General features: G+C 50.2%; 55 protein-coding genes, 2 tRNA genes and 1 pseudogene (1 of these 58 cut by a window edge). 35 read left to right on the forward strand and 23 right to left on the reverse strand.

Annotation, left to right across the window (positions count from 1 at the left end; translation table 11 throughout):
• On the reverse strand, positions 1–436 hold a 436-nt coding region (locus P8H26_RS14880; RefSeq protein WP_289633943.1), incomplete at its 3' end, for a hypothetical protein.
• 276 nt (positions 437–712) lie between these two features.
• Between P8H26_RS14880 and gatC the strand changes: the two genes are divergently transcribed.
• The 4 genes from gatC (at position 713) to P8H26_RS14900 (ending at position 4,405) form a co-directional block, all read left to right on the forward strand.
• Positions 713–1,000: an Asp-tRNA(Asn)/Glu-tRNA(Gln) amidotransferase subunit GatC gene (gene gatC, locus P8H26_RS14885; RefSeq protein ID WP_289633944.1), complete on the forward strand. Its 288-nt coding sequence runs from the start codon at positions 713–715 to the stop codon at positions 998–1,000.
• 120 nt (positions 1,001–1,120) lie between these two features.
• Complete coding sequence (gene gatA / locus P8H26_RS14890; RefSeq protein ID WP_289633946.1) at positions 1,121–2,602, forward strand: Asp-tRNA(Asn)/Glu-tRNA(Gln) amidotransferase subunit GatA; 1,482 nt, start codon at positions 1,121–1,123, stop codon at positions 2,600–2,602.
• Positions 2,603–2,608: 6 nt separating this feature from the next.
• Positions 2,609–3,082, forward strand: a complete 474-nt coding sequence (locus P8H26_RS14895) for a GNAT family N-acetyltransferase (RefSeq protein ID WP_289633948.1) — start codon at positions 2,609–2,611, stop codon at positions 3,080–3,082.
• Between the two features lie 63 nt (positions 3,083–3,145).
• Positions 3,146–4,405, forward strand: coding sequence for a type VI secretion protein ImpB (locus P8H26_RS14900; protein ID WP_289633950.1), 1,260 nt, complete (start codon positions 3,146–3,148; stop codon positions 4,403–4,405).
• Positions 4,406–5,043: 638 nt separating this feature from the next.
• Here P8H26_RS14900 and parE read toward each other — a convergent pair.
• Entirely contained in the window at positions 5,044–7,221 is a 2,178-nt protein-coding gene (gene parE, locus P8H26_RS14905) for a DNA topoisomerase IV subunit B (RefSeq protein ID WP_289633951.1), read from the reverse strand.
• Between the two features lie 476 nt (positions 7,222–7,697).
• Between parE and P8H26_RS14910 the strand changes: the two genes are divergently transcribed.
• Entirely contained in the window at positions 7,698–8,630 is a 933-nt protein-coding gene (locus P8H26_RS14910) for a DMT family transporter (protein ID WP_289633953.1), read from the forward strand.
• Between the two features lie 69 nt (positions 8,631–8,699).
• On the opposite strand, the gene lipB is transcribed toward P8H26_RS14910, so the two are convergent.
• From lipB to P8H26_RS18175, 4 genes and pseudogenes are all read right to left on the reverse strand, one after another.
• The gene (gene lipB / locus P8H26_RS14915) at positions 8,700–9,443 is read right to left on the reverse strand and encodes a lipoyl(octanoyl) transferase LipB (protein WP_289633955.1); all 744 of its coding nucleotides are present in this window, start codon (positions 9,441–9,443) and stop codon (positions 8,700–8,702) included.
• 177 nt (positions 9,444–9,620) lie between these two features.
• The gene (locus tag P8H26_RS14920; protein WP_289633956.1) at positions 9,621–9,836 is read right to left on the reverse strand and encodes a hypothetical protein; all 216 of its coding nucleotides are present in this window, start codon (positions 9,834–9,836) and stop codon (positions 9,621–9,623) included.
• Positions 9,837–10,460: 624 nt separating this feature from the next.
• A tRNA-Leu gene (locus tag P8H26_RS14925) sits at positions 10,461–10,545 on the reverse strand.
• A gap of 562 nt (positions 10,546–11,107) precedes the next feature.
• Positions 11,108–11,678 (reverse strand): annotated as a pseudogene (locus P8H26_RS18175) (patatin-like phospholipase family protein); the annotation flags it as partial.
• 428 nt (positions 11,679–12,106) lie between these two features.
• On the opposite strand from P8H26_RS18175, the gene P8H26_RS14935 reads away from it, so the two are divergent.
• Complete coding sequence (locus P8H26_RS14935; RefSeq protein ID WP_289633958.1) at positions 12,107–12,781, forward strand: outer membrane protein; 675 nt, start codon at positions 12,107–12,109, stop codon at positions 12,779–12,781.
• A gap of 173 nt (positions 12,782–12,954) precedes the next feature.
• On the opposite strand, the gene hisI is transcribed toward P8H26_RS14935, so the two are convergent.
• Entirely contained in the window at positions 12,955–13,365 is a 411-nt protein-coding gene (gene hisI, locus P8H26_RS14940; RefSeq protein WP_289633959.1) for a phosphoribosyl-AMP cyclohydrolase, read from the reverse strand.
• Positions 13,362–13,976 (reverse strand): GTP cyclohydrolase I FolE, encoded by a 615-nt coding sequence (gene folE / locus P8H26_RS14945; protein ID WP_289633960.1) that lies wholly within the window; start codon positions 13,974–13,976, stop codon positions 13,362–13,364. The genes hisI and folE overlap by 4 nt, the downstream gene beginning before the upstream one ends.
• 403 nt (positions 13,977–14,379) lie before the next feature.
• Here folE and P8H26_RS14950 point away from each other — a divergent pair, with 403 nt between their 5' ends.
• The 3 genes from P8H26_RS14950 (at position 14,380) to thrS (ending at position 17,403) form a co-directional block, all read left to right on the forward strand.
• Complete coding sequence (locus P8H26_RS14950; RefSeq protein WP_289633961.1) at positions 14,380–14,817, forward strand: iron-sulfur cluster assembly scaffold protein; 438 nt, start codon at positions 14,380–14,382, stop codon at positions 14,815–14,817.
• A gap of 5 nt (positions 14,818–14,822) precedes the next feature.
• A complete protein-coding gene (gene yidD, locus P8H26_RS14955) occupies positions 14,823–15,185 on the forward strand; it encodes a membrane protein insertion efficiency factor YidD (RefSeq protein WP_289633962.1) in 363 nt (120 codons plus the stop codon).
• A gap of 250 nt (positions 15,186–15,435) precedes the next feature.
• Positions 15,436–17,403, forward strand: a complete 1,968-nt coding sequence (thrS, locus tag P8H26_RS14960) for a threonine--tRNA ligase (protein ID WP_289633963.1) — start codon at positions 15,436–15,438, stop codon at positions 17,401–17,403.
• A 79-nt stretch (positions 17,404–17,482) separates the two neighbouring features.
• On the opposite strand, the gene hspQ is transcribed toward thrS, so the two are convergent.
• Together hspQ and P8H26_RS14970 are read right to left on the reverse strand one after the other, a co-directional pair.
• Positions 17,483–17,821, reverse strand: a complete 339-nt coding sequence (gene hspQ / locus P8H26_RS14965) for a heat shock protein HspQ (protein WP_289633965.1) — start codon at positions 17,819–17,821, stop codon at positions 17,483–17,485.
• On the reverse strand, positions 17,818–19,089 hold the full coding sequence (locus P8H26_RS14970) for a UbiH/UbiF family hydroxylase (RefSeq protein ID WP_289633966.1): 1,272 nt from the start codon (positions 19,087–19,089) through the stop codon (positions 17,818–17,820). The genes hspQ and P8H26_RS14970 overlap by 4 nt, the downstream gene beginning before the upstream one ends.
• Positions 19,090–19,389: 300 nt before the next feature.
• On the opposite strand from P8H26_RS14970, the gene pcsA reads away from it, so the two are divergent.
• The 6 genes from pcsA (at position 19,390) to P8H26_RS15000 (ending at position 26,023) form a co-directional block, all read left to right on the forward strand.
• Complete coding sequence (gene pcsA, locus P8H26_RS14975) at positions 19,390–20,142, forward strand: phosphatidylcholine synthase (protein WP_289633967.1); 753 nt, start codon at positions 19,390–19,392, stop codon at positions 20,140–20,142.
• 15 nt (positions 20,143–20,157) lie between these two features.
• Positions 20,158–21,132 carry a quinone oxidoreductase gene (locus P8H26_RS14980; RefSeq protein ID WP_289633968.1) on the forward strand — a complete coding sequence of 325 codons (975 nt, stop codon included), beginning with the start codon at positions 20,158–20,160 and terminating at the stop codon, positions 21,130–21,132.
• Positions 21,133–21,307: 175 nt separating this feature from the next.
• Complete coding sequence (locus P8H26_RS14985; protein WP_289633970.1) at positions 21,308–22,849, forward strand: ABC transporter ATP-binding protein; 1,542 nt, start codon at positions 21,308–21,310, stop codon at positions 22,847–22,849.
• Positions 22,849–23,940 carry an ABC transporter permease gene (locus P8H26_RS14990; protein WP_289633971.1) on the forward strand — a complete coding sequence of 364 codons (1,092 nt, stop codon included), beginning with the start codon at positions 22,849–22,851 and terminating at the stop codon, positions 23,938–23,940. The genes P8H26_RS14985 and P8H26_RS14990 overlap by 1 nt, the downstream gene beginning before the upstream one ends.
• A gap of 3 nt (positions 23,941–23,943) precedes the next feature.
• Positions 23,944–24,864 (forward strand): ABC transporter permease, encoded by a 921-nt coding sequence (locus P8H26_RS14995; protein ID WP_289633972.1) that lies wholly within the window; start codon positions 23,944–23,946, stop codon positions 24,862–24,864.
• A gap of 91 nt (positions 24,865–24,955) precedes the next feature.
• A complete protein-coding gene (locus tag P8H26_RS15000) occupies positions 24,956–26,023 on the forward strand; it encodes a BMP family ABC transporter substrate-binding protein (RefSeq protein ID WP_289633973.1) in 1,068 nt (355 codons plus the stop codon).
• Positions 26,024–26,084: 61 nt separating this feature from the next.
• On the opposite strand, the gene P8H26_RS15005 is transcribed toward P8H26_RS15000, so the two are convergent.
• The 4 genes from P8H26_RS15005 to P8H26_RS15020 form a co-directional block, all read right to left on the reverse strand.
• Positions 26,085–26,549 carry a DUF1203 domain-containing protein gene (locus tag P8H26_RS15005; RefSeq protein ID WP_289633974.1) on the reverse strand — a complete coding sequence of 155 codons (465 nt, stop codon included), beginning with the start codon at positions 26,547–26,549 and terminating at the stop codon, positions 26,085–26,087.
• A 164-nt stretch (positions 26,550–26,713) separates the two neighbouring features.
• Positions 26,714–27,199 (reverse strand): bacterioferritin, encoded by a 486-nt coding sequence (gene bfr / locus P8H26_RS15010; RefSeq protein ID WP_289633975.1) that lies wholly within the window; start codon positions 27,197–27,199, stop codon positions 26,714–26,716.
• Entirely contained in the window at positions 27,165–27,476 is a 312-nt protein-coding gene (locus P8H26_RS15015; RefSeq protein ID WP_289633976.1) for a (2Fe-2S)-binding protein, read from the reverse strand. Before P8H26_RS15015 ends, bfr begins: the two co-directional genes overlap by 35 nt.
• A 492-nt stretch (positions 27,477–27,968) precedes the next feature.
• Positions 27,969–30,080, reverse strand: a complete 2,112-nt coding sequence (locus P8H26_RS15020; protein WP_289633977.1) for a TonB-dependent receptor domain-containing protein — start codon at positions 30,078–30,080, stop codon at positions 27,969–27,971.
• 454 nt (positions 30,081–30,534) lie between these two features.
• On the opposite strand from P8H26_RS15020, the gene P8H26_RS15025 reads away from it, so the two are divergent.
• The 4 genes from P8H26_RS15025 (at position 30,535) to P8H26_RS15040 (ending at position 34,777) form a co-directional block, all read left to right on the forward strand.
• The gene (locus P8H26_RS15025) at positions 30,535–31,602 is read left to right on the forward strand and encodes a hemin-degrading factor (protein WP_289633978.1); all 1,068 of its coding nucleotides are present in this window, start codon (positions 30,535–30,537) and stop codon (positions 31,600–31,602) included.
• A gap of 143 nt (positions 31,603–31,745) precedes the next feature.
• The gene (locus tag P8H26_RS15030; RefSeq protein WP_374708310.1) at positions 31,746–32,690 is read left to right on the forward strand and encodes a hemin ABC transporter substrate-binding protein; all 945 of its coding nucleotides are present in this window, start codon (positions 31,746–31,748) and stop codon (positions 32,688–32,690) included.
• 129 nt (positions 32,691–32,819) lie between these two features.
• Entirely contained in the window at positions 32,820–33,986 is a 1,167-nt protein-coding gene (locus tag P8H26_RS15035; RefSeq protein ID WP_289633982.1) for an iron ABC transporter permease, read from the forward strand.
• A gap of 2 nt (positions 33,987–33,988) precedes the next feature.
• Positions 33,989–34,777 carry a heme ABC transporter ATP-binding protein gene (locus P8H26_RS15040; protein ID WP_289633983.1) on the forward strand — a complete coding sequence of 263 codons (789 nt, stop codon included), beginning with the start codon at positions 33,989–33,991 and terminating at the stop codon, positions 34,775–34,777.
• Between the two features lie 92 nt (positions 34,778–34,869).
• Here P8H26_RS15040 and rirA read toward each other — a convergent pair whose 3' ends face one another.
• Both rirA and P8H26_RS15050 read right to left on the reverse strand, forming a co-directional pair.
• Complete coding sequence (gene rirA / locus P8H26_RS15045) at positions 34,870–35,334, reverse strand: iron-responsive transcriptional regulator RirA (RefSeq protein ID WP_289633984.1); 465 nt, start codon at positions 35,332–35,334, stop codon at positions 34,870–34,872.
• Between the two features lie 243 nt (positions 35,335–35,577).
• Positions 35,578–36,036, reverse strand: a complete 459-nt coding sequence (locus P8H26_RS15050; RefSeq protein ID WP_289633985.1) for a YbaK/EbsC family protein — start codon at positions 36,034–36,036, stop codon at positions 35,578–35,580.
• Between the two features lie 219 nt (positions 36,037–36,255).
• On the opposite strand from P8H26_RS15050, the gene P8H26_RS15055 reads away from it, so the two are divergent.
• Positions 36,256–36,345: transfer RNA gene (locus P8H26_RS15055), tRNA-Ser, on the forward strand.
• A 68-nt stretch (positions 36,346–36,413) separates the two neighbouring features.
• On the opposite strand, the gene P8H26_RS15060 is transcribed toward P8H26_RS15055, so the two are convergent.
• A complete protein-coding gene (locus P8H26_RS15060; protein WP_289633986.1) occupies positions 36,414–37,010 on the reverse strand; it encodes a hypothetical protein in 597 nt (198 codons plus the stop codon).
• Positions 37,011–37,591: 581 nt separating this feature from the next.
• Between P8H26_RS15060 and P8H26_RS15065 the strand changes: the two genes are divergently transcribed.
• Both P8H26_RS15065 and P8H26_RS15070 read left to right on the forward strand, forming a co-directional pair.
• Complete coding sequence (locus P8H26_RS15065; RefSeq protein ID WP_289633987.1) at positions 37,592–39,079, forward strand: SLC13 family permease; 1,488 nt, start codon at positions 37,592–37,594, stop codon at positions 39,077–39,079.
• 148 nt (positions 39,080–39,227) lie between these two features.
• Positions 39,228–40,412: a glycerate kinase gene (locus P8H26_RS15070; RefSeq protein WP_289633988.1), complete on the forward strand. Its 1,185-nt coding sequence runs from the start codon at positions 39,228–39,230 to the stop codon at positions 40,410–40,412.
• Between the two features lie 59 nt (positions 40,413–40,471).
• On the opposite strand, the gene P8H26_RS15075 is transcribed toward P8H26_RS15070, so the two are convergent.
• Positions 40,472–41,902, reverse strand: coding sequence for a S8 family serine peptidase (locus P8H26_RS15075; protein WP_289633989.1), 1,431 nt, complete (start codon positions 41,900–41,902; stop codon positions 40,472–40,474).
• A gap of 101 nt (positions 41,903–42,003) precedes the next feature.
• On the opposite strand from P8H26_RS15075, the gene P8H26_RS15080 reads away from it, so the two are divergent.
• From P8H26_RS15080 to P8H26_RS15090, 3 genes are all read left to right on the forward strand, one after another.
• On the forward strand, positions 42,004–42,546 hold the full coding sequence (locus P8H26_RS15080) for an RNA polymerase sigma factor (RefSeq protein WP_289633990.1): 543 nt from the start codon (positions 42,004–42,006) through the stop codon (positions 42,544–42,546).
• A complete protein-coding gene (locus P8H26_RS15085; RefSeq protein ID WP_289633991.1) occupies positions 42,543–43,364 on the forward strand; it encodes an anti-sigma factor in 822 nt (273 codons plus the stop codon). The genes P8H26_RS15080 and P8H26_RS15085 overlap by 4 nt, the downstream gene beginning before the upstream one ends.
• Before the next feature lie 94 nt (positions 43,365–43,458).
• Positions 43,459–43,929, forward strand: a complete 471-nt coding sequence (locus P8H26_RS15090) for a PliI family lysozyme inhibitor of I-type lysozyme (protein WP_289633992.1) — start codon at positions 43,459–43,461, stop codon at positions 43,927–43,929.
• Between the two features lie 13 nt (positions 43,930–43,942).
• Here P8H26_RS15090 and P8H26_RS15095 read toward each other — a convergent pair whose 3' ends face one another.
• Positions 43,943–44,905 (reverse strand): LysR substrate-binding domain-containing protein, encoded by a 963-nt coding sequence (locus tag P8H26_RS15095; RefSeq protein ID WP_289633994.1) that lies wholly within the window; start codon positions 44,903–44,905, stop codon positions 43,943–43,945.
• A gap of 207 nt (positions 44,906–45,112) precedes the next feature.
• Between P8H26_RS15095 and P8H26_RS15100 the strand changes: the two genes are divergently transcribed.
• Together P8H26_RS15100 and P8H26_RS15105 are read left to right on the forward strand one after the other, a co-directional pair.
• Positions 45,113–45,754, forward strand: a complete 642-nt coding sequence (locus P8H26_RS15100; protein WP_289633995.1) for a hydrolase — start codon at positions 45,113–45,115, stop codon at positions 45,752–45,754.
• Positions 45,755–45,826: 72 nt separating this feature from the next.
• Complete coding sequence (locus P8H26_RS15105; RefSeq protein WP_289633996.1) at positions 45,827–46,123, forward strand: putative quinol monooxygenase; 297 nt, start codon at positions 45,827–45,829, stop codon at positions 46,121–46,123.
• A 90-nt stretch (positions 46,124–46,213) separates the two neighbouring features.
• Here the strand turns inward: P8H26_RS15105 and P8H26_RS15110 are convergent, their stop codons facing one another.
• Entirely contained in the window at positions 46,214–46,972 is a 759-nt protein-coding gene (locus P8H26_RS15110) for an SIMPL domain-containing protein (protein ID WP_374708311.1), read from the reverse strand.
• An 86-nt stretch (positions 46,973–47,058) separates the two neighbouring features.
• The gene (locus tag P8H26_RS15115) at positions 47,059–47,499 is read right to left on the reverse strand and encodes an NUDIX domain-containing protein (RefSeq protein ID WP_289633998.1); all 441 of its coding nucleotides are present in this window, start codon (positions 47,497–47,499) and stop codon (positions 47,059–47,061) included.
• A 470-nt stretch (positions 47,500–47,969) separates the two neighbouring features.
• Here P8H26_RS15115 and P8H26_RS15120 point away from each other — a divergent pair, with 470 nt between their 5' ends.
• From P8H26_RS15120 to P8H26_RS15130, 3 genes are all read left to right on the forward strand, one after another.
• Positions 47,970–48,761, forward strand: a complete 792-nt coding sequence (locus tag P8H26_RS15120) for an amino acid ABC transporter substrate-binding protein (RefSeq protein WP_289634000.1) — start codon at positions 47,970–47,972, stop codon at positions 48,759–48,761.
• A 328-nt stretch (positions 48,762–49,089) separates the two neighbouring features.
• Positions 49,090–49,770, forward strand: coding sequence for an amino acid ABC transporter permease (locus P8H26_RS15125; RefSeq protein ID WP_289634001.1), 681 nt, complete (start codon positions 49,090–49,092; stop codon positions 49,768–49,770).
• Positions 49,770–50,546 carry an amino acid ABC transporter ATP-binding protein gene (locus tag P8H26_RS15130; RefSeq protein ID WP_289634009.1) on the forward strand — a complete coding sequence of 259 codons (777 nt, stop codon included), beginning with the start codon at positions 49,770–49,772 and terminating at the stop codon, positions 50,544–50,546. The genes P8H26_RS15125 and P8H26_RS15130 overlap by 1 nt, the downstream gene beginning before the upstream one ends.
• 80 nt (positions 50,547–50,626) lie before the next feature.
• Here P8H26_RS15130 and P8H26_RS15135 read toward each other — a convergent pair whose 3' ends face one another.
• Entirely contained in the window at positions 50,627–51,664 is a 1,038-nt protein-coding gene (locus tag P8H26_RS15135) for a hypothetical protein (RefSeq protein ID WP_289634002.1), read from the reverse strand.
• Between the two features lie 312 nt (positions 51,665–51,976).
• Between P8H26_RS15135 and P8H26_RS15140 the strand changes: the two genes are divergently transcribed.
• A complete protein-coding gene (locus P8H26_RS15140; protein ID WP_289634003.1) occupies positions 51,977–52,570 on the forward strand; it encodes a nitroreductase in 594 nt (197 codons plus the stop codon).
• 51 nt (positions 52,571–52,621) lie between these two features.
• Positions 52,622–53,227 (forward strand): flavin reductase family protein, encoded by a 606-nt coding sequence (locus tag P8H26_RS15145; RefSeq protein ID WP_289634004.1) that lies wholly within the window; start codon positions 52,622–52,624, stop codon positions 53,225–53,227.
• Between the two features lie 77 nt (positions 53,228–53,304).
• Here the strand turns inward: P8H26_RS15145 and mazG are convergent, their stop codons facing one another.
• Positions 53,305–54,129, reverse strand: a complete 825-nt coding sequence (gene mazG / locus P8H26_RS15150) for a nucleoside triphosphate pyrophosphohydrolase (RefSeq protein ID WP_289634005.1) — start codon at positions 54,127–54,129, stop codon at positions 53,305–53,307.
• Between the two features lie 122 nt (positions 54,130–54,251).
• On the opposite strand from mazG, the gene galE reads away from it, so the two are divergent.
• The 3 genes from galE to P8H26_RS15165 form a co-directional block, all read left to right on the forward strand.
• The gene (galE, locus tag P8H26_RS15155) at positions 54,252–55,262 is read left to right on the forward strand and encodes a UDP-glucose 4-epimerase GalE (RefSeq protein WP_289634006.1); all 1,011 of its coding nucleotides are present in this window, start codon (positions 54,252–54,254) and stop codon (positions 55,260–55,262) included.
• Between the two features lie 114 nt (positions 55,263–55,376).
• Positions 55,377–56,366 carry a bile acid:sodium symporter family protein gene (locus tag P8H26_RS15160; RefSeq protein ID WP_289634007.1) on the forward strand — a complete coding sequence of 330 codons (990 nt, stop codon included), beginning with the start codon at positions 55,377–55,379 and terminating at the stop codon, positions 56,364–56,366.
• Positions 56,367–56,514: 148 nt separating this feature from the next.
• A protein-coding gene (locus tag P8H26_RS15165; RefSeq protein WP_289634008.1) for a methyltransferase crosses the window boundary here: on the forward strand, positions 56,515–56,806 show its 5' end (the start). The gene runs 533 nt beyond the window's last position; only the first 292 of its 825 coding nucleotides appear in the window; it begins with the start codon at positions 56,515–56,517; its stop codon lies off the right edge, out of view.

The raw sequence follows: 56,806 nt of genomic DNA on the forward strand, positions 1-56,806 counted from the left end.
GATAAGTATTATTGTGCTTTAAAAGATAAGTTTCATTATTTAAAATGTTTAAATATAAGTAGTATTTTATTTTTTCTTTTATTGTATGTATCGTATAATAATTACCAGTTGCTTTTGTGGTGTGAAATTGCGGAGCTTCTTGTGGATTAACTGCGCGGCTGATAATTGCCGGTGCGCTGTCGCTATCATTTCCAAAAGCAAGAAACCCGTTGCTATCCGCCTGATAAAATAAGGAAGCATCAAAGCTCTCCGGAGCGGGATGATCGCTTCGCGGACGATGTGCAGAATGGCTGAATAAAGTATGACTGCTAAGTATTTCGGATGAACTTGGTTTCGGAATTAATATGAGTGAAAATACATTGTCATTCTCAATTGTTGCTTGTGCCTTTATATAAAAATCTTCTGCATTTTTAGGGCTCAGAGTGAATAAAAACATACGGCTTCCTCGGGAAGAATTTATTTTCAATGATATTAAGTTACATTTTCAGATGTATCGCCTGATTTATTTGACAGGTCTTATCTCTCTTTTTTGAGGTGAGCTAAGCTTGCGCAAGGGGGTAAATTCGCATCATGATGTGTGCTTTAATTGATCGCCAATATTGCACTTGAGCGGGTGCAGGGTTATAGCCGGTTAAGAGAAATTTCTTGCGGGCTGCATTCATGCCGGACGACCGGCGGCGATCACCGCATTTCGCATTTATCGGAGAACGACATGTCCGTCGATTTAACTACAGTCAAGCGCGTTGCGCATCTTGCCCGTATTGCGGTCAGCGAAGAGCAGGCCGAGAAAATGACCGGTGAACTCAATGTCATTCTGGGCTTCGTACAATCGCTTGATGCCGTAAATGTTGATGGTGTGGAGCCGATGACCTCGGTTATTCCAACCGCGATGCGCCTGCGTGAAGATCAGGTATCTGATGGCAATATCGCTTCGGAGATCGTGTCCAATGCGCCGATTACAGAAGAAAACTTCTTCATGGTGCCTAAAGTTATCGAGTAGTCCCGAGCGTTAAAATCGCTAATATCCTTCTGCCGTTCCGCATTCAATTTGAGATTTTGCTCCCGTTTCCGGTATTTGAATAAGCGCGCGGCACAACCGAGCCTGAACAGGATTAAAAGAATGACCGATTTAACCGCACTCACCATTGCCGAGGCGCGCGATAAGCTAAAAGCAAAAGAGTTTACAGCGACAGAGCTGACGCAGGCTTATCTTGATGTGATCGATGCGGCCAATGGTGCGCTGAATGCCTATGTCAGCGTTACGCATGACAAGGCGCGTTCGATGGCCAAGGCGTCTGATGAGCGTTTGGCAAAAGGCGAGGCCGGTGCGCTGGAAGGTATTCCGCTCGGCGTGAAAGACCTTTTCGCGACCAAAGGTGATCATACGCAGGCTTGCTCGCATATTCTCGATGGCTTCAAGCCTGATTATGAATCAACCGTCACAGCCAATCTCTGGGCAGACGGCGCGGTCATGCTTGGTAAGTTGAACATGGATGAGTTCGCGATGGGCTCCTCCAATGAAACATCCTACTACGGTCCTGTTGTCAGCCCTTGGCGTGCAAACGGCTCGGAAGATAAGATTGTGCCGGGCGGATCTTCTGGTGGTTCTGCTGCTGCTGTTGCTGCACGTTTGTGCGCTGGCGCTACGGCAACCGATACCGGCGGTTCTATTCGCCAGCCTGCGGCTTTCACCGGCACTGTCGGTATCAAGCCGACCTATGGCCGTGTATCGCGTTGGGGAACAGTTGCATTTGCCTCTTCACTCGATCAGGCCGGCCCGATTGCCCGCGATGTGCGCGACAGTGCAATCCTGCTGAAATCTATGGCTTCGGTTGATCTGAAAGATACAACCTCTGTGGATCTGCCTGTGCCGGATTATGAAGCAGTGCTTGGTAAATCCGTCAAAGGCATGAAAATCGGTATCCCGCGTGAATATCGCGTTGAAGGTATGCCGGCAGAAATCGAAAAGCTCTGGGCGCAGGGCGTTCAGTGGCTGAAAGATGCCGGTGCGGAAGTTGTTGATATTTCGCTGCCGCATACAGATCAGGCGCTGGCCGTTTACTACATCGTGGCTCCGGCTGAAGCCTCATCCAATCTGGCGCGTTATGACGGCGTGCGCTATGGCCTGCGCGTTCCGGGTAAAGACATTGTTGAAATGTACGAAAATACCCGTGCGCAAGGTTTCGGCAAGGAAGTTAAGCGCCGTATCATGATCGGTACTTATGTGCTTTCCGCCGGTTATTATGATGCCTATTATGTGAAGGCGCAGAAAATCCGCACGCTGATCAAGAAAGACTTTGAAGATGTGTTTGCGGCCGGTGTGGATGCAATTCTGACACCTGCAACACCATCAGCAGCTTTTAAGCTTGGTGATAAGGAGTTGGCTGCTGATCCGGTGAAAATGTATCTCAATGATATTTTCACAGTCACAGTGAACATGGCTGGTCTGCCGGGTATTTCGGTTCCTGCCGGTTTGTCTGAGAATGGTCTGCCGCTCGGTCTTCAGCTAATTGGTCGTCCGTTTGAAGAAGAAGCATTGTTTCAGGCAGCTCATGTGATTGAGCAGGCCGCAGGTCAGTTCACACCTAAGCGTTGGTGGTAACAACGCATGCAGTTTCGGCAGGCAACCACCGCTGATCTGGCGATGATTGCCCGCATCGGAGCAAATGCATGGGCTTCTCATATATTTAGTTATGAAACAGAAAAGCCGGATCAGCGTGCACGTGCTGAACTGGCTTTTTTGCATTTTGCGCAAGACTATTGGCCGCAAATTCTGGTTGTTGAGCACGAGGGCATTCTCTGCGGATGGGGCGCGCGCGATACAAACGCGAATTATATTTCTGACGTTTGGGTTGATCCGGCACATCACGGGCAAGGCATTGGTACAATGCTCGTTGACGGTCTGCTGGCGCAAATTGTTTTGCTTGGCTTTCATGCAGCCGAAATCGGTACGCATGCACGCAATCTGCCAGCCATAAGACTGTATGAAAAATGCGGTTTCCGGATTGTTGAGCGGTTTGACGAATGGTCAGACAGTCTGGAGCGCATTGTGGAAAAGGTAAAAATGCAGGCTGATTTGTAATATCGCTTGCTAAAAATGCACAATGTTCCTATTTTGTTCTGCAAATAATGCGGAAAAATCAACATGCGTAAACCTGATCTGCCGGAACGGCTATATCTCGATTTTGATAGTTTTTTTGCCAGTGCCGAGCAGCAGATGAACCCTGCATTGCAGGGCAGGCCGGTTGGCGTTGTGCCCCATGCCAGTGAGTTTACCGGTCTGATTGCAGCCAGTAAGGAGGCCAAAAAACTCGGCCTGAAAACCGGTACATCTGTGCGCGAAGCACGGGCAATCTGTCCTGATATTGCAATTATCGAGGCGCGGCCGGATGAATATGTCAAGCTGCACCACAAGATACTGGATATCATTGATACGGTACTGCCGATAGGTGATGTGCGTTCGATTGATGAGCTTGTCTGCCGTTTGCTGCCGTCCGAGTCCCGTCAGGCAGAAGCTCTGGGACTGGCAATCAAAGCAGCATTGCGTGAGAAACTTGGTTCTGCACTGACCTGTTCCATCGGTGTCGCACCCAACGAGTTGCTGGCCAAAATCGCCGCTGAAATCGACAAGCCGGACGGGCTGGTGATTGTGCAGCCTGAGGATATTCCGCGTCGTTTTTTGAAACTGCAACTGCGTGATTTGCCGGGCATTGCTGCCGGTGTGGAAGCACGTTTGCTGCGCTCTGGTATTACAACGGTTGAAGAACTCTGGAAGATCAGCCCAAAACAAGGGCGGGCGATCTGGAATAGCGTAGAGGGCGAGCGTTTTATCGCCGGATTACATGGTTATGCGGTTGAGAAACAGGAGACGCAGCGCCGCATGTTCGGTCATGGTCGCGTGCTGCCTCGGGATTGGCGCCAGCCGGATAAAATTCTGCAATGCGCACGCCTGCTTTGTATGAGTGCATCACGCCGTTTGCGTAAAGAACATTACCGCGCCGGTGCTTTGGTCTATGGCTGGCGTATCAAAGGACATGACTCTGTTTCCGTGGAAGGCGTGTTCCCGCCGTCACGCGATGATCATTGTTTTCTCACCTGTCTGTCGCAGCTACACCGACGATTGCTGATGCATCCGGCGTTTCGCGGGGCTGATTTCCGGCAGGTCAAGAATGTACATATTTACCTGCATCATCTGTCCGGCGAGGTGGTGGATAGCCATGATTTGTTTGACGAGCCGCAGCAAAAACAACATCAGCAACGCTGGGAGCAGATTTCCGATACGCTGGATCGCGTGCGCAAACAATTCGGCTCTGATGCCTTGAGCCTCGGGCCATCCATTGCCCCCGGCTCTTATATAGGCGGCAAAATCGCCTTCGGACGTATTCCTGATCTGGATGATTATTGATCTGCTTTAATGCAGAGTGTTTAATCGCTGTCAGATGGAGCAGATTCCGGCTGGAACAAAATATCGGCTTGATCTGCGAAGGCTGCAAAATACGGCATAGTATATGCCTGTTTTCCCGTTCCATGCGCGATCATAACTATAGTGCCGGTTTACTCTCAATGATTGTCTGACGGCCCGCATGGCTGTGAGAAGAGAAGCGATCACAGCTCAGATGCGCAATATTGAAACCGGATATCGCTGTAAGCTGCACATATAAAGTGGTCTTTCCGGCTTCTGCTAATCCGCATATTCCGGCAATTAAAATACTTTTATTGGCTGCTTCAGATTCAAGACGCTGTTGGAGCCCATCAATTGTCCGGATTATGGCTTTTGCTGCACAGATCAGCGGCTCCGGTTGAATGGTCAGTGCAATTCAGATCAGAATATAGTGTCAGGTTGGAGCGCATTCCGAAAAGTGTGAAGCACCTATGCAGGGAAACCAGTTCGCCGGACTGATTTCTTGGCCTGCTTCGATCGGGACGAGAAGCGCGTAAAGTTAAATTAATAGAGCGGTTCTGAAGTTTCAATATGAACCGGAACCGCTCTGGAATGACGTTTGACAGTATCACCAATGCAAAAGGCAAAGCCTTGGGGAAGTCTTAAATATCCAGTTCCTGAACGAATTCAGCATTTTCCTGAATAAAGCGGAAGCGGGCTTCCGGCTTTGTGCCCATCAGGTCATCGACTGTGTTTTTGGTCGAACCATGCTCGTCTTCAGCCAGATCCACACGCAGCAAAGTGCGGTTTTTCGGATCCATTGTGGTTTCTTTCAGCTGATCCGCACGCATTTCACCCAGACCCTTAAACCGACCGAGTTCAACCTTGCCTTTGCCGGTAAACATGGTGCGCATCAACTCGTCCTTATGCGCATCATCGCGGGCATAAGCCACTTTACCGCCCTGACTGAGACGATAAAGCGGTGGCACTGCGAGATAAAGATGCCCGCCGGTAATCAGCTGCGGCATTTCCTGATAGAAGAAAGTGATAAGCAGCGATGCAATATGCGCACCATCCACGTCAGCATCGGTCATGATGATGATGCGGTCATAGCGCAGATCATCTTCACGGTAGTTTTTGCGCGTACCGCAACCCAGAGCTTGCACCAGATCACCGATCTGCTGGTTTGCTGTCAGCTTGTCACGTCCGGCACTGGCAACATTGAGAATTTTACCACGCAGCGGCAAAATAGCCTGATTGGTACGGTTGCGCGCTTGCTTGGCAGAGCCACCAGCCGAGTCACCCTCAACAATAAACAATTCCGCACCGGCAGCTGAGTTCTGCGAGCAGTCAGCCAGCTTGCCCGGCAGACGTAATTTGCGCGTTGCAGTCTTACGGGTTGTTTCTTTTTCCTGACGACGGCGCAAACGCTCTTCAGCGCGATCAACCACCCAGTCAAGCAGTTTCGAGGCTTCCTGCGGCGAGGCTGCAAGCCAATGGTCGAACGGATCGCGGATTGCATTTTCAACGATACGCTGCGCCTCAACCGTCGCCAGCTTATCTTTGGTCTGGCCAACGAATTCCGGCTCACGAATGAAAACCGACATCATACCGGCGGCAGAAATCATCACGTCATCGGTGGTGATAACTGAGGCACGTTTATTATTGGTCAGTTCCGCATAGGCTTTGAGACCGCGTGTCAGAGCAAGGCGCAAACCTGCTTCATGCGTGCCGCCTTCACCGGTCGGAATAGTATTACAATAGGAGTGGACAAAACTGTCACCGCCATACCATGCAATCGCCCATTCAACCGCGCCGTGCCCGCCTTGTTTTTCAGTCTTACCGGAGAAAATCTCTCTGGTGACCATGAACTCTTTGCCAAGTGATGCGGCGAGGAAGTCCTTCAGACCACCCGGAAAATGGAAAACAGCTTTTTCCGGAATGCCTTTTTTAGGGTCAAGCAAGGACGGGTCACAGGACCAGCGAATTTCAACGCCGCCGAACAAATAGGCCTTTGATCGCGCCATACGATACAGGCGCTCAGGATCAAATTTGGCATTCTTACCGAAAATATCCGGATCAGGATGGAAGCGCACGCGCGTACCGCGGCGGTTATGCACTTCGCCCAGTTCTTCCAGATCGCCTAACGGCAGACCACGCGAAAAGCGCAGGCGATAGAGGCGGCGGGCGCGTGCAACTTCCACTTCCAGCAGATCGGACAGCGCATTGACCACAGAAACACCAACACCGTGCAGACCACCGGAGGTCTCATAGGCTTTGCCGTCGAACTTACCACCGGCATGAAGCTTAGTCATAATCACTTCAAGCGTTGATTTTCCCGGCACCTGCGGGTGATTTTCAACCGGAATACCGCGGCCGTTATCGCTGACTGTCAGAAAACCTTCTGCATCAAGATGAACGTCAATAAAATTGGCATGGCCAGCAACGGCTTCATCCATCGCATTGTCGATAACTTCGGCAAACAGATGGTGCAGTGCCTTTTCATCAGTGCCGCCAATATACATGCCCGGACGCAAGCGAACCGGTTCCAGCCCCTCAAGCACGCGGATCGCCGAAGCATTATAATCGCTGCCATCCGAGCTTGCAGGTGCAGGGCGCAGATCTGCGGAAAGCGTCGGGGATGGAGTGGCGGGTTTGGCAGGAGAGGGAGGAACGACAATAGCAGGCGCAGCTTTGCTCACGGAGACAGCAGCCTCTGCCGGTTCAGACAAAGAAGACGAAACAGCTTCGGCAATGTTTTCAACCGGCTCGGGCTGTAGTGCCTGACGCCCGCGCGCATTGCTGAGAATATTCGAAAATAGATCGTCGCTATTATCCATGTGAAATGGCCGGCCTGTTCGTTCAAATAGATACGGAGCATTTTGCAGCTGAGTGAGGTTTTTCAGTGCTGCAACAATGCGGGAATAATAAGGGTAGGGAGCGGGCTTTCTTTTCAGAAAATGAAAACCGCTCCGGAATTGCGAATAATCGAATCATGGCAAGTTTGGCATGTTCAAACCAATAAAGCGATAAAGGTTCGCTTTACGTTCTTGTTTAAAAGCCGGAAATCCTGACTTTTCCGCAGATTTATTTGTTTGAACAATTACGGCGCAATTGTCAAACAGCTGCTGCCCGCACCAAAAGCTGTTAAGCGGGCTCTGTGACCTTAAAGTGACGGCATTGCACAATAAAACCACCGGCTGGAGAGATAAGTTGCGTAAACCCATGAGCCGTGATGAGAAGTGTGCATTGAAATGAAGCAAGACTGTCGCGTGACAGTGTGAAATGAAGGCGGTTTTACCGCGGGGGAATGACTATGCAGGACCGGTTACAGCCGCATGTGCGCGGAATGATCACTATGATCTGCGCTATGCTTATTGTGCCGCTGATGGATGCAACAGGCAAATGGCTGGCGATGGAAGAACATATTCCGCCTGCCACAATCAGCTTTATGCGTTTCTTTGTGCAGGGTCTTATCAGCCTCGGTGCAATATTGATTTTCAGCCGCGGGCTGGGGATGAAAACACAGCATTTGTGGGGAAATTTGTTTCGCGGTTGCCTGCTGGCGCTTGGCAGCCTGTGCTTTTTCACGGCTGTTAAATATATGCCGCTTGCCGATGCGCTGGCGGTCTTCTTCGTAGAACCGCTTATTCTGACCGTTCTTTCGATGATTTTCCTCAATGAGAAGGTGGGCTGGCGCCGTCTCAGCGCTGTGCTTGTAGGCCTGCTCGGAACAGTGATCGTTATTCAGCCAAGCTGGAGTGTTTTTGGCTGGTTGTCTGTATTACCGATGATCTCAGCACTGCTTTTTGCAATTTATCTGGTTTTGAACCGCAAATTCGGTATGAATGAACGCCCTGTTGTGATGCAGCTTTACGCCGGTATTGGCGGCAGTCTGATGGGGGCTGCGGTTATGATTTTCGGTGAGGCAACCGCAATCGCTGATCTGCAATTCGCCCTGCCGCATACGCTCTTTCCGTGGTTTATGCTGATTATGATCGGTGTCTTTGCTGCAAGCGGGCACTTGCTGGTGGTTCAGGCGTTTCAGTTGGCACCGGCCTCCATTCTGGCTCCATTTCAATATGTCGAGATTGTTATGGCAGTCACCGTCGGTCTGATCTTTTTTGGCGATTTTCCAAGCCTGTCAAAATGGTTTGGTATCGCGATTATCATAGGCTCAGGAATTTATGTTTTTATCAGAGAGCAAAAACGAAGCGCTGAGACGGAAAAAGCAATCCTGACTGCGTAATGAACAATAATAAAGGCGGCATAAAAGCCGCCTTTATTATTTAAAACAACATATTAAAAATGTTTCTTGTTATTTTACATCACCGAAAACATCGCGAAAACTTTGTTTCAAAGCCTGATCAAGATCGTCCATTGAAACCGGTAAACCCAGATCAACCAGACTGGTCACGCCATATTCTGCAATGCCGCATGGAACAATACCACCGAAGTTTTCCAGCTGCGGCTCCACATTAATCGAGATGCCGTGAAAACTGACCCAGCGGCGCAGGCGAATGCCGATAGCAGCAATCTTGTCCTCAGCCATTGAGCCGTCAGCAAGCCGTGGCTTTTCCGGCCGCATAACCCATACGCCTACACGGTCTTCCCGCCGCTCGCCTTTGACATTGAAGCTGTCCAGTGTGCGGATGATCCATTCTTCGAGCGCGGCTACAAAAGCACGGATATCTTCACGGCGTCGTTTCAGATCAAGCATCACATAGGCAACACGTTGGCCAGGGCCGTGATAGGTGAATTCACCGCCGCGTCCCGTTTTGTATACCGGAAAACGGTCGGGTGTGAGCAAATCTTCCTGTCTGGCACTGGTACCTGCTGTATAGAGCGGCGGGTGTTCAACCAGCCAGACCAGTTCATTTTCTGTGCCTTCACGGATCGCGGCAACGCGCGCTTCCATAAATGCTTCAGCATCAGGATAGGAGGTCAGGCCATCGGCAATAAGCCACTCAACCGGCGCGAAACCATCGGCGGCAGGAAACTGAGCGGATAAATTATTACGATCGGTTACAGGGCGATTCTGGGTAGGGGCAATTTCTGTCATAATAATATTCAGGTAGAGATTGCTGCGTGTAAAATCCAGATGGCAAATTGACCGCTATCTTTTGAAGACTGTGGTTTCTCAGCAGGCTGAGAGGAGTGAAAGCCAATACGTTTTTACCCTAGTCGTACGGGGCATATAAACAAGAGCATAACCGCCTGAAGAATGAGTATGTCAGCCCTATGAAAAGTTGGTGTTCTTTGAAATCTGCCATTCACCCTCAGCATTAAGTTCCACACGCTTGTTTCCACGGTAGAAAATAGGGTTTCCGGTTTTCTTATCCAGAGAGAAGCGGCTAGGTGCCAATCTGTCTTCTTCATAGCCATTCGTTGCTAGGCTGAGCGCTTCCTTGAACTTACCGTCTTTGCATAAGCTTTTGAAAAGAGTCAGGTTCATTATTATAACTTTCATTAATCGGCATGGCTTGAATGTAGGCTTGTAGGGGCTTCTTGCGCATTAAGCCACAGTGACTATGCCGATTAAAGAACTTTCCGTGATCGAAAAGGGGGCTATAGGGAGGAATTCAAGCACCCAAAAACCAAATCTGAGTATCGTCAGTCACTGACAATCACAACCAGAAGTCACGCATGACAACCGGCCTCACACGTAACTCCTCAGCATCACAGCAATTTATATGACGCAACCTTCTGCACTATTCCGGTGTCAGGACGATTAATGCAGTTTTCGTGGTGCTCATCAAAACCAACAAAAAATAATGGAGTAACTTATGGCTGGAATAGCTAAGGAAGTCACCCGTCTGCCGCAGGTCGCTACCGTATCGGCTCAAGGCTATTCTTTTATCGGGTGGATTGGTGGCTAGTTGTGACGCGGTGAGGTGAAATTACGATTCTTTGAATGAGATAAGCGCAATAATTACTTAATGAAGGTGAGGGATTTGCTTCAAGTTTGCGAATAAAACCAATGGGTGTTTTGGGAGTTAGGTGAGGGATTTTTTTTATATATAAACATAAATAACGTAATGTTATTATTAGCTTATTCTTCCTGAATGCAGGGAAAGAATGGTGCGGTCGAGAAGACTCGAACTTCCACGGGTTGCCCCACAGCGACCTCAACGCTGCGCGTCTACCAATTCCGCCACGACCGCACTGTGTGGTAGAAACCGAATTGCTTCGGTGACCGCGATGTAGCAAATCACTATTGGGGTGACAAGCCAAATTATTCGTTTCATTGCATTTTTTTTAAAGTAATTCACAGAAGGCGGTTTTTTCCCGCGAAACGTGGCTTTTACAATATGCGCAATAAAGGCAACGACCTGATTTTATAGGCAGAAAAGTGCGCAGCTGCTGTTTCACAGGTGAATTTGCACGGGAAAACCAACTGAGATTCGTATTTCAGGAGATTCTTTTTTCAAAAAACCACGCGCTGCAGCCTTTCAATATTCTCCAGCTGTTTGCGTGTTTCCTGATAGCCGATGTCTATTGTCTCGGCGGCGCGATGAAACTCCGTCAGGCCGATATGTCCGATAGTGGGCATTAATACGATATCAGGCGGATCGCCTGCCATGCGTGCCCGTGAAATTCTGTCCTGTATGATGTTGAATGCGTCCATCATAACGCCAGTAATGCCTAGGCGTGATTCATGGCTTATTACTCCCGCCTGTGCGGGACTGATGGTATCTTCATTTCCGGCGCGTGCAGGGCTGGTATATTTGACAACAGCTGCACGGCCGAACTGATCATAATTGAGGTTCACAGCCAGTACCAGTTGCTGCTCGTAAGCGCGGCACACGGAAACCGGCACCGGATTGACCAGAGCCCCATCCACCAACAGGCGGTGATCGTAGCGAATAGGCTCAAAAACACCAGGCAGAGCATAAGAAGCACGCATGGCTAATATGAGAGAGCCAGTTGAAAGCCAGATTTCGTGTCCGGTGCGTAATTCAGTGGCAACCGCAACATAAGGACAGGGCAGATCATCAATATTGAGGCCCTCAAGATGCTGGTGCAGCTTGCGGTCGAGTTTCATTCCGCCAAATAACCCGCTGCCGCGCAATGTGATGTCCATCAGGCTGAACATGCGTCTGCGTGTCAATGAGCGTGCGAACTCTTCCAGTTCGTCCAGTTTGCCTGCCAGATAGCAGCCGCCAACCAGAGCGCCTATAGAGGTGCCTGCAATCATGGAAATTTTGATATTCGCTTCAGTAAGTGCCCGTAAGACACCAATATGCGCCCAGCCGCGTGCCGATCCGCCGCCTAAAGCAAGCGCAATTGGCTGAGGTGCTTTTAAAACTGCAGGGCTGGATATTTCTGCGGAAGCTGGTGGCGTAACATTGAGAGATGTCCGGCGGCGCGGTACCCATGACAGCATGCAAGATCTCCTGAATATTCTGATTTTTAAAACCAGATTACAGGAACTGTTACATTGAGACTATGGCTTTCATGCGGAATAATTTGAATTGAGGTGAGCATCATTCAGATAGTCTTATTTGTATGGAATTTTATGGTTTTGATGAAATTAATGCAATGTTAATAAATATTAATGATTTTATATTGTTGTAATTGTGTATATGTTTTATTTTTACTTGTTAATTTTAATTAATAAATTAGTAACCATGAATTCTTGTAAGTATTCGTGTTGCAATATTGTTACAGCAATTTTGACTGGTTGGTGTAAAACAAGATCAAGAAAGATTTTGAGGTTCTCCCATGTTTAATAAAGTTATCCTCGCTGCTTCAGCAGCTGTTCTGTTTTCCGGCACTGCAATGGCTGCTGATGCCATCGTGTACAACGAACCTGCGCCAGCTGTTGAAGTGAATACTTTCAGCTGGGAAGGCGGTTATGTTGGTGCGAATGCCGGTTATGGCTTCGGCAAAATGAAAGAAGACGGCGTTAGCATTAAGCCACGCGGTTTCGTTGGTGGTGTACAGGCTGGTTACAACTGGCAGTTCGACCAGATCGTTGCTGGTATCGAAGCTGACTTCCAGGGCTCGACCATGAAGAAGTCCGTCGATTTCTACGATGCAGGCGTTTATGAAGGCACTGTAAAGGGTAAAGTCCAGTGGTTCGGTACTGTTCGCGGTCGTCTGGGTGCAGACATTGCTGAGCGCACCATGCTCTACGGTACAGCCGGTCTTGCTTATGGTAAAGTGAAGATCGAAGGCTATGATGCTGATCTGGATCTGCATGAAAGCGCTTCCAAGACCCGCGCTGGCTGGACTGCCGGTGCCGGCGTTGAGCATGCTTTCACTGACAATGTAACGCTGAAAACTGAATATCTTTACACCGATCTGGGTAAAGTTAAGTTCCGTGATGAAGCTGACGTTTCTAAAGTTAAAACCAACTTCCACACTGTGCGCGTTGGCGTAAACTACAAGTTCTAATGATCTGACGCGAGGTGAAGGACGCCTCTTGTGTCTTGAAAATTTCTTTCGCCGGATTGTAATTCTGGCGAAAGAGCCGTCCTCCAGACAAAAAGCCCTGCGTAATCAATATTACGCAGGGCTTTTATTGTCTGGTGATCTATTAAATCAAAAAATCACAGCAATTATTTGATTTATTTATGTAAAATAACTTTGTTATTTTCAATATCGACTGTGCGGTAGAAGCAGGAATGGCGTTCAGTGTGGCAAGTGGGGCCATTGCCAGCCACTTGAACTTTCAGCCACAGGGCATCCTGATCGCAATCTGTTCGCATCTCGATAACAGTTTGCAAATTGCCTGAGGTTTCACCTTTTTTCCAAAGCGACTTGCGCGAGCGCGACCAGTAATGGGCAATGCCGGTTTCCAGTGTCAGACGCAGAGCTTCGCTGTTCATATGTGCAACCATCAGCAAATCGCCGTCATCAGCACTTGTGACCACGGCGGTAATCAGCCCGGCGCTGTCAAAGCGGGGCGCAAAGACAGCACCTTCTTCGGTGCTGTGCTTGTCGGTCTGCGCAGGAAAATCAGCTGGCAGCTCTGTCATTTACCGCTCCGTAGCATTGTCATAAACCGCACCTGATGGGCGACATCGCTCTCGAAAGCGCCGGTAAAGGTAGTGGTCAGAGTGGTTGACCCCTGTTTGCGGATGCCTCGCATAGCCATACACATATGTTCCGCTTCAATCAGAACAGCAACGCCGAGCGGATTGAGGATATTCTGAATGCTGTGCGCAACCTGTGCTGTCATGCTTTCCTGCGTTTGCAGGCGATGGGCAAACATATCAACAACGCGGGCAATTTTTGAAAGGCCGACAACAGAACCGTTCGGCAGATAGCCGACATGCGCCTTGCCGATAATCGGTACCATGTGATGCTCACAATGGGAGTAAAAGTTGATATCTTTTACCAGAACCATATCCTTGTAGCCGGCAACTTCTTCAAAAACCGTGCCGAGCTCTTCTTCGGGCGACTGCTGATAGCCTGAGAAAAGTTCTTTATAGGCTTTCGCAACACGTTTTGGTGTCTCAATAAGCCCTTCACGGGAAGGGTCTTCGCCCATCCATAGCAGCAATGTATTCACGGCAGCTTCTGCTTCAGCCTGTGTGGGGCGCTGAGCGGTGCTGTTGGTTTTAGTATCAGAAGTGTGCTTGTTCATATCGAGCTCCCGTAGTCTCTCTCTGTGGAGAGACGAGTTAAACGGACACTGTTACGAAGCTTGCTCAGCCTGTGAAAACTTCTCCCACTGTATAAATATCAGGAGAAACAATGCATCAAAGCTGAAGGCTTGGCAGTTATGTCTTGGCAATTATATCCGGCATCTGCAGAATAAAGCCAAAGGCTCGATCTGCCAGTTCCCATTTGTCTCCCTGAATAGCGCTGGGAAACAAATGCCTGTTCTATATAAAGTAAGTAAAGGATATTAAAAGGGCAAACACAGCCGTTTTATGTCGTATTACGGTTCCGTTGTGTTCTATAGCCGCTTGAATTGAAATATTTATATCACCATTTATGAAACCATGCCTGAAAGTGAATTTTTCGCATGATGAAGGAGAGTCCGGATGATCAATGATATGTATAATGCCCGGATTCTCGAATTTGCAGGAAATATTCCGCATATTGGCCGTCTGGAAGCGCCTGACGCGACTGCCAAAGCCCATTCCAAACTCTGTGGCTCAACAGTGCTGGTTGATCTCAAAGTCAAAGACGGCGTGGTTGTAGATTTTGCCCATGAGGTAAAGGCTTGCGCATTGGGGCAGGCGACATCCTCTGTCATGGCGCGTCACATTATCGGCTCCACCGAAGCTGAATTGCGCACCTTGCAGGCGCAGATGACAGCTATGCTGAAAGACAATGGCGCACCGCCTGAAGGCCGGTTTGAAGATTTGCGGTTTTTCGAGCCGGTGCGTGATTATAAAGCACGCCATGCATCTACTTTGCTGATATTTGATGCAGTTGTTGATTGTCTCGACAAGATCGCCGCAAAAGCTGCCGTGTAAGCAATATGTGTCCGCAACCTGAAACCAAATCCCGTAAAAAATACAGTCGTAATTATCAGGGCGCATGGCGCAAAACACCGGATCGTTTGCTGGGTACAGGTGTTGTGCGGTTCTATCAGCTGACGTTATCGGGCTTTATCGGTAACTCCTGCCGCCATATGCCGACCTGTTCCGAATATGCCTATGAGGCCATTGCCCGTTATGGCTTATGGACGGGTGGCTGGATGGGGCTGTTTCGCGTTATGCGCTGCGGGCCGTTTGGCACCTGCGGGATTGATCGTGTGCCGGAAGTGCTGGAACCGCGCTATAAATGGTATTTTCCGTGGCGTTATTGGCACATTTCGGCTGCAAAACCGGATATTAGCTAAGCTTTTCTTCCCTCAAGGTTTATTTCCCCCTTTAGATTGATTATAGAAACATTGCCGGTCGCATCTGCACTTCGTTTTGCAGGAGCTGGTAAGCATGAAGCGTATCCCGAAAAGTGGGAACCGGTTTTCGGATAAGATACGCGAAAACAAGAAATAGAGCATTTCCTGTGTTTCAAATTGGATTGGAAATGCTCGAAGTTTACTTTAAACAACCACCCGCAATCGTTGGCGGGACTGGATGGGGATGACAATGTCTGATCTTATTACTCTCGAATTTCCCGACGGCACACAGCGCGAATATGATCCGGCCATGACCGGTCTGGCGCTTGCCGAATCCATCTCCAAATCACTGGCTAAGAAGTCTGTCGCCTATGCGGTCGACGGCACCGTGCGTGATTTGTCCGAGCCTCTGGGCGCATCAGGCAAAGTCGAGATTCTCACCCGTGAAGATCCGCGCGCGCTGGAACTGATCCGCCACGACTGCGCCCACGTATTGGCTGAAGCTGTGCAGGAACTTTTCCCTGGCACGCAGGTCACAATTGGACCGGTTATTGAAAACGGCTTCTATTATGACTTCGCCCGCAATGAGCCTTTTACGCCCGATGACCTGCCAGTCATCGAAAAGAAAATGCGTGAAATCATTGCCCGCAACAAGTCGTTTACACGCGAAGTCTGGACACGCGAAAAAGCTAAGCAGGTTTTCTCCGATAAGGGTGAATCCTATAAGGTTGAGCTGATTGACGCGATCCCTGAAGGTCAGGATCTGAAGATCTATTATCAGGGCGACTGGTTTGATCTTTGCCGTGGCCCGCATATGGCGTCCACAGGCCAGATCGGCAATGCGTTCAAGCTGATGAAAGTTGCCGGTGCTTATTGGCGCGGTGACAGCAATAATCCGATGCTGACGCGTATTTACGGTACAGCTTTCGCGAATGATGCTGATCTGCAGCAATATCTGACCATGCTGGAAGAAGCTGAAAAGCGCGATCATCGCCGTCTCGGCCGTGAAATGGATCTGTTCCATTTTCAGGAAGAAGGTCCGGGCGTGGTGTTCTGGCATTCCAAGGGCTGGCGCATGTTCCAGAGCCTTGTCAGCTATATGCGCCGTCGTCTCGACGATCATGGCTATCAGGAAGTCAATGCACCGCAGGTGCTGGATAAATCCCTTTGGGAAACATCCGGTCACTGGGGCTGGTATAAAGACAACATGTTCAAGGTCACCACTGCCGGTGATGACACTGAAGATGACCGCGTTTTCGCGCTGAAGCCGATGAACTGCCCGGGTCACGTGCAGATTTTCAAACATGGTTTGAAATCCTACCGCGATCTGCCGATCAAAATGGCGGAATTCGGTAATGTGCACCGCTATGAGCCGTCCGGCGCACTGCATGGCCTGATGCGCGTTCGCGGCTTTACGCAAGATGATGCGCATATCTTCTGTACAGACGAGCAGATGGCCGATGAGTGCCTGCGCATTAACGACCTGATCCTCTCGACCTATGCCGATTTCGGCTTTGATCAGATCACCGTTAAGCTCTCTACACGTCCTGAAAAGCGCGTGGGTGATGATGCGCTGTGGGATCGTGCGGAAAGTGTTATGGGCGAAGTGCTCAAGACAATCGAAGCCAATTCCGGCGGTCGCATCAAAACCGGCATTCTGCCAGGTGAGGGTGCGTTCTACGGACCTAAGTTCGAATATACGCTGAAAGATGCGATCGGTCGTGAATGGCAGTGCGGTACAACACAGGTTGACTTCAACCTGCCGGAACGCTTCGGTGCATTCTATATCGACAACAATTCCGAGAAGCAGCAGCCGGTTATGATCCACCGCGCTATCTGTGGTTCGATGGAGCGTTTCCTCGGTATTCTGATCGAGAATTTTGCCGGTCATATGCCGCTGTGGTTCGCACCAATTCAGGTTGTCGTCGCAACGATTACATCTGAAGCGGATGAATATGGTCAGGAAGTTGCTAGCTTGTTTAAAAAGGCTGGTCTTCAGGTCACAACCGACTTCCGCAACGAGAAGATCAACTACAAGGTGCGCGAGCACTCACTGCAGAAAGTGCCGGTTATTCTGGTGCTTGGTAAGCGTGAAGCTGAAGAGCGTACAGTCAATGTGCGTCGTCTCGGCTCCCGTGACCAGACACCAATGACGCTGGATGAAGCGCTGAGCTCATTGCGTGAAGAGGCAACGCCGCCAGATCTTCGTCGTGCATAATTGAAATGAGAAAAGGCCGGAGTAATCCGGCTTTTTTGTTTATTTTCAGTGTGTTGCAATAAAAATATAATGCGTGAATTTAATTCAATGGCGCAGCTTTAAAGCGATATTCGCCGTCACTGTCGATATCGAAATAATCGCCGAGCTGCGGATGGCGCAGCGGTTCACCGCTTTCATCTTCTTCCAGATTTTGCTCTGAAACATAGGCCACGTAATCCGTTTCCTCATTCTCTGCCAGTACATGATAGAACGGTTGCTCACGTTTCGGGCGTGAGGCTTCAGGAATGGACATGTACCATTCTTCCGTATTGGCGAATTCCGGATCCACATCAAAAATAATGCCACGAAACGGTAACAGGCGGTGCTTTACCACCTGTCCGATCTGAAAGCGTGCATATTTTACTTCAAAAGCACTCATTGTGATCCGTCTTGGTGTGGCGTTGCGGCAGGCAGTGTCGTCTTCTTATTTGTCGACGAGAAAGATGGCAGCAGCGCTTTAAAACCACCACCGGGACGCAGACCCTCACGCATGAAGAAAGCACGCAATGGCGGTACAACCCGTAGGATTTCCAGCCCTGTGCCACGAATGATCTGCGCAGGCAGAAAGTCGGACAGCAAAGTGCGGTTCAGCACATCAACCGAGCCGGTACGCGCCAGAATATCAGGGCGACGACCGCTGTCATAGGCGCGGATAACACGGTCAGAACCGGCATCATCCTTGTCTTTGGTAATTGCGCTGATCAGCGTTTCCACATCGCGCGTACCGAGATTGAGACCCTGTGCACCGATTGGCGGGAAAACATGCGCTGCTTCACCAATCAGAATGGTGCGCTTGGCTGCAAAATTCAGCGGCACCAGACCGGAGAGCGGCCATGCCTGCTGCTTGGTATCAACCGTAATTGCCCCAAGCATGGATTGCATTTTGCTTTCAATCTCACGGGCAAGCTGCTCACTGTCGAGCGTCATCAGTTTTTCTGCATGGCGCGGATTGGCAACCCAGACAAGGCTGGAGCGATTGCCGGGCAGTGGCACCTGTGTGAAAGGACCATCCTCCGTGTGAAACTCGGTAGATGTATACTGGTGCGGGATTTTATGGCTGAAGGAACAGACGACCGCTGTTTGCGGATAATGCCAGCGGCGGGTTTTAATGCCGGCAGCATCCCGCGCTAAGCTGTTGCGGCCATCGGCAGCTACCACCAGCGGCGTGGTGACGATCTGTCCGTCACTGAAAGTGACACTGATACTGTCAGTATTGTGCTGATAGGCTGTGGCATTATTGAAGTTGCGGGCAATGCGCGGATGAGCGCTGACAGCTTCATGCAAGGCACGGTTCAGCACTAGATTGGGAATATTATAGCCGAATGCTTCTGTGCCGATTTCCGAGGCGCGGAATGTCACCGCAGGGCTGCGGATCAGCCTGCGTGTGCCGTCAACAATACGCATGGAGGCAAGCGCAGCCGTATCCGGCCGGATTGTCTGCCATATACCGAGACTGTCGAGATATTCAATGGCGGGCATCATCAGTGCTGTGGTGCGTCGGTCGTCCTGATCACTCACAGGGCCTGCGAGCAAAACATCATATCCTGCCTGCGCCATCGCTAATGCCGCAATCATTCCCGCAGGGCCGCTGCCACTGACAAGAATTCTGTCTGAAATGAACTCAGAATGATGACCGGAACCAGACATGATGTACCTCTCATTTCCCGAAGGTGATAACTTGAATATCAAGCCGCCGGAATTAGCCTGCTAATTCTAGAAAGCCATAAGCAAATTAGCCTGCCAAATCTATTAGGCCATAAGTAGCCGTTACGACACAAAAAACATATGTTTAAACTGGAGATAGTGTCTCGCAGCAGGTAACTTCTTTGGATGAGCGACATTTTGTCTGTTTTTCGCCACTCCCTTTGTTGCACTTTCAGCGTTTTTCGACAAAAGCTGTCGGGACTGGTAATTCATTAATTTTTTGTAACAGAATCGGCAAAGACCTTGAAAGCGAAACTGACTGACAAACTTAAACCCAAAAAAGTCACTCTGCCTCAGGTCAGGGCTTTTTCTGTTCACCTGTTAACGGCTTCCGGCTCCTTCTTGGCCTTCCTGTCACTGGTTGCGGCCAGTGAGGAAAACTGGACGGCAATGTTTCTCTGGCTGGGTCTGGCGCTCTTCGTCGATGGTATTGACGGGCCGATCGCCCGCAAGCTGGAAGTGAAATATGTGCTGCCGAACTGGTCTGGTGAGCTTCTCGATAATATTATCGACTATGTGACGTATGTGCTGATCCCTGCTTTTGCGCTCTATCAGAGCGGCTTCATGGGGCATGGCCTGTCTTTCCTCTCCGGTGCGATCATCGTTATCAGCAGCGCGATTTACTATGCTGACACCGGCATGAAAACCAATGAGAACTTCTTTAAAGGTTTTCCGGTGGTCTGGAATATGGTGGTCTTCACGCTGTTCATCGTCGGTCCGGGGGAATGGACGGCTTTTGGCGTTGTGGTTGTCTCCGCGATCTTGTCTTTCATTCCGCTGAATTTCCTGCATCCGGTGCGTGTGGTGCGACTGCGTCCGCTTAATCTCACCATCTTTTTGTTGTGGTGTGCCTTCGGCGTTGCAGGAATTCTCTACCAAATGGATGCGCCGCTCTGGGTGCGCATCGGAATTTCGGTAACCGGTATTTATCTCTACTGCATCGGAATTGTGATGCAGTTCCTGCCTAATCTTGGTCTTAAAACTGCTGCGAAATAACAGGGAATTCTGACAATGGTGAATGCAATCCTCATCCGTGAAACCGGTGGTGCTGATGTTCTGAAATATGAACAGGTTGAACTTGGTCAGCCTAAAGCCGGTGAGGCGCGCATTCGTCATGAAGCTGTCGGATTGAATTTCATCGACGTTTATTTCCGCACGGGTCTTTATAAAGCACCGCAACTGCCTTTCATTCCGGGGCAGGAAGGTGCGGGCACTGTTGTTGCCGTGGGTGAAGGTGTCACCAATGTTAAAGTTGGCGACCGCGTTGCCTATACCGGTGCGATGGGCGCTTATGCAGATGAGCGCCTGATTGCAGCTGATCGTCTGGTGAAAGTGCCGGATAACATGGATCTGCGTCTTGCGGCCTCTATGATGCTGAAAGGCATGACCGCCTATTATCTGATCAATCTGACCTATAAGGTACAGAAGGGCGACACGATCCTGATCCATGCGGCCGCTGGCGGTGTGGGGCAGATTGCCGGTCAGTGGGCGAAACATCTCGGCGCAACCGTTATCGGCACTGCGGGCTCGCAGGAAAAAATCGACCTCGCGCTGTCACTCGGCTATGACCATGTTATCAATTACGCGCAAGATAATTTCGTCGAGAAGGTGAAGGAAATCACCGGTGGCAAAGGCCTGCCTGTGGTCTATGACAGTGTGGGCAAAGATACATTTCCTGCATCGCTTGATGTATTGCAGCCACGCGGATTGTTTGTGAGCTATGGCAATGCTTCAGGACCGGTGCCGCCGTTTGAGTTGGCACTGCTGAACCAACGCGGTTCACTCTATGCAACACGCCCGACGCTTGGCTCCTATATTGCCAGCCGTGAAGAACTGGAACAGGCTGCACAGGCTTTGTTTGATGTGGTGGCCAGCGGTGCAGTCAAAATCAACGTCAATCAGACCTATGATTTGCGTGATGCAGCACAGGCGCATCGTGATCTGGAAGCGAGAAAAACCACCGGAACATCGGTGCTGATTCCGTAAAGCTCTGATACCGTGCATTTTTTGATCTGATTTACTCCGGTATGACCATATGGTGCCGGAGCACTTTAGGTTTTTATTGCTAAAACTGTTCATATAATTGTAATAAATTGCTTTTCTGCTTCCCTATTTTTTCGTCTGTGGCATAAGATGCGAGGCAGAAATGCCTTGGGGACAAATGACAGAACCTTCCGCACAGTTGCAGCTACTGGATGTCCAGCGCTTAACGAAACAGTTTGGCGCGCTAAAAGCATGCGATCAGATTGATCTGACAATCGGCACCGGCGAAATTCATGCGCTGCTGGGTGAGAATGGTGCCGGAAAATCTACCCTTGTAAAAATGCTTTTCGGCTCATTGCAACCTCTTGACGGCCAGATCATCTGGAAAGGCCGTAAGGTGCGCATGAGCAGTCCGGCTTTTGCCCGCAAACTTGGCATTGGCATGGTTTTTCAGCATTTCTCCCTGTTTGACAGTCTGACTGCTGCTGAAAATATCGCGCTGTCGCTGGATGCAGGTCTCTCACTGAATGAAGTGGCAAAAAAAGCTGCGCAGGTTGGTGAGACCTATGGCTTGCCAGTGGATACGGACGCTCTTGTCGGCGATTTGTCGGTGGGGGAACGTCAGCGCATTGAGATTATCCGTTGCCTGTTACAGGAACCGGAACTGATTATCCTCGATGAACCGACCTCCGTTTTGACACCGCAGGAAGCGGATAAATTATTTGTCACGCTCAATCGCCTGAAAAGCGAAGGCAAGTCTATTCTCTATATCAGCCACAGGCTGGAAGAGGTGAAGCAATTATGCGATCGTGCAACAGTACTGCGCCACGGTAAGGTTGTTTCGCATTGTATTCCGGCTGAGGAAACGGCAGCATCTCTCGCCCGCATGATGGTCGGGGAAGATGTGGCACTGGTTGAGCGCCCGAAAGCAGCAGCACAAGCGAAAAACCCGGAGCAATTACTTGAGATTGCAGGGCTTTCACAGCCACCGCGCGGACCGTTTTCAACAGCTTTGCGTGATGTTTCCCTGAAGGTGGCCGCCGGTGAGGTGGTTGGTATTGCAGGTGTTGCCGGCAACGGACAGGGTGAGTTTTTTGAGGCTGTCTCCGGCGAGATGCGTCAGTACAAAGCCTCAATAATTCGCATTCGTGGCCAAGAGGCCGGTCTTGCCGGTATCAGCCAGCGTCGCATGCTCGGCGCTGCCTTTGTGCCGGAAGAGCGGCTTGGTCATGGTGCCGCCCCTGAACTGCCGCTGACGGATAATTTGTTTCTGTCACGCTATCGCACGGATGCCAAAGTTTTTCTGAAGGGCGGATTTCTCAAAATCCTGTCGCAGTCAGCGCTTTCCTCTGCTGCCAAACGCATCAATGCGATGATGGATGTACGCAAGAACGCTGAAAATCCGGTAGCGGGTGCGCTATCCGGCGGCAATTTGCAGAAATTCATCATCGGCCGTGAGCTTGACCGAAATCCGGCAGTGATGATTGTCAACCAGCCGACCTGGGGTGTGGATGCCGGTGCTGCCATGCGCATACGGCAGGCCTTGGTGGACTTGTCACGTCAGGGTTCTGCCGTGCTGGTCATCAGTCAGGATCTGGATGAGTTGTTTGAAATTTGTGATCGTATTGCCGTTATGCATCATGGACAATTGTCTGAAGCCATGCCGCGGGAAATTGTAACAGCTGAAAAAATCGGCCTGATGATGGGCGGGGCAGTTTGATGCGGTTAGAATTGATTAAGCGGCCACAGCCATCCCGTTGGTTCAGCGCGATTTCTCCGCTGCTGGCATTGGCGCTCGCAATGATTTGCGGCGCTATTTTGTTTGCGTTAATGGGCAAAGATCCGTTTGCAGCGCTGCATGCTTTTTTCATTGAGCCGCTGCTGGATATGTGGTCGATCCATGAGTTGCTGGTCAAAGCCGCACCGCTGATCCTGATCGCTGTAGGGCTTTCCGTCTGTTATCTGTCGAATAACTGGAATATCGGCGCCGAAGGGCAGCTGACGATGGGCGCAATCAGCGGCTCAATCATGCCAATTATGTTTCCTGAAGTGCAGGGCTGGTATGTGTTGCCGCTAATGCTGCTGATGGGCATGGCAGGCGGTGCGCTTTATGGTGCGGTACCGGCGCTGCTAAAAGTGCGTTTCAACGCCAATACAATTTTGACCAGCCTGATGCTGGTCTATGTGGCACAGTTCTTTCTCGACTGGCTGGTGCGCGGACCGTGGCGCAATCCGGAAGGTAATAATTTTCCGGAAAGCCGTCAGTTCCACGACTATGCCGTTCTGCCGGAAATCTGGCCGGCGGCAGGCCGCGCACATTGGGGCTTTGTCTTTGCTCTGATCGCAGCGTTCCTGTTGTGGTTCATGCTGCGCAGCACATTGAAGGGCTTTCAGATCAAGGTTGTTGGGCAAAGCCCGCGTGCCGCACGCTTTGCCGGATTTAGTGCCGGTAAGATCACGTTCTTTGCATTTCTGGTTTCCGGCGCGCTGGCAGGTCTTGCAGGTGTGAGCGAGGTTTCCGGTGCCATCGGGCAGTTGCGCACAACCATTACACCGGGCTACGGCTTTACAGCGATTATTGTCGCGTTTTTGGGACGACTTAATCCGATTGGTATTATTGCGGCCGGTTTGGTGCTGGCATTGTCTTATCTGGGTGGTGAAGCGGCACAGCTTTCGATCGGTATTTCTGAAAAATCGGCTCGTGTGTTTCAGGGGATGATCCTGTTCTTCGTGCTGGCCTGCGATACATTCATTCACTACCGCATTCGTTTTGTCAGCCGCAGTCAGCATGATCTGCAAGGGGAGGCCTGAGCCGTGGATATGACACAGGCAATTATGCTGACGATTGCAACGGCCGCCACGCCTTTGCTGATTGCTGCAATCGGTGAGCTGGTCGTTGAACGCTCCGGCGTGCTCAATCTCGGTGTTGAAGGTATGATGCTGATGGGCGCCGTGACCGGTTTTGGCATTGCGCATTTGACCGGCAATGCATGGCTCGGCATGATCGCAGCAATTTTCGCAGGCGCCACTTGCGCATTGCTGTTCGGCTTTCTGACACTGACACTGGTGACTAATCAGGTGGCGACGGGTCTTGCACTGACCATTCTCGGACTTGGCGCATCAGCGGTGATCGGTGAGGGCTTTGTCGGTCTTCCGGGCGTGCGTCTTGGCGCAATCAACATTCCTTATTTGAGCGATATACCGGTGATCGGCAAATTGCTGTTCGCACAGGATCCGATTTTCTATATTGCGCTGCTGCTGGTTGCCGGTGTCAGCTGGTTTCTATTCCGCTCGCGGGCAGGGCTTAAGCTGCGTTCCATTGGCGATAATCATGGTTCTGCCCATGCGCTTGGTATCAATGTGGTTCGCACGCGCTATTTGGCGGTGCTGTTCGGCGGTGCCTGTGCCGGTCTTGCTGGTGCGCAGCTGTCGCTTGTTTATGTGCCGCAATGGGTTGAGAATATGACGGCTGGCCGCGGCTGGATTGCGCTGGCTCTGGTGGTTTTTGCCTCATGGCGGCCGTGGCGCGTGCTGGTTGGCGCTTATCTGTTCGGTGCAGTAACAATCGGTCAGTTGCATGCGCAGGCTTTCGGAATTGGCCTGCCGCCGCAGCTTTTGTCGGCACTGCCATATCTGGCAACAATCATCGTGCTGGTGATTATTTCGCGCAACCGCCGTCTGACGATGATGAACACACCGGCATCGCTCGGTAAACCATTTGTGCCGGATAGATAATCCGGCGGTCTTTGTTGGGATCACTGATACATAGTCGTTTTACAGGGTTTTGAGTATTATTGTACCGGACGTTAACAGGAGAACGGGGACGATGAAGAAAACGCTAACAATCCTTGCCACTGCCGCAACGATTGCCATGACAGGCACAGCACTGGCCGAAGAAAAGCTGAAAGTCGGCTTTATCTATATCGGACCTCCGGGTGACTTCGGCTGGACCTACCAGCACGACCAGGCTCGTAAGGAGCTTGAAAAAGAACTGGGTGATAAAATCACAACCAGCTATCTCGAAAGCGTTCCTGAAGGTGCGGATGCTGAGCGTTCAATCGAACGTCTGGCACGTGCAGGCAATAAGCTGATTTTCACAACCTCGTTCGGTTATATGGACCCGACAATCAAAGTTGCGAAAAAATATCCGGACGTAAAGTTCGAACACGCAACCGGCTATAAGACAGCAGAAAACGTATCTGCTTATAATGCGCGCTTCTATGAAGGCCGTTATGTGCAGGGTCAGATCGCTGCCAAACTGTCGAAAAACGGCATGGCTGGTTTCATTGGTTCTGTGCCGGTTCCGGAAGTTGTGCAGGCTATCAACTCCTTCATGATCGGTGCTCAGTCCGTTAATCCTGATTTCAAGATCAAGATCATCTGGGCAAACTCATGGTTTGATCCGGGCAAGGAAGCTGATGCTGCCAAAGCGCTGATTGATCAGGGCGTTGATATTCTCACCCAGCACACAGATTCTACTGCGCCAATTCAGGTTGCAGCAGAACGTGGCATCAAGGCATTTGGTCAGGCTTCGGACATGATCAAGTTTGGTCCTGAAACACAGCTGACAGCGACAATCGACCATTGGTCACCATATTATATCGAGCGCACCAAAGCTGTTCTCGATGGCACATGGAAGTCACAAGACACATTCAACGGCATGAATACCGGTCTGGTTGCTATGGCACCTCTGACCAACATGCCGGACGATGTGAAAGCCATGGCTGAAGAAACCATCAAGAAGCTGACCTCCGGTGAGTTGAAGCCATTTACCGGCCCGCTGAAAAAGCAGGATGGTTCTGAATGGCTCAAGGCCGGTGAAACTGCCGATGATAAAGCGATTGTCAGCATGAACTTCTATGTTCAGGGCATCGATGACAAGCTGCCGCAATAAGCTGGCTTGCTTTTGAAAACGAAAAGGCTCCGCATGCGGAGCCTTTTTTATTTATGCCATTTCAGGCGCGGTCAATGCGACCGGAATAGCAACCGCGTCCGGCATTATGGGCATGAATATATGCGGCGTTCTGATCATCAAAGAGCCGTTCAATCGCGGCTTCAATATCTGAGCCCTGTACAATTTCCGCACCAATAATCATTCCTGCATCATTAAATGCGCGTAGTGACAGCAACCGGCTGCGCATTACCGTGGGAACTTCATTGACCCTGTCATAGGTTTGTTTCGCATTTTCACGCACATAAATCGCGTGAGTTGCATAATAGGGTGTTTCCGCACTTTGGCAGACATGGTTGAGCAGCAGCAGACTTTCGCCGATTGCCGCTTCACACATCTCAATACGGTCCGGGTAACGTGTATCATCAGCAATCACACGTATTGCACGATGCTGTTTCAGTTCATGATCCGGCAAGCCGAAAAGATGGCGGAATGGCTCCGGTGAAAGCCCTGTAATACGAAAATCCATAGAGTGCCTCCTGTAAAATACAGGGGGATTAAATGGCAGATGCAGTTCAGAAACACTGCAATTCTGCTTTTCAAATTCTGTTCAATATTAGTACCCAACACTTATATGCAAAATAAAAAAGGCTCCGCAGAGCAGAGCCTTTTAACTTCATAGCAATGGCGACTTTATTCAGCGGCATCAGCCGGTGCGGCATTGAGCATACCGTAGCGTTCTTCACCGATTTTACCGAGTAGTTCGAGCTGGGTTTCGAGGAAGTCGATGTGACCTTCCTCATCTTTCAGCAATTCATCAAAAAGCTGGCGGCTTACATAGTCACCGGCTTCATCGCAGATTTCGCGGGATTTCTTGTAGGAAGCGCGGGCATCATATTCGCCTGCCAGATCAGCTTCCAGAACTTCCTTGACTGTCTGACCGATGCGCAGAGGTGCAACAGTCTGCAGGTTCGGATGGCCTTCCAGAAAAATAATCCGGTCGATGAGGCGGTCTGCATGCTGCATTTCTTCAATCGACTCTTCGCGTTCCTTTTTGGCCAGACGGGTAAAACCCCAGTCGGAAAGGAGGCGGTAGTGCAGCCAATACTGATTTACAGCGCCGAGTTCGAGGAAAAGTGCCTCATTAAGCCGCTCGATGACCTTTTTGTCGCCCTTCATTCCATTTGCTCCCGAATTGTTCTCGTAATGCCCGAACGCGATCAATATAGACAATGAATTCAGAATCATTGTGCTCGCGCCGAAGATGATAGTCTTCAGTCACTCTTATGATCGTTTCAACGACATTTGGAAAGCAGCCACAGCACCGGCCACGCTTTTTCATGGCATGGTAAACCTTGGCGGGAACAATCAACTGCCAGCAATCTTCATCAAGCATCTCGATGATAGTATTTTCGATCTCTTTGGCAGTAATTACATTGCAATGGCAGACTAGCATGCTGCACCTTGCATAGCAGAAAGGATTTCTGCGTCAGAATAAACGGAAAATGGTTTTGAAATATATTGATTGCCGGAGAAAATCATGAGCTGATTTTCTGTCTCAGGCATAAAATAGAAAGCAACAGACGTCGCCATTATGGATTTATTCTGATTCATCATTCCTCCAAATGGATGGGTCAAGGCCAAACATTTAAAGTTGCATTGTAACTGGTTGATTTTCTAATGCTTCATGGCTTGCGGCTTGTCAAATAATGCAGTTTAAAACAATTCTAAAAATCAATGATTTAGAACAATTTTAAAGTTGAGTTAAAGTACCATATTAATTGAGCTATTCGTTTCAGCCATCAGCGAAAAGGTGGGTTTTGGGGGTGTTTATTACACCTGCGGCGCGTTGTCACACCATGCTGTGACGCGGGATTTCAACAGGTTCTTATAAAAAAACAGCACGCCGGTGAGGGCGTGCTGTTCTTAAATCAGGATACAAAACTGGTCAGAACTGAAACTGTGTTGCAACCACAAAAGTACGTCCCTGACCGGAGCCGGAAGTGCTGAGAGCCGGTGTATAAGTTTTATCAAACAGGTTGGTTACTTTGAGCGACAGGTCAACATTTTCATTGAATTTATATGTCGCGAAAATGTCTACCAGATCGTAAGAGTCCGATTTTGTCGGTGGTAACAGATTGCCCCGTGCGTCTGCTGCTGCAACCAGACCGCTGGAAACATAAGAATATTTCACACCTGCAGAGAGCTTCTTCTCGAAGAAGTATCCACCAAAGGTAGCTGCAAAAACATCATCCGGCAGATACTGGCTTGCACCAAGACCCGGTGTCTGTGATGGCAGATCAGACTTGTTATGGGTGTAGGAAAGGCTGCCGAACACATAATCGGAATTATAATGCGTTTCAAGTTCAAAGCCTTTGACGCGGGATGTGCCCGGCAGGTTTACAAACTGCAGCTTGTTGAAAGTTGTATTGCGCTGTGCTGCGATGTAATTTTTGACATCCATATCAAAGTAATTGGCTTTGAAACGGACAGAGTCACCAGCTGTAATCAAATCATCATGCTTGAGGTTCAGACCGATATCCCATCCGCGCTGTTCTTCAGGCACGAGATATGGATTAGGCACGTAGCTAGAGCTTGATGAGCCGGGATGCGTTCCGCCGATCATTGTTTCCTGCAAGGTCGGCGCGCGCATCGACTGCGAATAGGTCACATAAGGCTGGAACCAGTCGGTCACATTGTAAGCGAGTGTAACTTTAGGGTTCCACAAACCTTTCGACTGATTGGCAGAGTAAACGCCGTTATCTTCAAATCCCGGAATGCCGCTATCGGCAGTACCGTCAAGTTTGTAAAAATCATAACGCAGACCGGTCAGAACCTGAAGGCGGTCATAATTCCATTCAACCTGAGTAAAGGCTGCACCGCGATTTGTGCTTGAATCAACCGGGTTAACACCAACTTTCACGCCGCCGGTATTATCGTGGTTATATTCAACGCCGTATTTCCAGTCGATGTACAAATCATTGACTGTAAAGCGGGAGGTATTGGAAACCGAGAAGCCGATGGATTCGTTTTTGATTTCACGACCGAGGCTCGACAGAGTAGGGCTGTTGCCGCCCACATAGGTCAGTTTTGTGCTGTTGTAATAACCGTTGATGGCAACATCAATCAGGTCATTATCTGCCGGATTGTAAACGTAATTCGCTGTAAATGTGCGGTTCTGTAGCAACAAATCATAGTCAATTGTCGGCGGTACAGGAGCAAAATTCGTCTGCGTTGTACCGTATTTATTGTTGTAGATCACGCCGCCCAATGTCAGCTTGTGATCTTCTGCAAATCCGAATTCTGTTTTGAACAGACCTGAGGTCATCTCCTGACCGGTCTTGTTCTGGGTGATGCCGTCACCGTTTTTATAATCATTGGAGTCGCGGCGACTGAGAGCGGCAACAATACCCACTTCATTCACGCGCATTGTACCGGCAAGCATCTCAGAGAAGCCAACGCCGTTGCTGCCCCATGAAGCGCGGCCGAGAACGCCTTTGTCTTTGCCATCCATCAGCACATCGTCAACGCCGAGTGTTTTGAAATTCACGCTACCGGCAAGGCCACTACCGCCTTCAGTGGTAACGGCGCCGCGGGTAATATCAACGGAAGAGAGCAGGTTCGGGTCGACATAGCTGTAACCCTGCGCATCATGTGCTGTTGTACGGAACGTCTGCGGCGCTCCGTCAATCATCATATTGACACGGCCGGAGCCTTCAAAACCACGGATATTCACAGCAACACCCGGATTTGAGCCGTTAATACGGGTGAATACGCCCGGCGTTTCACGCAGAACCGTATCCAGCTTTTCACGGCCGTTCAGTTTGATCTCTGTTTTGGAAATCGTGCTGACCGGCGCAGGGCGCGATGTAATATCCTGCGGATTAACCGACTGGACATTGATCGTGTTGAGCTGCACATCGCCGCTTGCGTTTTCTGCTGCGGGTTTAGTTGTATTTGTTTGCTGGGCTTGTGCCGTGCCTGCCATAATTACAAGGCTGAGAGCCGTGCTGCCGAGACCGATTTTCAGAAACTTGGATAGGTTGGAAGGCTGCTGCATCTGTGATCTCCGCATGTCGCCGCAATCTGCAAGGCAACCGGTCTTAAAAATTAAAATTCATAATCCGAATCTCTAAGTGCTGTTTGCCTGCCAAAATGACGGCTGCAGAAAATCCGCATCATTTTGATGATGATCTGCCGCAGGCACATAGTCCGGTTGTTTCAAGTTCAATTTCATTTGTGCGGATGTCAGATATTCTCCGTTTTTCCACACAACAGCGTGGACATTCACGAGATTTTTAATATGACTCGTTCCATCCACTATTGCTTCAATAAATTAATATGATATTTTGTGTCAAGAAATCTTCCTGAAAATAAACAGGATGGTGGCTTTGATGCAACGGTTGCCCACAGGTACCGTTTAACTGGTTTGATGGCCTTGGGGGCGTATCAGATCTGATGCTGGCACTAATCAAGACCGCTTCAACCGATGCGGTCGCTACAGGCGTATAATAATGACTGCAACTCATTCTCAGTCCTTGGCTCCGCAAGAAATCCTGCGCTTGCGCAGTGAAAACCCGAAATCCCGCGAAAGGGACTTTGCTCAGGCCAACGGCATCACGGAAGCGGATTATGTTGCCGCACATGTAGGCACATCAGCCATTCGCCTGAATGTTGATATTGCAGCAATTCTCAATGGTGCAACCACGCTCGGCGAAGTCATGGCACTGACTCGCAATGAAAGCGTTGTGCATGAAAAAATCGGCCCTTACGAAAAAGTATCCGTAGGCCCTCATGCCTCACTGGTACTGGGTAAGCAGATTGATCTGCGCATTTTCCCTAAAGCCTGGGTCTATGGTTTTGCGGTCGAGAAAACCGACAGCGAAGGCAACATCCGCCGCTCACTGCAGTTCTTCAACAAGGCTGGTGATGCGGTTCACAAAATTCATCTGCGCGATGCTTCCGATCTGGCAGCCTATGAAGTTCTCGTAGCGCAGCTGCGCTCTGAGGATCAGAGCCAGACGGTTGAGATCAAACCGGCTGCTGCCAAAGGCGAGCCGAAAGATATCGCGACTGTCGATGTTGATGGTTTCCGTGAGCGCTGGACAAACATGACGGATGTTCATCAGTTCATTATGATCCTGCGTGATTTTGCGGTTAGCCGTAAGCAGGCTGTTGAACTTGCAGGCGAAGAGTTCGCATGGGAGCTGGAAGCCGGTACGGTTGAAAGCATGATGAATACGGTTTCTGAAACCGGTCAGCCGATCATGGTTTTTGTCGGCAATAACGGCTGCATTCAGATCCATACCGGTCCGGTTAAAGAGATCAAAATGATGGGTCCTTGGCTCAATGTTATGGATCCGACTTTCCACATGCATTTCCGCACCGACCATGTTCACGCCGTTTGGGCTGTTCGCAAGCCAACCAAAGACGGTCATGTAACATCGCTTGAAGCCTATGACGAGCAGGGCGAAATGATCGCACAGTTCTTCGGTGAGCGTCATGAAGGTGAAGCAGAACGCACCGATTGGCGCGAGCTGGTTGAAGCATTGCCGCGTCTGGCGCAATCTGCTGCAGCCTAAGTCATACTTATGAGAGGCCAGAGCGGCTTATGCCGCTCTGGCCTGATTTTCTGAGAAATATCCGCCTGTTTCAGGCGTTTTGAATGGTGTGAAATACGGTCATCGGCAATTTCAGATGGCTGAAAAAAGCCTCAGGTTGACCAATGTTTTTTGCTAACAACAACAATCTTACATCACGAATTAAGTCATACCGGTTTGCAACTATTATTGCCGGTTGCCTGTTGTCGTCTGCAGCAGGTCTGGTGCCTGTTGCCGGTTTGACGACATCTGCGCAGGCAGAGGAAGTGAAAACCTTCACCGATTCCTCACGGCTGGTAACGGTTGGCGGTGCGCTGACTGAAATCGTCTATGCGCTGGGGCTTGAAGACAAGCTCATTGCCCGTGACCGTACCAGCTCTTATCCGGAATCCGTGCAAAAATTGCCTGATATCGGTTATATGCGTCAGCTCTCATCCGAAGGTGTTTTATCGGTTGCGCCGACTGCCATGCTGGTTGTTGAGGGCAGTGGCCCGCAAGAAACGATGGATGTGCTGAAGCGTGCTTCGGTACCGATGATTATCGTACCGGAGGTTTATACCGCGCAGGGCATTCTTGATAAGATTACGGCTGTCGGGCAGGCGCTTGGTGCTCAGGATAAAGCTGCAACGCTGGCCGCGAAAGTCAGTGCTGATTTGAAATCCGTTGAAGCTGCCACAGCTGGTATCACCCAGAAAAAACGTGTCTTGTTTATTCTGTCCCGTCAGGGCGGAAGACTTCTGGCATCAGGCCAGAACACTGCCGCTGACAGCATGATCAAAATGGCCGGTGGCGTGAATGCGATTGATGCATTTCAGGGCTATAAACAGTTGACCGATGAGGCGCTGGATCAGGCAGCCCCTGATCTGATCCTGATGATGAATACCGGCGCAGACAAGGCAACTGAAGATCATTCAGAGCTTCTCAGCAATCCGGCTCTTGCCGCCACTCCGGCAGGGCAAAATAAAGCAATCGTGACAATGGACGGGCTTTATCTTCTGGGATTTGGTCCCCGCGCAGCGGAAGCGGCACGCGATCTTTCTCAGAGCCTTTATTCCAAGGCTGTTCAATAATTCTATTGTGCCTGATCTGATAAATCACCGGAATGCGCTTCCGGTGATTTATTATGAAATCTTATGATTGCCGGAGCCGCATCGCCTTACAGATGCGCTTATGCAAGGCTGAAACAGAAAGCCAAAGCTTTGACTGATACTGTTGGCGATATGCCTGTCTCCCACTTTGCCAGACGCAATGCCGTTGCGGTGAGTGCAGATAAACTGGAGCCGGTTCAGAATAAGAGCGGTTCTGCGGCATTGCAGGGTGACCGCTCTAAACAAGCGCGCCTGCTGATTGCGCTGCTGGCCGTGTTGCTGGTTGTTGTTGCGCTCTTCAGTCTCACAGCCGGTGCATCGCAGGCATCAAGCTGGGCGGTGCTGAAGTCGCTGTTCGCTTCACAAGTTGATCCTAATGATGTCGCCGCGCGACGGGATCATATTATCATTATGGATATCCGTCTGCCGCGGATTGTTCTGGGCATCCTGATCGGCGCCTCTCTGGCAGTTTCCGGTGCTGTGATGCAAGGCTTGTTTCGCAATCCTCTGGCCGATCCGGGACTTGTCGGTGTTTCTTCCGGTGCGAGTCTCGGCGCGATCACAGTTATCGTGCTGGGCGGAACTTTTCTGGCACCGGTCATGAGTTTTCTCGGGCTTTACACATTGCCGCTCGCTGCGTTTTTCGGTGGCCTTGCCACAACGCTGATCCTGTATCGCGTTGCAACCCGCAGAGGACGGACGTCCATTGCCACAATGCTGCTTGCCGGTATTGCGCTTGGTGCTATGTCCGGTGCTTTCAGCGGCGTATTGGTCTATATTGCGGATGACCGGCAGCTTCGGGATCTGACTTTCTGGGGTATGGGTTCTCTGGCGGGCGCCACATGGGTAAAAATTCTGACCGCAGGTCCGATCATCGCGCTCACACTGATTGCTGCACCATTTCTCGCGCGCGGACTGAATGCGCTGGCGCTGGGAGAGGCGACAGCCAATCATCTGGGATTACCTATTCAGAAGATTAAAAACACGGCCATTGTGCTTGTAGCAGCCGCCACCGGTGCTTCTGTTGCGGTAAGCGGCGGCATCGGCTTTGTTGGTATCGTAGTGCCGCATTTGCTGCGTCTTTCCATCGGCCCTGATCATCGTTATCTGCTGCCGGCTTCGGCACTGCTCGGAGCGAGTATGCTGCTGCTGGCTGATGCGGTGAGCCGGACTATTGTTGCCCCTGCGGAAATCCCGATCGGCATTGTCACCGCATTTGTCGGTGCGCCGTTCTTCCTGTGGATTTTGCTGCGCCGCCGCGGCTTGCTGGACCTGTAATTATGATTGAAACCAAAGATCTGGCCGTTCAGCTTAGCGGCAAAACTATTCTTAAGAATGTCAATATCCGTGCCAGGTCAGGCGAGGTGACAGCCATTGTCGGCCCCAATGGCTCCGGCAAAACAACGCTGATCCGCGCATTGTCAGGTGACCTGCCTTATACCGGCAAAGCCATACTCGATGGGGCGCTGTTTGAAAGCTATAAGCCGTGGCAAATGGCCGAACGTCGCGCAGTGCTGCCTCAGACGAGCGCTCTGTCGTTTCCATTTACAGTACGTGAAATCGTCAATCTCGGGCTTACCGGCGGGCGTTCCGGACTAACCGCTTCACAAGAGGCGTATTTGCCGGATCAGGCACTGGAGCTTGTTGATCTGAGCGGTTTTGGCGGGCGTTATTATCAGGAGCTGTCCGGCGGCGAGCAGCAACGGGCGCAATTGGCTCGCGTGCTTTGTCAGGTGTGGAAGCCTGTGCTTGATGATCAACCGCGTTTTCTGCTGCTGGATGAGCCGGTATCCAGTCTGGATATTCGCCATCAGATACTGGTTATGGATATTGCGAAAAATTTCGCGGCCAAGGGCGGCGGTGTGGTCACAATTCTGCATGATCTCAATCTCACAGCATTATATGCGGATCATGTTGTTATGGTGCATGATGGCGGTATTGATGCCACTGGATCTGTGGCAGACACTTTGACCAATGAGCGTCTGCTGCGTGTTTATGAATGTCCGTTACAGGTTGGAGTTGCGCCACCTGCAGGACAACCGTTCATTCTGCCGCATTCTGTATTTTAATCACGATACATAATCGGATTGAAAAGACTGACTAATATAACAAACCCCTGAAACAAATTGTTTCAGGGCTTTGTTTTTCTTATCAAAATCGCTTAATGGGCAGCCGCAACAGCGCGGGGCTGCAGCTCATCAATGCCAAGCAGCATGCGTACATTTGGACGCGCATCAATCAGATCCTGAATGCTGTATTTTCCAAGGACAGCAAAGAAGGCATTGAGCGCTTCACGCAAAGCAGAATTGAGGGCGCAGCTGTCGATCAGCGGGCACTCGCTGTCACTGTCGAAGCACTCTGCCATCGCAAAATTATCTTCAGTGACGCGAACCACATCAAACAAAGAGATTTCAGCGGCAGGGCGGGCGAGCTTTACACCGCCGTTACGTCCGCGCACTGTCGTAACAATATTATTTTCAACAAGCGGCTGCAAAATCTTGAACAAAAACAGTTCAGAGACCGTATAGGCTCTTGCGATCTCAGCAATACGGCTGAGGTTGCCTTCGTTTGCTGCACAATACATCAGCATCCGAATAGCATAATTGGTCTGTCTGGTAAGACGCATTTCAGGTCCTTTCCCGCAACGCTATTCTGCGCTGCTAAAAACATGAGCGCAGTTTAGAACTATTCTGAATAAATATGAAGTCCTGTTATGAAATTAAAGTCGCTAAAATTAATCATATTTTAGCGAACATGCACAGCTTTAGTTTTGCCGGAAATGCAAATTGATGTTCAGGCGCAAAAGTGCCTCAATACACTCTATGGCAGGGCTTCGATTTTGATGTATTTTTCAAAACAAATCAGTGACTTACTGGCAGACATCAACCCATTGCGCATTTGTCAGCTCGGCCAGCCGATGAGGATTTATCCGAACTGCGCTATTCACAGCACCGGCAGCAGGAAGCACCTCTTCAAAGGCTTTGAGTGAAATATCGCAGTAGATTTTCAGATTTTCTGCCACGCCGAACGGGCAAACGCCACCCACGGGATGGCCGGTTGCTTCCAGCACAGAATCAAAGTCCAGCATGCGTGGCTTATTCTGGAACTGATCCTTGAATTTGCGGTTGTCGAGCCGCGCATCGCCGCGTGCAACAAGCAGGATCACATCTTCACCGAGCTTGAGTGAAAGCGTTTTGGCAATCTGCGCCGGTTCAACATTATGGGCAGCTGCAGCTTCAGCAACAGTAGCTGTGCTGGCTTCTAGCTCTATCACCCGTACATCCGGTGCTTTTTCGGCAAAAAATGCTTTAACTGATTCAAGGCTCATGGGATTTTCCGTATTGTCCGCTCAGAAGAGGCGTTTTCTCTGAAATAAAGGGCGTGTCACTGTGTCTATCTTGCATGATGGGACAGAACGGCCTGCACTCTCAACAATTATTTGCAAACAAGCACAATAATTTAAGTCGTGGTGATTGACGAAACGGCAAGAGTGAATGTATGTAGCCTTCATTCGCCATCAAAGCGCGTTTCAGGCTGATTTGCCTGAGGAGGGGTGGCCGAGTGGTTTAAGGCACCGGTCTTGAAAACCGGCGTGCGGGAGACCGTACCGTGGGTTCGAATCCCACCCCCTCCGCCATTTTCCTATATCTTTTGCGGAAATATTGATTGTTTCAGGTAGCTCTGAAGAATTTTCCGAAATTACCTTTAATCTGAAGTCGTTTGCTCTGCCGCAAAGGCGATCTTTATGTCCTGTCTCTGAAGATAATCCAGCATGGCATATAGCATGATGAGAATGCCGGATAATTCCAGTGTTTCCTCAAGCGTCGAAACAATAAGGTAGGATAGATTGAAAAAGGTTTCGTCTGCCAGAAAGGCGCCTATAATCTCGAAGCCCAGCGCTCCTGTCACAAAAACAGCGCCGGCAATGAAGAAGAGCACTGCTGTGCGCCGTGGCAAAGAGAACAACCACCGGACGTAAATTAGTCCGATGATGCTCACGACAATGATAGCCGGTATAATCCACGAAAAGAAAACATGGCTGGTGCCGGGGATCAAATACCCTTCAAAGCCCGTTCGCCACAGACCGTGCATTTCGGTTGCTTCATCAAGTGACATATAAAGAAATATCGCTGACAAGCCCCACCATGCGATTGAAGGTAATGATCTTATTTGCTGGACGCGTGCTGCAACCATTAAAGTACAGGCTGTCGCAAATAATTGCAGTACCGAGTACCAGGTCGGAGCATTCATCTCACGACTTAGGTCGAACAAATGGCCGAAACGATTGACCGGATCCGTCATGAACCCGCAAGACTTGGTGTACCAGCAAGCCATAACCACAGAATGCATGAACACAAGAAAGGCGATTGTTCCTGCCAGACACAACGCTATAAAACGTGGCCGAATACTTAAATTTACATATGCCTGCCCTGACTTCATTAATCCGTCCCCCAAGCAATATTTCGATTTAAAACCTATTCAAACACTGATGCCTCATAATGGTAGTAATGACAGTTAGCGTCATTCATCTTATTAAAAAGTACAATTCCCAGAGGAATTGTTATTTTTAGACTTAATATATTATACAGGAAATATTGCTGATTGGTATGCAGTGTTTTTGTTGCAAATTTTATTCAGACTACCTTTTGTATATGTGAAATTACTAATGAAATAATTTGCGAAACAGCCGGACTTTAGCACTGAAAACACAGCAACAATGATTTTAATGAATTGATTTTTATAGAGTTTATATATTTGCAAATATGAGTGTTTTCCGGTTTAAGCCGATACATTCTCTGTTAATCAGGCTTTGCAGAAACAAGCCGGAATAAATTCATCCCTGAGCCGTTATCCCTTCAGGAAACAAATGAGAGCTCAGGTCTATGGCAGAACAGACAATCAGTAACATCACAAAAATTTCGCCGGTAAAAACACAGCATAGCCTCACAAAAGCTGACACCTCAGCTGCGGCAATGCCGGTAGCGCAAGTCAAACAGATTATCGCAGCGCTGATCCTCAGTTTTTCTGCTGTGCTGATCTTTCTTGCGATCGACGGGCTAACCATGCCAATGCGGCTGTCTATTGCGGTCTTTGTGACTACACTTGTGTGTTGGGTCATCCTCGACTTGCCGGAAACGCCGGTAGCACTCAGTGGTGCCATTGCTCTTGCAGTGAGCGGTACAGTCAGCAATGAGGCCGTCTACGCAGCTTTGGGCAAAGACATTATCTGGCTTATGCTGGCAGCTTTTATTCTGGCTGCGGTGTTGCAGGCATCCGGCCTGATTGAAAAATTGCTGATGCGCAATCTGGCAAAACTACGTTCAGTTTCAGCGCTGTTTTATCTGCTCACACTGGTTATCTTCGCGACTGCTTTTATTATTCCGTCCACGTCTGCGCGTGCTGCAATTCTGTTGCCGGTCTATGCGGCGCTGGCCGCTGCCGGTGGCAATGCCGTACTGAACCGCGCATTGGCATTGCTGTTTCCTACAATCATTCTGCTGTCTGCCGGCGCCTCGCTCACAGGGGCAGGTGCACATCTGGTTGCAGCCGATTTTATTGCCCGTACAGGCGGTCGCGAACTGGATTTCCTCAGCTGGATTGCTTTTGCCGCACCGTTTTCTCTGCTTATCAGCCTGATTGCATGCGAGCTCATTCTGCGTCTGTTTTTAACAGCACAACAGCGCAAAGAAGCACTGCCATTAATGGCTGACAATTATGAAAATTCCCGTCTGAACCGGGAGCAGAAAATTCTGTTGCTGATTACCGGAGCAACAGTGCTGTTGTTTGCCACCACATCTCTGCATGGCATTGATATGCCGTTGATTGCTCTCATTGCCGCTTTGCTTGTTACATCTGAGAAACTGTCACCAGTACCATTCAAGAAAGCGCTGAAACTGGTGGAGTGGAATCTTTTGCTGTTTTTGGCCGGTACTCTGGTCATAGGCGAAGCTTTGCTAAGCACAGGAACAGCGGAATATATGGCGCAGCGTATTCTCAGCGCTTTTGGCACCGGACTTGCAGGATATCCGGCTCTAATCGTCGGCTTTGCGGCTGTGGTGGCGACTTTTTCTCATATCATCATAAATTCACGCACTGCACGCGCCACGGTGCTAATCCCCGCACTCGCACTGCCGCTGGCAGGGCTTGGTATCGGCGCAACACCGCTTATTCTGGTTGTCGTCCTGGCAAGTGGTTTTTGTCAGACACTGCGGGTTTCCGCCAAACCTGTCACGCTGTTCGGGACGGCGGAACCGCAACCCTTCAGTCAGAAAGATCTGCTAAAGCTCGCAATATGGCTGATAGTACCCTTTATCTCGCTTCTGATGATATTCGCTCTGGTTATCTGGCCATTGCAGGGACTAAAGTTTTAAATAATTCATAGAGTTACAAAGCCCCTGCTGATGCGGGGGCTTTTTTTATGTTTTTTGAAAATAAATAAAATAATGCGGAATAAACCTCTCAGCGCCGCGTTCTTCCATTGCAATTCAATTGTCATAATTTGCAAAGGAAACTGTCACAATGTCTATCACTGTTCTGGTTGCCCCATCAGGCTTTAAAGAAAGCCTGTCCGCGGATGAAGCTGCAGATGCGATTGAAAAAGGCATTCGACGGGCTGTGCCGGATGCGCATATTATTAAAGCGCCGATGGCAGACGGCGGCGAAGGTTTTACCAAAGCGCTGATCAATGCCACGCAAGGCACTCTGCACGAAATTATAGTGACCGGCCCTGTAGGGCAACCGGTTAAGGCACATTTTGGTTTTCTGGGTACGCGCGGCGTTACAGGCCACATGCAGCGCACAGCAGTGCTGGAAATGGCCTCTGCCGCAGGCCTGAGCCTTGTACCGCGTGATCGACGCAACCCGTGCCTGACCACCAGCTATGGTGTGGGAGAACTGGTGAAAGCCGCTCTTGATGCCGGTGCTGAGCGCATTTTGTTAGGCTGCGGCGACAGCGGCATTAATGACGGCGGTGCGGGCATGGCGCAGGCGCTCGGCGTGAAATTGCTGGATAGTGCAGGGCGCGAGCTTGGTCATGGTGGAGCGGCGCTTGGAAAGCTTGCTGCCATTGATGTCAGCACGCGTGATCCGCGTCTTGAAACCGTACAGATCGATGCGGCTGTGAACTGGCATAATATGCTGCTGGGCGAGCGCGGTGTGGCGCGTGTGTTCGGCCCGCAAAAAGGCGCTACGCCGGAGCAGGTGGAGGTTCTGGCCGAAGCGATGGAGAATTATGCGCAAAAAATCAGCGTCGCAAACAATATTGATGTCGGTACAGCGCAAGGGGCAGGTGCATCCGGCGGGTTGGGGGCGGCAGTGCTTGGTCTTTTATGCGGTAAGCTGCATCCGCGTTATGAAATCGTGATGCAATATCTCGACCTCGACCGCTATCTGGCCGATGCTGATCTGGTGATTACCGCTGAAGGCAGCCTCGACGGGCAGACCCCGTTTGGCAAGGTTCCGGCAGAAGTCGCGCTACGTGCCAAAAAACGTGGTACGCCGGTGATCGCATTGGCAGGCACCATCGGCAAAGGTGTGCGCCTCAATCTTGACCACGGGATTGATGCATTTGCCTCTATTTTGAGCCGCCCGTGCTCATTGGAGGATGCGATTGATGCTGCACCTAAACTACTGGCACATGCCTCGGAAGATGCAGTGCGCATGGTGATGATTGGTATGCTGATGAACCATCGTATGGCCGCGTGAACAAAACAAGCGCCTTAATTATAAGCCCTGCAATATGCATTGCAGGGCTTAATTTTTTATCAGCTCGCGCACAGAGCCTGCGCATTGATAAGCCCCCAGCCAAACACAGGATCATGCCCCGGTTTACCGAGGTCTTTGGCTTTCCCTGCCAGTTCTTCGGCAATCTGCTGGTTGTCGAGATCGGGTTTTTCAGCTTTCAGCCGTGCAGCGGCGGCGGTAACAAAGGGAGCGGCAAATGAGGTTCCGGTCTTTTGCCGTGCGCCGGAAACAGAAGCCGCAGTCCACACGCCAACACCGGGTGCTGCCAGATCAATATGCGCACCGCGAACTGCGCGCCGGTATGGTTTGCCATCGCGATCAACAGCAGTTACAGCAATCACATTCGCATAGGCCGCCGGATAAACGGGCTTGGCGTGCGGGCCTTCATTGCCAGCCGCGGCAACCAAGATGATTTTGCGCTGGGCTGCGGCCTCAATTGCTTTTTCAAGCAGCTGATTATGCGGCCCCGAAAGGCTCATATTAATCAGCGGAACCTGTTTTTCCGCCAACAGATCAACAGCACGGATCAGATCAAAGGTCGTTGCACGGTTACTATCGCCTTTGGCGCCGTGAAATGCATCAACCGCAATCAGCTCGGCCTGTGGCAACAGACCGGGTGCGCGGCCGGTTTCACTGCCGACCAGAAGAGCGGCAACCGCCGTGCCATGCTGCGTGCCTGATTGCGGCAGCTCGGCATCGCTGAGACGGATAATTTCTATGCGTGCCTGTTTGAGGGATTCATGATCCGGATTAATCGCAGTATCAATCAGCCCGATTTTGGGAAGAGCGGTGCAGAGTGCAGCGCCTGCTTCAGGCTGCTTCCAGCCAATCAGATGACGCATTAAAGTGCAGTCTGTGCCATTGCATGCTGCGGCATCCGGCTGTGACTCAGATTGCGGATCTGCCTGTTCAGGGCGGTAATAATGGTTGAAATCAACCATCGCTTCCGGTGCCAGCTCGCTCACCTGTTGCCGTGCTGTATTCAGCGTCATGCGCGGCGGTATTTGCAGGCGAATAAGCTGTGTACCGGTAAGACGCATTTCTGACTTATCCTCAACGGAGAAGCCGCGTTCCTGTAGCTTTGTGATGTGATCATCGCTTAAACCCAGAGCAATCAGTCTGCGAGCTTCATAAACAGGGGCGGCGGCCTGCTGGCGTTTGGCGGTAGGGCGCGCCTGAGGTGCACGCACACTCCGGCGATTATCCAGATAATCCATCAGATTTTGCGGGCCGCGCAAGCGTTTGCCGCCGTCACTGCCTGACCGGCCGCTGCGGGCGCCGCCATCGTTACCATCATCGCCGTCGTCACCACCGTCATCATCATCTGCGTGAACAGCACTGACAAAGGTCAGTTCCGGTGAAAGGACAGGAGCGGCGACTGCACCAACAATAAATGCGAGGCTGGCAGACCGGAGAAGCCTGCGCATATGCCGAAGAAGATAATTCAACATGATAGATTCCACTTTTCTGTTGATGGGCGCTATCGTTACGTTGCCCAAACGCAGAACGTATGGCTCGGTGCTTTATTCGATTTCCCGGACAGATTCCTCTTATGATAGATGACGGACTTAGTTTTTCACAACGTTTGATCGGTTTTTTACCAAATTTACGCCGTTTTGCGATTGCGCTTTGCCGCTCGCGTGAAGTGGCGGATGATCTGGTGCAGGCCGCATGTGAAAAAGCGCTGGCCGCTGAAGACAGTTTTCAGCCTGGAACCCGCTTTGATGCATGTATGTTCCGCATTCTGCGCAATATCTGGATTGATACATTACGCAGGCAAAAAACAGCCGGTATCAGCGATGATATTGCCGATCATGAAGATATTGGCACACCATCCGGTGAGGACGCGGTTATTGCCCGCATGACACTTCAAAATGTGTCACAAGCGATCAATCAACTGCCCGATGAGCAGCGCGAGGTGCTGCTTCTGGTTTGCGTGGAAGAGCTCTCCTATAAGGAGGCAGCCGGGCTTCTGGAAATACCGATCGGCACTGTGATGAGCAGGCTTGCACGGGCACGGAAAAATCTTGCTGAACGGACGGGAATAGACAAGGATCCCATGCGTTTATCCCCTGTGAAAGGCGGTAATCAATGACACAATCCCAACCGCATAACAGTTTCAGTGATGAAGAGCTGATGGCTTTTGCCGATGGCGAGCTGGATGAGGCAACAACCGCCCGCATTGAGGCGGCAATGGAGCATGATGATGCGCTGATAACGCGCGTTGCCCTGTTTATGGAAACACGCGCGACGGCACAGGAAGCTTTGCGCCCGATGCTGGATGAGCCGGTGCCGGATGCCTTGCTGGCAGCAGTGCAGGGCATGGTTACCAGACATGAGCAGGCTAAACAGCAAAGCGCTACCGCAGAGCCATTTGTGGTGCAGGTTACACAAGACGAAGCCGAGATTATTCCTTTTCGCGCAAAGCCGCGTAAACCGCTTTTTGCAGCCAACTGGTCTGTGGCAGCCGCAGCGGCACTACTGGCAGCGGTTACCGGTCTCAGCGGGTATTTTATCGGACAGAGCGGCGTGCAGGCACCACAAACAGGCGGGACAGAACTGGCAGCACTCACAGCACCGGCAGTTCAGGCGCAGTTGCAAAACACAGCCTCCGGCCAAACAGTCACGCTGGCAGAGCAAAATGCGACAATGCAAATTACCGCCAGTTTTCGCGACGGGCAAAATCATCTGTGTCGTGAGTTTCGCCTGAGCGGAGAAAAGCAGTCCGGCTACGTGGCGGTTTCCTGCTACGAGCAGGAGGCATGGCAGTTGCGCTTTGCTCTGGCCTCACAGCAGGACACGCAGAGCTATATCCCTGCCTCCGCACAGGAAACGGTGGATGTGTATCTGAGCTCCATCAATGCCGGTGCGCCGCTGTCAGATGAAGAGGAAAAAGCAGCTCTGAAACAGTAAAGGTGAACCGGCAGGTACATCACAGGAATGTCTTATTGTACGGGCATCGTTGGGACGTTGATTGAAGACTTTTCAAATATGTCAGGAAAAAACAATGCGATATTCGGCACAGATTGTAACGGCGGCATTAGCGTCAACACTGCTGGTGGCACCGGCATCTGCCAAAAATGCGGTGATGGTGCCGCTGCCCGATAAACGGATTGCGGTGATTTCAGAGGGTGATCTGGAATCCGCATCCATCGGCAGTTACACGGTTGCGCTTTATAAGGATGACGGACTGATTGATTATCTCGGCGGCGGAATATTTGCGCGCGACGGCTCTGTTTTTGATGACAGCGGCAAACCGCGTGTCAGTTTTGCAGATATAACCGGTGACGGTAATGCTGAGATGATTATCTCCAAGCTTACCGCCGGTTCCGGCAATTATCTCGATGTTGATGTGCTGAAACTCAGCGATGCAACGGTTGAACGCGTACTGAATTTTGCGAGCGACACTAAAAAAGACCTGCTGATTGAAGCCAAGCGCGCCTATAGCCAGCAAGATCAGAGTCTGAAAAAGCCTTAATTTTCTATGGTGATTATGCAGGAAGGCTCAGTGCCTCTGCCATATAGTTTACAAGGGCATGCACATTGGGTGCCTGTGCTTTGGTTGAGGGAAAAACGGCATAAATAACCGGCTCAATGAGCCGGAATGCCGGAAGCAATGGTATCAGTCGTCCGGCAGCGATATCCTTGCTGACAATCCAATGCGGCAATTGCGCAATTCCCAACCCTCTTGTTGCTGCAATGCGCAATGTCTCATGGCTGTCTGTTATCAAGCGCGGCGTGTGCCTGATACGGTGCACACGGCCGCGCTCGTCACGGAAAGACCACTCATATCTGGGTTGAGTAGTGCTGACCGCACGTTCGATCTTCGGAAAACCGAAGGTGAGGGATGGAAAACCGGCAAGATCTTTCAGTTCAATAGGGGCAGAAACCTCTTTGAACAGCGCTGCATTGGCGACAAGACATTGAGGATTTGAACCCAACGGGCGGATGACGAGGGCACTATCCTCATGAAGCCCTTTATCTTCACGAATAACAAGATCATATCCTTCGCCGATAATATCCACGTGCCGGTTCATGCATTTCAGATGCACATCGACCTTGGGAAACTGCTCCAGAAATCCTGCAATCAAATCGCTGATTTTATAATTGAGCGGGCCTACGGGGCACACAACGCGGATCGTCCCGCTTGGCTCTTTGTAGTTGCGGTCGACGATGCGCTGGGCGGCTTCAACACTGTCGAGTACGACCAGACATTGCCGGTAATATTCCGAGCCAATCTCAGTGAGTGCAAAGCGGCGGCTTGTTCTGTAGATGAGCGTCGCCTGCAAAAACTCCTCTAAATTGGTGACGTGCCGGCTCAGGGTGGATTTTTGCACGCCCGTTATCCGTGCCGCAGCAGCATAGCCGCCGTGCGATACCACTTGGACAAAATAGAACAGATCGTTCAGGTTCTGCATCGTTGCAAATATAGAATGCTGCGTTTCAGTATTCAAATCTTTTCTAATAAAGTCGCGGATGCTAATATTTCAGTCCGTTGTTCTTATTTCATAAAACAACGATTGATGTTTTTCGTCTCGCATATTTCATTATCATCCTATCTGCTTGAAATTAAAACAGAATAGCGTTCCGGTCATGGCTTTGAAAAAGCAGTGGCTCGTAACGGTATGGAACTATTTCCCTGTGTTCGAGGAGACTATGCAATGACAAGCGAACCCATTCGTGATCCAGTAAAAGACCGGCTACTCAGCCCGAAAAACTCAGCCTTCGTCATCATCGACTATCAACCTGTGCAGGTGAACTCGATCGCCTCAATGGACAGGCAATTGCTCATTAATAACATTGTCGGCGCCTCCAGAGCTGCCCGCGTTTATGATTTGCCGATTATTCACTCGACCGTGAATGTAAAAACCGGCCTCAATAAACCGCCAATTCCGCAAGTCCGCAAAGCACTTGAAGGCATTCCGACATTTGACCGCACCACCATCAATTCATGGGAAGATGTCGAGTTTCGCAAGGCGGTTGAGCAGGCAGGACGTAAGAAGCTGATTATGACAGCGCTCTGGACAGAGGCCTGCCTGACATTTCCTGCAATCGATGCTCTGGCCGAAGGTTATGAGGTCTATGTTGTTGCTGATGCTGTCGGTGGTACTTCGGTGGAAGCGCATCAGGCTGCTTTACGGCGCATTGAGCAAGCGGGCGGCAAGATGATCAGTGTGGTTCAGCTGTTTTGTGAATTGCAGCGCGACTGGCAGCGCAAGGAAACCGTTCCGCAATTCATGGATCTGTTCATCCAGACTGGCGGCACAGCCGGTATCCAGTTCTCCTACGACAAGGCCGAATGACCTCTGTACTCAATCCGGCTTGTTCGCAAGCCGGATTGAGTACAAGCGGGTTCCAAATGAGAGGAGCATGTTATGAGCGATCTCTTCGTTGTCGTCAGTCTTCGCGCCAAAACAGGCAAAGAGGGAATATTGCGGCGCGACCTCAAGGTCATTGTTGACCAGTCCCGCAAAGAAGAGGGTAATATCAGTTACGACCTTTTCATTGACCGGGATGATCCGGAACGGTTTGTTTTCATTGAGCACTGGGCATCACAGGAACATCAGCACAAACATCATAATGAAGGTCCGCATATACAGTTTTTCCATGAAAACGGAGCGAACAATGTCGAGAGCACAGAGTTTGCTTATTTTCTGGATCGTCTGGAATAACTTCGCACGGCTTTCACAAAACCACGTCCCGCAAAGCAATAAAAAACCCTGCCGCAAGGCAGGGTTTTCATAATTTCAATCAGCTGCTGATTACTGCGTAATTTCGAATTTCACATTCACATTCACGTTGTAGCTGTTTTCACCGGCAGAAACCGGCACTGAATCACCGGCGGCCTCTGCAGACATTGCCACCATTTTGGTGCGAGCCATAGCAATCGGACGCGGGCTGTTTGAATATTCGCTGATTTCAAGCACACGGCCAAGTTTGGCACCTGCGGTTTCAGTCAGGACTTTTGCCTTTTCCAAGGCATTTTCCATAGCTTTTTTGCGGGCATCGGTCAGCTGTTTTGACGGATCATCATTGATGAAACGCAGGCCACCACTCTGATTGACCCCGAGATCAATGGATTTATCAAGCAGATCACCGACCTTATTCAGATCACGCACGCGCACAGTCAGGCCGTTGGTGACACTGTAACCGATGATTTTCGGAGCTTTCAGACCGTTTTTATCGGACGGGTAGGTGTAAGTCGGCTGAATATTGACACCGGAAGTCTGCAAGTCGCGGTCTTCAATACCGGCTTCCTTCATTGCAGCAAGCACCTGCGTCATCGCCTTGTTGTTATCTGTCATTGCTTCACGGGCGGTTTTAGCTTCGCGCAACACGGTCAGATCAAGAATTGCCATGTCAGGTGCGGCTTGTACTTCGCCTTCACCGGTGACCATAATAAAAGCCTGCTGTTTTTCGGACACATTTTTCTCCTGTGCAAAGGCCGGCTGCGAAAGCGCACTGGCAAAAGAAACTGCAATAAATGCAGAAGCGAAAAGGGCGGCTGTTTTACGATTGATCATGGTATCTCCTGATAATGAAATCGGTTTAACTGCTTTATTTCAATGGATTGCGGATGTTTTACGGCTAAAAACAGGCAATCCGGTTATTGTTTTACGACAGGTATAAATTCCTTGCAGAGCGGCAGCAGGTAATGCTCCGTTAGTGGTGCAAGGGGTAGTTCCGTTTTCTGCAACGGATCAATCCAGATGATTTCCTCTATCTCAGCCGCTTTGGCGACCGGCTGTGATAAAGAAATATGAAATACCTCTGCCTCCACGACAAAACCCGGCTCGTTGGCAGCAGGGGCTGAAAAGGCACCCAGATAACGCGCCTGATCTTGCGCCACATTAAGTCCCAGCTCTTCTTTAAGTTCCCGCTGCAATGCCGCAACCGGTGTTTCGCCCGTTTCGATCTTACCGCCAGCCTGCATAAAGGCTGAAGTTCCGGCCTTACGTACCAATAAAATCCGGTTGTCAGGTCCGGTTAATATGGCGGCGGCAATGCGGATACGGTTTGACGAAGAGGTTTGAGCATTAAGAGACATGAAACTGAAATTCCTGAGGGAGGCCGGAATAATGCAGACGATAAGAAACAGACAATGTCCTTATAGTCGGCCGGATATGAAGCGAAGATGAATAATTTTCTGCACTATAGCCTGATTTGAGCAAAAATCTTCGTATTACAGGCAACAAAATCGTGCTTACCGCATTATTCAGTCAAACATCGCTGCCATTAAGCTTTTCAGTAGAATGTGTTTTTTCATTTGATGCCGCGCAAAAGCTTGACGGAAAATAAATTCTATTTTTAAGTAAAATTAGGAATTTATTTTTGCATATTAAACGCCAGCATGCGGAAATATATCTGTGCTGCACTGACTGACCATGACATCTTAATGGCAACACGGACTGCAAATTCAAACAGTACCGGTAGAGCAGTGAGGGCGTAGGCCTGAGCCGCTCTCAACATTATAATGCGGCCTTCATTTATAAGGTTCAGTTTAAAAGGACGGGTAATATGAGCTGGTTAAAATCTATTGTTGCAGTTGGTGTGTTGCAGTCAGCCGTGCTGACTTCCGGAGTTATGACCAGCCAGTCTTTTGCAGACGAAGCGCTGGATCGCATTAAAGCGGAAGGCGTGCTGAAAATCGGCACAGAGGGCACATATGCGCCTTTTACCTATCATGACAAGGACGGCAAACTGGTTGGTTTCGATGTGGAAATCGGCCAGGAAATTGCCAAGCGTCTTGGCGTGGAAGCCAAATTTCTCGAAGGAAAATGGGATGGCCTGATCGCAGGTCTGGATGCGAACCGTTATGATGCAGTTATCAATCAGGTTGGCATCACACCGGAACGCCAGAAGAAATACAACTTCTCTGAGCCATATATTGCTTCTAAAGCGGTACTGATTGTCAAAACCGGCAATACAGACATCAAAAAGTTTGAAGACCTGAAAGGCCGCAAAGCGGCTCAGTCCCTGAGCAGTAACTATGGTAAAATCGCCCGTGAATACGGTGCGGAAATTGTTGCCAATGATGGTTTTGATCAGTCCGTACAGCTGGTGCTGAGCGGCCGTGCAGAAGCAACGGTTAATGCAAGCCTGTCCTTCCTCGACTTTAAGAAGCAAAAGCCTGATGTGCCGCTGGAAGTTGCCGCAGAGCTTGAAAATGCAGATCGTTCCGGCGTTTTGCTGCGCAAGGGTGAAGAAGATCTTCTGGCTGAAGTGAACAAAGCACTTGAGCAGATTAAAACTGACGGCACCTACGCAAAAATTTCCGAAAAATATTTCGGTGCAGACGTCTCCAAATAAATACATCCTCCCGAGTTAAAGAAAACCGGCGACCCTCATCGCCGGTTTTTCTTGGCTAAACGGGGAGGCTGGCAGATAGCGCATATCTGCGAATAAGTATTTTCTTTCACCGGCGTATTTTCTTGCCCGTTAAAATAGGTCACGCTGCTGTGAGGGATTGTTTCATTGCATTGGCTCACTCAGCTGATTCCGGTTGTGCGGGCTATTCTAAAGCGTGCTGCATTTAATCGTACCCACTGCGATCGCTCTGGATTCTTTAGTTTGTCGCATTGTCGTAGCTGTCAGATGAGTTCATTTGCCTGCGAAATGCTCTTGCGGGGACACATATATGTCTGACGTTTTATCACTGATGCTCGAATCTCTGGGGCCGTTGTTATGGGCCGCATTGATTTTTACAATACCGTTGACATTGCTGTCTTTTCTCTTCGGCACCACACTCGGGCTGTTTGTTGCTCTGGCAAGACTGTTTGCACCACGCCCGATAGCCGTTGTTGTTAATTTCTATGTCTGGCTCATCCGCGGCACGCCGCTGCTGGTTCAGCTTTTCCTTATCTTTTACGGCTTGCCGAGCCTTGGCGTTACGCTTGATGCATTTCCGGCAGCATTGATCGGTTTCACTTTAAGCATCGGCGCCTATTCGTCAGAAATTTTTCGCGGGGTTATTGTTGCTGTACCGAAAGGACAGTGGGAGGCCGCTTATGCAACGGGCATGACATGGGGGCAGGCGATGCGTCGCACAATCCTGCCGCAAGCTGCACCCAATGCCGTGCCGCCTTTGTCCAACAGTTTTATCTCTCTGGTAAAAGACACATCTCTGGCCGCAGCCATTACAGTGCCTGAAATGTTTCAGGTCGCGCAGCGCATTGTTGCTGTCACCTATGAGCCTCTGATCCTTTACGTGGAAGCGGCACTTCTTTATCTGGCGCTGAGTTCTGTGCTGTCCTACCTGCAAACCCGTCTGGAAACACGGCTGAAACGCTATGGCGGCTTTCTGGAGATACGTTCATGATGATTGAACTGAATAATATCGTTAAAAAATTCGGCGACCATACTGTTCTCGATGATATTTCACTCTCAATTGCTGAGGGGAGCGTTACCGCTTTTATCGGGCCGTCAGGTGCAGGTAAAAGCACGCTGTTGCGCTGCCTGAACTTGCTTGAAGTTCCGACTTCGGGGCGTATTAATATCGCGGGCGACAGTTTAAGTTTTGAACCTGACCGCAAAATCACGCAGAAAGACGTGCATCTGATCCGCCGTCATTCGGGTATGGTATTCCAGAATTTTCAGCTATTCCCTCATCGTACCGTGACAGAGAATATTACTGAAGGGCTGATTACAGTTCAGAAATGGCCAAAAGCGAAAGCACGTGAGCGTGCAATGCAATTGCTTGAAAAAGTAGGGCTTACGCAAAAAGCCGATGCCTGGCCTGCAACGCTTTCCGGTGGTCAGCAACAGCGTGTTGCGATTGCACGCGCATTGGCACCTTCGCCTAAAATTCTGCTCTGTGACGAGCCGACATCCGCACTTGATCCGGAACTGTCCGGCGAGGTGGTGGACGTGCTGGCGCAGCTCGCCAAAGAGGGCACCACAATGATCATGGTGACACATGATCTGCGGCTGGCCTCAAGAATTGCGGAAGACGTGCTGTTTATTGATAATGGTGTGATTGTAGAACGGGGCACCGCACAGGCAATTTTCCGTTCGCCGAAAGAAGAACGAACCCGCCGTTTTGTGAATACGCTGACCCATGAGGGGCAGGGCTTCAGTCAGGGTGCGGGCATATAAATCTGGTTCAATTTATTAAATAACAGCAATAAGATACTGTTTTAAATTGAAAACCTGCAGTCATATGATTGCAGGTTTTTTTAATCTACCTGATCGCTGTCGACTTCATTTTCAGCTTTGGCAAAAACATCAATATCTTCGTTCTTGCCGGATTCAACAGTGAACTCACGCTGATAGAGACGATCTTTGTTCTTTGCCACAGCGATATAATCACCGGCAGCCAGCACCAGAGATGCATAGGCGCTCACGCTTTCATAGACGATATCACCATTGGTATTGACGATATTCCATGATGTATCCGCCAGCGCTTCACCACCAACATCGCGGAGCAGTTTCATCGTAATTTCAGCGCCATTATGCTCAACGGTCGCTTCGGTCAGTTTGCCTGCATTGACCACAATTTCCGCACGGATAACCGCATTGGCATTGCCGTAATTTGAAACCACATGATAAGTGCCGCTGTTGAGGCGGACGATCGTATCCGGCTTGATATTTGGCACGATCAATGAACGCTCACTGCCTTCATCCTCGTTCTCATAGATTGAGAACCGCAGGAACTTGTCAGAAATCTCATGACCATCCGGCAATTTGGCGCTGAGTTTCAGGCCACCCGCATCAAGGATCAGCTTTTCATGGCGGCTGGCATTCCGGATGGTGACACGTTTGGTTGCACCAGCACGTCCGAAACTGACATGAACAAGATAGCTGCCTTCCGGCAGTGAGAAACTAGCCGTGCCACCGGTTGCGGTTGCAATAAGCGGCAATTTATCTTCAGCGTTCGGTTCCGGCGAAAACACACGCCATACCAGCCCTTGGCTCAGCACAGGACTGTCTGCCGTCAGTTGCGCTTCAAGCAGCAGCTCATTCTGGTTAGCCAGAGGGGAGTTCTGGAAACTGCGCGGATCTGCATAGGGCGTTATGCCCGCAGCCGGAGCAGTCGGAGACATGATTGCGCCGGTCGGCGGCGTTGTACTGTCCGGCGTGTTACCTTCGGGTAATGAAATTTTCGGCAATTGCAGCTTGTCAAACTGCGCACCCGGCACCACGCGCATAGAAAAACCATCCTGCGGTGTCGCAAGTTCCTGCGCCAATGCCACATTCGGAGAGCCACCCATCATCAGACCAGCTGAAATCAGAGCAATTACAGACAGGCCGCACTGCTGTTTGACAGGCTGTTTGTGATTGTCTGAATTTTTTCTGATGTGCAGAACGGGGCTGAATTTCATAGGCCGGTACTCATTCGGATTTCAAAGTCTCTGTCGTTAAAGTTTGACCGCACTGTAAAGGCATTTTCAAGGCTATATGAACCAAAATATCATCAGTATATGCTGAACACACATATAACTGCATTATGCCCCTGTCATTACCGGCCGAAAATGACAATATAGACGTCATTAATGACGATGCCCAATCAGATAGCAGGAAATAAAGTGTCAGATATCATTGAATTTTTCAAAACCCGCAGTTCAACGCCGATCATCGGCCTTAATGAACCGGCACCTTCTGAAGATGAGCTGACACAAATTCTCACAATTGCCTCCCGCGTGCCCGATCACGGCAAGCTCAATCCCTGGCGTTTTATCATTTACCGCGGTGATGCCCGTATTCAGATCGGTGAACAACTGGCCGAACGTGCAGCACAGCGCGCCGCAGAGAATAGCGAAGAATTTGGCGAGTCCCATCGCGAAAAAGAGCTGAAACGCTTTTCACGCGCTCCGCTCGTAATCGGTGTTATCTGCAATCCGCGTGATACACACCGGATTCCGGAATGGGAGCAGTTTCTGTCGTCTGGTGCTGCCGCAATGCAGCTTTGCAATGCCGCTAACGCATTGGGCTATGGCAGCAACTGGATTACCAACTGGTATTCAGATGATGAGGAGGGCAAGCGTCTGCTCGGTGTTGCACCTCATGAAAAAGTGGCTGGCTTTGTGCATATTGGCACACCTAAGGCGCAGGTGCCGGATCGTCCGCGACCTGAGCTGCAAGCTATCGTCTCTGAATATCAGGGCGCATATCAGGACTGAATTACGCTGAAAGCCGTGTTCTGTCCCCGAAAAACAAACCAGAGTAATTTTATGTTTTATGAACCGCAAAACGGGCACGGACTGCCGCATAATCCCTTAAAAGCGATTATATCACCACGTCCCGTTGGCTGGATCGGAACACGCTCGAAGGAGGGGGCTTTGAACCTTGCCCCCTATTCGTTTTTCAATATTGTTTGCGATACGCCACCTTTGCTCATGTTCAGCTCTTCCGGCTACAAAGACAGCGTTGCCTTTGTTGAGGAAACACGCGAGTTCACCGCGAATATGGTTGGCGGGCATCTGGCCGAACAGATGAATGCAACCTCGGTCAATGCACCGCGCGGTACGAGCGAGTTTGACTATGCAGGACTGACGCCCGTCTCATGTGAGAAGATCAAGGCGCCCCGTGTGGCTGAGGCCTATGCATCGCTTGAATGTGTTGCGGTAGATATCCGGCAGCTGACAGGACGGGACGGTAAGCCAACGGATAGCTATATGGTGATCGGGGAGGTCGTCGGCGTGCATATTGACGAGTACATTCTTGTAGACGGGCTTATTGATATTACCCGATCCAGACCGGTTTCACGCCTTGGCTATATGGATTTTGCCACGACCGACACTGTCTATGAGTTGTTTCGCCCCAAATGGGGCGAATAATCAGCTTGTATCTGACAAGCAGCAAATGAGCATCACTTATCTAAAACAGGCCAGAGAGTGATACTCACTTACATTGCTCACTTTCCGGCTTTTTTAGCCTTATTCCAGAGCGCTTCCATTTCATCCAGACTGGCTGCATCCAGACTGCTGTTTTCATTGTTCAGCGCATCTTCAATATAATGAAAACGGCGTTTGAATTTGTCGCTGGCAGCACGCAGAGCCATTTCCGGCTCCAGTTGCAGATGGCGTCCCAAATTGACCATTGCAAAAAGCAAGTCGCCATATTCTTCTTCAATATTCGCACGATCTTTATTGATCATAGCTTGGCGCAGTTCCTGCGTTTCTTCCGCAACTTTATCCAGAATTGGCTCAGCTTCCGCCCAGTCAAAGCCAACACGGGCAGCTTTTTGCTGATATTTCAAAGCACTGACAAGCGCCGGCAGATATGTCGGCACATCATCAAGAAAACCGTTTTTTTCTGCATTATCAAGGCCGAGCGCCACGCGGCGGGCACTACGTTCGTCTTTTTCTACCTGCTTGATGCGGTTCCATGCCCCTTTGGCCATACCTGCTGAACGGGCCTCATCATCGCCGAAAACATGGGGGTGACGGCGGATCATTTTAGTCGTGACTGCTTCAACCACGTGACCAAAATTGAACCCGCCTTTTTCTTCGGAAATGCGCGCGTGGAATACAACCTGCAACAAAAGATCACCGAGTTCCTCGCGCAGATCATCCATATCATTGCGCTCGATCGCGTCGATCACCTCATAGGCTTCTTCAAGCGTATAAGGAGCAATTGTGCTGAAATCCTGCTCCACATCCCACGGGCAGCCGGTTTCCGGATTACGCAGTGCCACCATAATATCTAAAAGGGTCTGAATATCGCGGGAAGGCTGCATGATTAGTTCCTGTTTTGAACAGATATCGAAAAATACCGGATTACTCTGTAGAAATTTGAACCTACTGGTGCCATAAAATCACGCATAAGACAAACCGTCTGCGACAAAACAGTGAGATGCTGATGACTATTCTGGTAACCGGCGGTGCCGGCTATATTGGTTCCCATACCTGCGTGCGCCTGCTTGAAACTGGCCATGATGTCGTGGTGGTTGATAATTTTGATAACAGCCATCCGGAAGTTTTTCACCGCATTGAACAAATCACCGGCAGAACACCTAAAAAAGAAACCGGCGATATTCGTGACCGCGAATTTCTACAGAAGGTTATCCAGACCTATCAGTGCGATTCCGTCATTCACTTCGCCGGTTTAAAGGCGGTAGGGGAGTCGACCCAAAAGCCGCTTTATTATTACGATTGCAACATGCTAGGCACTTTACGCCTGCTGCAGGCCATGCGCGCCACCGGTGTGAAGAAACTGGTCTTTTCGTCTTCTGCAACCGTTTATGGTGATCCGCAGCGCCTGCCACTGGATGAAAATCACCCGCTGTCAGCGACCAATCCTTATGGCCGCACCAAGCTGATGATCGAGGAGATGCTGCGCGACCTTTATAACAGTGATCCTGAGTGGAGCATTGCTATTCTGCGCTATTTCAACCCTGTCGGTGCCCATGAAAGCGGGTTGATCGGTGAGGATCCGAAAGGGATTCCAAACAATCTGATGCCGATTATTGCGCAGGTTGCCACCGGCCGCCGTGAAAAGCTGAGCATCTGGGGCAATGACTATCCGACACCGGACGGCACCGGCGTTCGCGACTATATTCATGTGACGGATCTGGCCGAAGGCCACCTGAAAGCGCTTGCAAAGCTTGATGAGCCTAAATGCATGGCCATTAATCTCGGTACCGGCGAGGGCTACAGCGTTCTTGATGTGATCAAAGCATTCGAACACGTTTCCAACCAGCAAATCCGTTATGAAATTGCACCACGCCGCCCGGGTGATGTTGCATCCTGCTATGCTGATCCTGCCCATGCGAAAGAAATGCTGGACTGGACTGCCAAGAAAACACTGCGGGAAATGTGCGCTGATATGTGGAACTGGCAGTCAAAAAATCCGGACGGATATGCCGCCTAAAACAATGCAAAAGAAAACCTGCACCGGTTTTCACGCATAAGTAAAACAAAGAGATAGGGCGGCGTTTCTGATTTAAATTATGGAACGCGCTCTAAACAGAAATACGGCTGAGCTATGCGATTTCTTCCGGATAAATTCATATCTACCCTCATTCTGGCAATTCTGGTTGCTTCGGTGTTGCCGGTACAGGGTGCCGCTGCTTATTGGTTCGGGTTAGCAACAAAAATTGCAATCGGCCTGCTGTTTTTTCTGCATGGCGCCAGATTATCTCAGCAAGCCGTCGTGCAGGGAATTGTGCATTGGCGTTTGCATTTAGTTGTTCTGGCAATGACTTTTGCGGTGTTCCCATTGGTTGGACTGACGCTGGGCTGGACACTTCCGGGGTTTAAAGACTCGGCATTCTACGCCGGCATTCTGTTTCTCTGCGTTTTGCCATCCACTGTGCAGTCGTCAATTGCTTTCACATCCATTGCCAAAGGCAATGTTCCTGCAGCAATTGTGTCGGCCTCTGCTTCCAACATTCTCGGCATGTTTTTAACGCCGCTTCTGGTTGGCCTGCTGTTTACAACACAAGGCGATGCGGCCGTTTCTCTGGATGCATTGCAGTCTATCCTGCTGCAGCTGCTGCTGCCATTCGTGATGGGGCAGATTTTGCAACCGTGGATCGGTAGTTTCATCCGCCGCCACAACAAAGCGCTTGGGTTCGTTGATCGCGGATCTATTGTCATGGTGGTTTATCTTGCGTTTAGCGAGGCAATGGTGCAGGGGCTGTGGGGACAGGTTTCCGGCCATGATCTCTCGGTTATGATTGCCGTCAATGTGGGGCTGCTGGCCTTTATTCTTTGGTTCACATGGTTTACCGCCAAAATGCTGGGCTTCTCACGGGCAGATCAGATCACAATTATTTTCTGCGGATCAAAGAAGAGCCTTGCAAGCGGCGCACCAATGGCCAGTGTGATTTTTCCCGCAGCTATGGTTGGCGGCATTGTATTGCCTTTGATGATTTTTCACCAGATTCAGCTGATGGCATGCGCTGTTCTTGCAAGACGGTTTGCAGCGCAAGCCGCAGCGCTTGAAACGGAAAAAACAGAGCAGGGGCTTTAGAACCGTGAAGAGAAGAGGGTGCCGCCCTATTCTCTTTAGCCCCGCCTGTTCTCTTTAATATTGATAAATTCGCTAATTTGCTCCAAATGATCAGGTCTACGACCGATCTGCGGTTCAGCGCATTCAAGATACAGAAAGTTTTTTAGTTATGTCTGCAACTCCGATGTTTGATGAAGATGCGCTGGAACAGGCTTATAATGAAGCGCTGAGACTGGAGAAATCCGGTGATTTTGACGGTGCAGCCAAAGCCTATCAAAAGGCGCTGGAGATTGATCCTGACGATCACGGCGGTGCAGCTGTGAGACTGGCAAGCATGGGACGCGGAGCCGTGCCGGTAAAAGCACCTGATGCCTATGTTGCAACCTTGTTTGATCAGCATGCGGAGATGTTTGACACAATTCTCGTTGATCAGCTGGGCTATGATGTGCCGTTGCAACTGG

The organism is Pseudochrobactrum sp. sp1633, from assembly GCF_030376605.1.
Classification (GTDB): Bacteria; Pseudomonadota; Alphaproteobacteria; order Rhizobiales; family Rhizobiaceae; genus Pseudochrobactrum.

What these genes read in the sequence shown, in the direction of transcription:
- gatC (WP_289633944.1), top strand. Translation starts at nt 713, where the DNA reads ATGTCCGTCGATTTAACTACAGTCAAGCGCGTTGCGCATCTTGCCCGT.
- gatA (WP_289633946.1), top strand. Translation starts at nt 1,121, where the DNA reads ATGACCGATTTAACCGCACTCACCATTGCCGAGGCGCGCGATAAGCTA.
- P8H26_RS14895 (WP_289633948.1), top strand. Translation starts at nt 2,609, where the DNA reads ATGCAGTTTCGGCAGGCAACCACCGCTGATCTGGCGATGATTGCCCGC.
- P8H26_RS14900 (WP_289633950.1), top strand. Translation starts at nt 3,146, where the DNA reads ATGCGTAAACCTGATCTGCCGGAACGGCTATATCTCGATTTTGATAGT.
- parE (WP_289633951.1), bottom strand. Translation starts at nt 7,221, where the DNA reads ATGGATAATAGCGACGATCTATTTTCGAATATTCTCAGCAATGCGCGC.
- P8H26_RS14910 (WP_289633953.1), top strand. Translation starts at nt 7,698, where the DNA reads ATGCAGGACCGGTTACAGCCGCATGTGCGCGGAATGATCACTATGATC.
- lipB (WP_289633955.1), bottom strand. Translation starts at nt 9,443, where the DNA reads ATGACAGAAATTGCCCCTACCCAGAATCGCCCTGTAACCGATCGTAAT.
- P8H26_RS14920 (WP_289633956.1), bottom strand. Translation starts at nt 9,836, where the DNA reads ATGAACCTGACTCTTTTCAAAAGCTTATGCAAAGACGGTAAGTTCAAG.
- P8H26_RS14935 (WP_289633958.1), top strand. Translation starts at nt 12,107, where the DNA reads ATGTTTAATAAAGTTATCCTCGCTGCTTCAGCAGCTGTTCTGTTTTCC.
- hisI (WP_289633959.1), bottom strand. Translation starts at nt 13,365, where the DNA reads ATGACAGAGCTGCCAGCTGATTTTCCTGCGCAGACCGACAAGCACAGC.
- folE (WP_289633960.1), bottom strand. Translation starts at nt 13,976, where the DNA reads ATGAACAAGCACACTTCTGATACTAAAACCAACAGCACCGCTCAGCGC.
- P8H26_RS14950 (WP_289633961.1), top strand. Translation starts at nt 14,380, where the DNA reads ATGATCAATGATATGTATAATGCCCGGATTCTCGAATTTGCAGGAAAT.
- yidD (WP_289633962.1), top strand. Translation starts at nt 14,823, where the DNA reads ATGTGTCCGCAACCTGAAACCAAATCCCGTAAAAAATACAGTCGTAAT.
- thrS (WP_289633963.1), top strand. Translation starts at nt 15,436, where the DNA reads ATGTCTGATCTTATTACTCTCGAATTTCCCGACGGCACACAGCGCGAA.
- hspQ (WP_289633965.1), bottom strand. Translation starts at nt 17,821, where the DNA reads ATGAGTGCTTTTGAAGTAAAATATGCACGCTTTCAGATCGGACAGGTG.
- P8H26_RS14970 (WP_289633966.1), bottom strand. Translation starts at nt 19,089, where the DNA reads ATGTCTGGTTCCGGTCATCATTCTGAGTTCATTTCAGACAGAATTCTT.
- P8H26_RS14980 (WP_289633968.1), top strand. Translation starts at nt 20,158, where the DNA reads ATGGTGAATGCAATCCTCATCCGTGAAACCGGTGGTGCTGATGTTCTG.
- P8H26_RS14985 (WP_289633970.1), top strand. Translation starts at nt 21,308, where the DNA reads ATGACAGAACCTTCCGCACAGTTGCAGCTACTGGATGTCCAGCGCTTA.
- P8H26_RS14990 (WP_289633971.1), top strand. Translation starts at nt 22,849, where the DNA reads ATGCGGTTAGAATTGATTAAGCGGCCACAGCCATCCCGTTGGTTCAGC.
- P8H26_RS15000 (WP_289633973.1), top strand. Translation starts at nt 24,956, where the DNA reads ATGAAGAAAACGCTAACAATCCTTGCCACTGCCGCAACGATTGCCATG.
- P8H26_RS15005 (WP_289633974.1), bottom strand. Translation starts at nt 26,549, where the DNA reads ATGGATTTTCGTATTACAGGGCTTTCACCGGAGCCATTCCGCCATCTT.
- bfr (WP_289633975.1), bottom strand. Translation starts at nt 27,199, where the DNA reads ATGAAGGGCGACAAAAAGGTCATCGAGCGGCTTAATGAGGCACTTTTC.
- P8H26_RS15015 (WP_289633976.1), bottom strand. Translation starts at nt 27,476, where the DNA reads ATGCTAGTCTGCCATTGCAATGTAATTACTGCCAAAGAGATCGAAAAT.
- P8H26_RS15020 (WP_289633977.1), bottom strand. Translation starts at nt 30,080, where the DNA reads ATGCAGCAGCCTTCCAACCTATCCAAGTTTCTGAAAATCGGTCTCGGC.
- P8H26_RS15025 (WP_289633978.1), top strand. Translation starts at nt 30,535, where the DNA reads ATGACTGCAACTCATTCTCAGTCCTTGGCTCCGCAAGAAATCCTGCGC.
- P8H26_RS15030 (WP_374708310.1), top strand. Translation starts at nt 31,746, where the DNA reads ATGTTTTTTGCTAACAACAACAATCTTACATCACGAATTAAGTCATAC.
- P8H26_RS15040 (WP_289633983.1), top strand. Translation starts at nt 33,989, where the DNA reads ATGATTGAAACCAAAGATCTGGCCGTTCAGCTTAGCGGCAAAACTATT.
- rirA (WP_289633984.1), bottom strand. Translation starts at nt 35,334, where the DNA reads ATGCGTCTTACCAGACAGACCAATTATGCTATTCGGATGCTGATGTAT.
- P8H26_RS15050 (WP_289633985.1), bottom strand. Translation starts at nt 36,036, where the DNA reads ATGAGCCTTGAATCAGTTAAAGCATTTTTTGCCGAAAAAGCACCGGAT.
- P8H26_RS15060 (WP_289633986.1), bottom strand. Translation starts at nt 37,010, where the DNA reads ATGACGGATCCGGTCAATCGTTTCGGCCATTTGTTCGACCTAAGTCGT.
- P8H26_RS15065 (WP_289633987.1), top strand. Translation starts at nt 37,592, where the DNA reads ATGGCAGAACAGACAATCAGTAACATCACAAAAATTTCGCCGGTAAAA.
- P8H26_RS15070 (WP_289633988.1), top strand. Translation starts at nt 39,228, where the DNA reads ATGTCTATCACTGTTCTGGTTGCCCCATCAGGCTTTAAAGAAAGCCTG.
- P8H26_RS15075 (WP_289633989.1), bottom strand. Translation starts at nt 41,902, where the DNA reads ATGTTGAATTATCTTCTTCGGCATATGCGCAGGCTTCTCCGGTCTGCC.
- P8H26_RS15080 (WP_289633990.1), top strand. Translation starts at nt 42,004, where the DNA reads ATGATAGATGACGGACTTAGTTTTTCACAACGTTTGATCGGTTTTTTA.
- P8H26_RS15085 (WP_289633991.1), top strand. Translation starts at nt 42,543, where the DNA reads ATGACACAATCCCAACCGCATAACAGTTTCAGTGATGAAGAGCTGATG.
- P8H26_RS15090 (WP_289633992.1), top strand. Translation starts at nt 43,459, where the DNA reads ATGCGATATTCGGCACAGATTGTAACGGCGGCATTAGCGTCAACACTG.
- P8H26_RS15100 (WP_289633995.1), top strand. Translation starts at nt 45,113, where the DNA reads ATGACAAGCGAACCCATTCGTGATCCAGTAAAAGACCGGCTACTCAGC.
- P8H26_RS15105 (WP_289633996.1), top strand. Translation starts at nt 45,827, where the DNA reads ATGAGCGATCTCTTCGTTGTCGTCAGTCTTCGCGCCAAAACAGGCAAA.
- P8H26_RS15115 (WP_289633998.1), bottom strand. Translation starts at nt 47,499, where the DNA reads ATGTCTCTTAATGCTCAAACCTCTTCGTCAAACCGTATCCGCATTGCC.
- P8H26_RS15120 (WP_289634000.1), top strand. Translation starts at nt 47,970, where the DNA reads ATGAGCTGGTTAAAATCTATTGTTGCAGTTGGTGTGTTGCAGTCAGCC.
- P8H26_RS15125 (WP_289634001.1), top strand. Translation starts at nt 49,090, where the DNA reads ATGTCTGACGTTTTATCACTGATGCTCGAATCTCTGGGGCCGTTGTTA.
- P8H26_RS15130 (WP_289634009.1), top strand. Translation starts at nt 49,770, where the DNA reads ATGATTGAACTGAATAATATCGTTAAAAAATTCGGCGACCATACTGTT.
- P8H26_RS15135 (WP_289634002.1), bottom strand. Translation starts at nt 51,664, where the DNA reads ATGATGGGTGGCTCTCCGAATGTGGCATTGGCGCAGGAACTTGCGACA.
- P8H26_RS15145 (WP_289634004.1), top strand. Translation starts at nt 52,622, where the DNA reads ATGTTTTATGAACCGCAAAACGGGCACGGACTGCCGCATAATCCCTTA.
- mazG (WP_289634005.1), bottom strand. Translation starts at nt 54,129, where the DNA reads ATGCAGCCTTCCCGCGATATTCAGACCCTTTTAGATATTATGGTGGCA.
- galE (WP_289634006.1), top strand. Translation starts at nt 54,252, where the DNA reads ATGACTATTCTGGTAACCGGCGGTGCCGGCTATATTGGTTCCCATACC.
- P8H26_RS15160 (WP_289634007.1), top strand. Translation starts at nt 55,377, where the DNA reads ATGCGATTTCTTCCGGATAAATTCATATCTACCCTCATTCTGGCAATT.